Origin of the sequence: Streptomyces sp. SCSIO ZS0520 (assembly GCF_025643355.1) — a bacterium.
GTDB classification, from domain to species: domain Bacteria; phylum Actinomycetota; class Actinomycetes; order Streptomycetales; family Streptomycetaceae; genus Streptomyces; species Streptomyces physcomitrii.
The window spans coordinates 3,210,011-3,267,681 of record NZ_CP092644.1 but is presented as its reverse complement, the minus strand read 5'-3'; the positions used below and the strand labels follow the sequence as shown (position 1 = coordinate 3,267,681).

General features: G+C 73.7%; 46 protein-coding genes (1 of these 46 cut by a window edge). 28 read left to right on the top strand and 18 right to left on the bottom strand.

Annotated elements, in window-relative coordinates:
* Positions 1–259, top strand: the 3' end of a protein-coding gene (locus MID12_RS12385) for an ATP-dependent Clp protease ATP-binding subunit (protein ID WP_040249936.1). 2,273 nt of this gene lie to the left of the window's left edge; the window shows 259 of its 2,532 coding nt (coding positions 2,274–2,532); its start codon lies beyond the left edge, outside the window; its stop codon occupies positions 257–259.
* Between the two features lie 145 nt (positions 260–404).
* On the opposite strand, the gene MID12_RS12380 is transcribed toward MID12_RS12385, so the two are convergent.
* A complete protein-coding gene (locus tag MID12_RS12380; protein ID WP_263166961.1) occupies positions 405–1,982 on the bottom strand; it encodes an MFS transporter in 1,578 nt (525 codons plus the stop codon).
* Between the two features lie 898 nt (positions 1,983–2,880).
* On the opposite strand from MID12_RS12380, the gene MID12_RS12375 reads away from it, so the two are divergent.
* On the top strand, positions 2,881–3,585 hold the full coding sequence (locus MID12_RS12375; RefSeq protein ID WP_107071310.1) for a M23 family metallopeptidase: 705 nt from the start codon (positions 2,881–2,883) through the stop codon (positions 3,583–3,585).
* A gap of 97 nt (positions 3,586–3,682) precedes the next feature.
* Here the strand turns inward: MID12_RS12375 and MID12_RS12370 are convergent, their stop codons facing one another.
* On the bottom strand, positions 3,683–4,255 hold the full coding sequence (locus tag MID12_RS12370; RefSeq protein ID WP_263166957.1) for a TetR/AcrR family transcriptional regulator: 573 nt from the start codon (positions 4,253–4,255) through the stop codon (positions 3,683–3,685).
* A 159-nt stretch (positions 4,256–4,414) separates the two neighbouring features.
* Between MID12_RS12370 and MID12_RS12365 the strand changes: the two genes are divergently transcribed.
* Both MID12_RS12365 and MID12_RS12360 read left to right on the top strand, forming a co-directional pair.
* Entirely contained in the window at positions 4,415–6,037 is a 1,623-nt protein-coding gene (locus MID12_RS12365; protein WP_263166955.1) for an MDR family MFS transporter, read from the top strand.
* A 241-nt stretch (positions 6,038–6,278) separates the two neighbouring features.
* Entirely contained in the window at positions 6,279–7,778 is a 1,500-nt protein-coding gene (locus MID12_RS12360; RefSeq protein ID WP_411576946.1) for a DUF4246 domain-containing protein, read from the top strand.
* A gap of 280 nt (positions 7,779–8,058) precedes the next feature.
* Here the strand turns inward: MID12_RS12360 and cseC are convergent, their stop codons facing one another.
* The 5 genes from cseC to MID12_RS12330 all read right to left on the bottom strand — a co-directional run bounded on the left by cseC (position 8,059) and on the right by MID12_RS12330 (position 12,574).
* Complete coding sequence (gene cseC, locus MID12_RS12350; RefSeq protein ID WP_263166951.1) at positions 8,059–9,411, bottom strand: two-component system sensor histidine kinase CseC; 1,353 nt, start codon at positions 9,409–9,411, stop codon at positions 8,059–8,061.
* Between the two features lie 59 nt (positions 9,412–9,470).
* Positions 9,471–10,184: a two-component system response regulator CseB gene (gene cseB / locus MID12_RS12345; protein WP_040249926.1), complete on the bottom strand. Its 714-nt coding sequence runs from the start codon at positions 10,182–10,184 to the stop codon at positions 9,471–9,473.
* A 52-nt stretch (positions 10,185–10,236) separates the two neighbouring features.
* A complete protein-coding gene (locus MID12_RS12340; RefSeq protein WP_040249924.1) occupies positions 10,237–10,806 on the bottom strand; it encodes a lipoprotein CseA in 570 nt (189 codons plus the stop codon).
* A 35-nt stretch (positions 10,807–10,841) separates the two neighbouring features.
* Complete coding sequence (locus MID12_RS12335) at positions 10,842–11,459, bottom strand: SigE family RNA polymerase sigma factor (RefSeq protein WP_040249920.1); 618 nt, start codon at positions 11,457–11,459, stop codon at positions 10,842–10,844.
* A 167-nt stretch (positions 11,460–11,626) separates the two neighbouring features.
* A complete protein-coding gene (locus MID12_RS12330) occupies positions 11,627–12,574 on the bottom strand; it encodes an A/G-specific adenine glycosylase (protein WP_317633375.1) in 948 nt (315 codons plus the stop codon).
* Between the two features lie 484 nt (positions 12,575–13,058).
* Between MID12_RS12330 and MID12_RS12325 the strand changes: the two genes are divergently transcribed.
* From MID12_RS12325 to MID12_RS12270, 12 genes are all read left to right on the top strand, one after another.
* Positions 13,059–13,862: a hypothetical protein gene (locus tag MID12_RS12325; protein WP_263166943.1), complete on the top strand. Its 804-nt coding sequence runs from the start codon at positions 13,059–13,061 to the stop codon at positions 13,860–13,862.
* A gap of 292 nt (positions 13,863–14,154) precedes the next feature.
* On the top strand, positions 14,155–14,781 hold the full coding sequence (locus tag MID12_RS12320) for a histidine phosphatase family protein (protein ID WP_263166939.1): 627 nt from the start codon (positions 14,155–14,157) through the stop codon (positions 14,779–14,781).
* Between the two features lie 136 nt (positions 14,782–14,917).
* Entirely contained in the window at positions 14,918–15,799 is an 882-nt protein-coding gene (gene aac(3), locus MID12_RS12315; protein WP_263166937.1) for an aminoglycoside 3-N-acetyltransferase, read from the top strand.
* A 630-nt stretch (positions 15,800–16,429) separates the two neighbouring features.
* Complete coding sequence (locus MID12_RS12310) at positions 16,430–17,611, top strand: ROK family transcriptional regulator (RefSeq protein WP_040249903.1); 1,182 nt, start codon at positions 16,430–16,432, stop codon at positions 17,609–17,611.
* Positions 17,612–18,010: 399 nt separating this feature from the next.
* The gene (locus MID12_RS12305) at positions 18,011–19,783 is read left to right on the top strand and encodes a sugar ABC transporter ATP-binding protein (RefSeq protein WP_263173104.1); all 1,773 of its coding nucleotides are present in this window, start codon (positions 18,011–18,013) and stop codon (positions 19,781–19,783) included.
* Positions 19,784–19,812: 29 nt separating this feature from the next.
* Positions 19,813–20,781, top strand: a complete 969-nt coding sequence (locus MID12_RS12300) for an ABC transporter permease (protein WP_237283062.1) — start codon at positions 19,813–19,815, stop codon at positions 20,779–20,781.
* Positions 20,778–21,869: a substrate-binding domain-containing protein gene (locus tag MID12_RS12295; protein ID WP_040249902.1), complete on the top strand. Its 1,092-nt coding sequence runs from the start codon at positions 20,778–20,780 to the stop codon at positions 21,867–21,869. Before MID12_RS12300 ends, MID12_RS12295 begins: the two co-directional genes overlap by 4 nt.
* A gap of 75 nt (positions 21,870–21,944) precedes the next feature.
* Positions 21,945–23,153 (top strand): Gfo/Idh/MocA family protein, encoded by a 1,209-nt coding sequence (locus tag MID12_RS12290; RefSeq protein WP_263166933.1) that lies wholly within the window; start codon positions 21,945–21,947, stop codon positions 23,151–23,153.
* A gap of 46 nt (positions 23,154–23,199) precedes the next feature.
* A complete protein-coding gene (locus MID12_RS12285) occupies positions 23,200–24,201 on the top strand; it encodes a sugar phosphate isomerase/epimerase family protein (RefSeq protein WP_168542898.1) in 1,002 nt (333 codons plus the stop codon).
* A gap of 386 nt (positions 24,202–24,587) precedes the next feature.
* Positions 24,588–26,993, top strand: coding sequence for a PQQ-dependent sugar dehydrogenase (locus tag MID12_RS12280; protein WP_411576945.1), 2,406 nt, complete (start codon positions 24,588–24,590; stop codon positions 26,991–26,993).
* Complete coding sequence (locus MID12_RS12275) at positions 26,990–28,414, top strand: ThuA domain-containing protein (RefSeq protein WP_263166930.1); 1,425 nt, start codon at positions 26,990–26,992, stop codon at positions 28,412–28,414. The genes MID12_RS12280 and MID12_RS12275 overlap by 4 nt, the downstream gene beginning before the upstream one ends.
* 355 nt (positions 28,415–28,769) lie before the next feature.
* On the top strand, positions 28,770–29,786 hold the full coding sequence (locus MID12_RS12270) for an aldo/keto reductase (RefSeq protein ID WP_263166928.1): 1,017 nt from the start codon (positions 28,770–28,772) through the stop codon (positions 29,784–29,786).
* Between the two features lie 21 nt (positions 29,787–29,807).
* On the opposite strand, the gene MID12_RS12265 is transcribed toward MID12_RS12270, so the two are convergent.
* Together MID12_RS12265 and MID12_RS12260 are read right to left on the bottom strand one after the other, a co-directional pair.
* Positions 29,808–30,035, bottom strand: a complete 228-nt coding sequence (locus tag MID12_RS12265) for a hypothetical protein (RefSeq protein ID WP_263166924.1) — start codon at positions 30,033–30,035, stop codon at positions 29,808–29,810.
* A 104-nt stretch (positions 30,036–30,139) separates the two neighbouring features.
* A complete protein-coding gene (locus tag MID12_RS12260; protein ID WP_263166921.1) occupies positions 30,140–30,553 on the bottom strand; it encodes a RidA family protein in 414 nt (137 codons plus the stop codon).
* A 188-nt stretch (positions 30,554–30,741) separates the two neighbouring features.
* On the opposite strand from MID12_RS12260, the gene MID12_RS12255 reads away from it, so the two are divergent.
* Positions 30,742–32,550, top strand: coding sequence for a glycoside hydrolase family 15 protein (locus MID12_RS12255; protein ID WP_040249889.1), 1,809 nt, complete (start codon positions 30,742–30,744; stop codon positions 32,548–32,550).
* Between the two features lie 117 nt (positions 32,551–32,667).
* Here MID12_RS12255 and MID12_RS12250 read toward each other — a convergent pair whose 3' ends face one another.
* From MID12_RS12250 to radA, 4 genes are all read right to left on the bottom strand, one after another.
* A complete protein-coding gene (locus MID12_RS12250; RefSeq protein ID WP_263166918.1) occupies positions 32,668–33,342 on the bottom strand; it encodes a hypothetical protein in 675 nt (224 codons plus the stop codon).
* Between the two features lie 149 nt (positions 33,343–33,491).
* Positions 33,492–33,944: a hypothetical protein gene (locus MID12_RS12245; protein WP_263166915.1), complete on the bottom strand. Its 453-nt coding sequence runs from the start codon at positions 33,942–33,944 to the stop codon at positions 33,492–33,494.
* Between the two features lie 250 nt (positions 33,945–34,194).
* Positions 34,195–35,319, bottom strand: a complete 1,125-nt coding sequence (disA, locus tag MID12_RS12240) for a DNA integrity scanning diadenylate cyclase DisA (RefSeq protein WP_040249887.1) — start codon at positions 35,317–35,319, stop codon at positions 34,195–34,197.
* A 67-nt stretch (positions 35,320–35,386) separates the two neighbouring features.
* On the bottom strand, positions 35,387–36,796 hold the full coding sequence (gene radA, locus MID12_RS12235) for a DNA repair protein RadA (RefSeq protein WP_040249885.1): 1,410 nt from the start codon (positions 36,794–36,796) through the stop codon (positions 35,387–35,389).
* Between the two features lie 222 nt (positions 36,797–37,018).
* Between radA and MID12_RS12230 the strand changes: the two genes are divergently transcribed.
* Positions 37,019–38,854 carry a BACON domain-containing protein gene (locus MID12_RS12230; protein WP_263166911.1) on the top strand — a complete coding sequence of 612 codons (1,836 nt, stop codon included), beginning with the start codon at positions 37,019–37,021 and terminating at the stop codon, positions 38,852–38,854.
* A 275-nt stretch (positions 38,855–39,129) separates the two neighbouring features.
* Here the strand turns inward: MID12_RS12230 and MID12_RS12225 are convergent, their stop codons facing one another.
* Positions 39,130–40,032: a hypothetical protein gene (locus MID12_RS12225; protein WP_263173098.1), complete on the bottom strand. Its 903-nt coding sequence runs from the start codon at positions 40,030–40,032 to the stop codon at positions 39,130–39,132.
* A 200-nt stretch (positions 40,033–40,232) separates the two neighbouring features.
* Here MID12_RS12225 and MID12_RS12220 point away from each other — a divergent pair, with 200 nt between their 5' ends.
* From MID12_RS12220 to MID12_RS12210, 3 genes are read left to right on the top strand one after another with little or no spacing between them, the layout of a single operon-like run.
* The gene (locus MID12_RS12220) at positions 40,233–41,222 is read left to right on the top strand and encodes a Ppx/GppA phosphatase family protein (RefSeq protein ID WP_052482283.1); all 990 of its coding nucleotides are present in this window, start codon (positions 40,233–40,235) and stop codon (positions 41,220–41,222) included.
* 30 nt (positions 41,223–41,252) lie between these two features.
* Positions 41,253–42,077: a sugar phosphate isomerase/epimerase family protein gene (locus MID12_RS12215; protein ID WP_263166906.1), complete on the top strand. Its 825-nt coding sequence runs from the start codon at positions 41,253–41,255 to the stop codon at positions 42,075–42,077.
* A complete protein-coding gene (locus MID12_RS12210; protein WP_263166902.1) occupies positions 42,074–42,691 on the top strand; it encodes a TetR/AcrR family transcriptional regulator in 618 nt (205 codons plus the stop codon). Before MID12_RS12215 ends, MID12_RS12210 begins: the two co-directional genes overlap by 4 nt.
* A 158-nt stretch (positions 42,692–42,849) precedes the next feature.
* Here the strand turns inward: MID12_RS12210 and MID12_RS12205 are convergent, their stop codons facing one another.
* Complete coding sequence (locus MID12_RS12205; RefSeq protein ID WP_263166900.1) at positions 42,850–45,093, bottom strand: ATP-binding SpoIIE family protein phosphatase; 2,244 nt, start codon at positions 45,091–45,093, stop codon at positions 42,850–42,852.
* 375 nt (positions 45,094–45,468) lie between these two features.
* Between MID12_RS12205 and ilvD the strand changes: the two genes are divergently transcribed.
* Positions 45,469–47,319 (top strand): dihydroxy-acid dehydratase, encoded by a 1,851-nt coding sequence (gene ilvD, locus MID12_RS12200; RefSeq protein WP_040249875.1) that lies wholly within the window; start codon positions 45,469–45,471, stop codon positions 47,317–47,319.
* Between the two features lie 116 nt (positions 47,320–47,435).
* A complete protein-coding gene (locus MID12_RS12195) occupies positions 47,436–48,302 on the top strand; it encodes a GNAT family N-acetyltransferase (protein ID WP_263166896.1) in 867 nt (288 codons plus the stop codon).
* Between the two features lie 139 nt (positions 48,303–48,441).
* Here the strand turns inward: MID12_RS12195 and MID12_RS12190 are convergent, their stop codons facing one another.
* Together MID12_RS12190 and MID12_RS12185 are read right to left on the bottom strand one after the other, a co-directional pair.
* Positions 48,442–49,182 carry a class I SAM-dependent DNA methyltransferase gene (locus tag MID12_RS12190; RefSeq protein ID WP_263166893.1) on the bottom strand — a complete coding sequence of 247 codons (741 nt, stop codon included), beginning with the start codon at positions 49,180–49,182 and terminating at the stop codon, positions 48,442–48,444.
* A gap of 171 nt (positions 49,183–49,353) precedes the next feature.
* Positions 49,354–51,600 (bottom strand): protein kinase domain-containing protein, encoded by a 2,247-nt coding sequence (locus MID12_RS12185; RefSeq protein ID WP_263166890.1) that lies wholly within the window; start codon positions 51,598–51,600, stop codon positions 49,354–49,356.
* 190 nt (positions 51,601–51,790) lie between these two features.
* Between MID12_RS12185 and MID12_RS12180 the strand changes: the two genes are divergently transcribed.
* The 5 genes from MID12_RS12180 to proC all read left to right on the top strand — a co-directional run bounded on the left by MID12_RS12180 (position 51,791) and on the right by proC (position 56,117).
* Positions 51,791–52,099, top strand: a complete 309-nt coding sequence (locus tag MID12_RS12180) for an SH3 domain-containing protein (protein ID WP_040249863.1) — start codon at positions 51,791–51,793, stop codon at positions 52,097–52,099.
* 216 nt (positions 52,100–52,315) lie between these two features.
* Positions 52,316–53,074, top strand: a complete 759-nt coding sequence (locus tag MID12_RS12175) for a class I SAM-dependent methyltransferase (RefSeq protein ID WP_263166888.1) — start codon at positions 52,316–52,318, stop codon at positions 53,072–53,074.
* A 378-nt stretch (positions 53,075–53,452) separates the two neighbouring features.
* Positions 53,453–54,238 (top strand): ABC transporter ATP-binding protein, encoded by a 786-nt coding sequence (locus tag MID12_RS12170; RefSeq protein ID WP_263166886.1) that lies wholly within the window; start codon positions 53,453–53,455, stop codon positions 54,236–54,238.
* Between the two features lie 184 nt (positions 54,239–54,422).
* On the top strand, positions 54,423–55,160 hold the full coding sequence (locus MID12_RS12165; protein ID WP_263166884.1) for an ABC transporter permease: 738 nt from the start codon (positions 54,423–54,425) through the stop codon (positions 55,158–55,160).
* A gap of 147 nt (positions 55,161–55,307) precedes the next feature.
* Positions 55,308–56,117, top strand: coding sequence for a pyrroline-5-carboxylate reductase (gene proC / locus MID12_RS12160; protein ID WP_040249856.1), 810 nt, complete (start codon positions 55,308–55,310; stop codon positions 56,115–56,117).
* Between the two features lie 48 nt (positions 56,118–56,165).
* Here the strand turns inward: proC and trpS are convergent, their stop codons facing one another.
* The gene (gene trpS, locus MID12_RS12155) at positions 56,166–57,164 is read right to left on the bottom strand and encodes a tryptophan--tRNA ligase (protein ID WP_263166879.1); all 999 of its coding nucleotides are present in this window, start codon (positions 57,162–57,164) and stop codon (positions 56,166–56,168) included.
* Positions 57,165–57,671 lie beyond the last annotated feature (507 nt).

The following is a 57,671-nucleotide window of genomic DNA, read 5'->3' as shown; positions in this document are numbered from 1 at the left end:
GAAGGGCTACGACCCCGTGCTGGGCGCCCGGCCGCTGCGCCGGACCATCCAGCGCGAGATCGAGGACATCCTCTCCGAGAAGATCCTCTTCGGCGAGCTGCGCCCCGGCCACATCGTGGTCGTCGACACCGAGGGCGAGGGTGACACCAAGACGTTCACCTTCCGCGGCGAGGAGAAGTCCGCGCTGCCCGACGTGCCGCCGATCGAGCAGGCCGCAGGCGGCTCCGGCGCAGGCCCCAACCTGAGCAAGGACGCCTGACAGCTCCGCCCACCGCGGGCCGCCCCGGCGGCCGGCGAACGGCACGAGCCGAGCCAGAGGGGCTGCCCCCGGGACCGAGAGGTTCCGGGGGCAGCCCCTTTTGTGCGGCCTCGTGTGTGCCGGGCGGGGCGGCCCCGGCACGTACTCAGCTCGCGGTACGTGCCTTGCGCGCCTCCTCCGGCGCCTTCTGCGCTTCCTGCACCTTCCGTGCCTCCCGCGCTTCCTGCACCTCCCGCGCCTGCTGCGGTTCTCGCGCCTTCTGCGGTTCCTGCCGGGCCGGTGCCGGAGCGGTGGCCCCTGCCGTCCGTACGGCACCGCGCGGGGCCAAGGCGGCGAGGCCCGCGAGGAGCAGCGGGAGGGCGGCGAGGGCGAAGCAGGCGGCCACCGGGAGGCTGCCGAGGAGCAGTCCCGCCGCCGCGGTGCCGGAGGCCGCGCCCGCGTTGAAGGCGGTGTTGACCCAGGCCCCGGCGCGGGTGCGGCGCTCGGGCGGAGCCGTCGCGTCGGCGAGGAGATAGGCGGTGGTCAGGGCGGGGGCGACGGAGACCCCGGCCAGCGCCGCCACCAGCGCCAGGGCGAAGGGACCCGGCGCAAGGCCCGCCGGGGCGAGCACCAGACCCAGGCCGAGGGCGGCGAGCGCCAGCCGGGTGCGCAGCGGCGAGCGCCAGCGGACCGCCCCGTAGACCAGCCCGCCCACCGCGCTGCCCGCCGAGAGGGCCGCCAGCACCCAGGCCACCGCCCCCGGCGCCCCCGCGTCCTCGGCGAAGGCCACCACCAGCAGGTCCAGCGCCCCGAGCCCGACGCCGAGCGCACCGGTGAGCAGCACGACCGGCGCAAGCGGCGCGGACCGCCACCGCTGCGGCCCGCCCAGCAACCGGGCCGCAGCGGACCGCCCGCCCGGCGCCGCCACCCTGGGCGCCGCCGCCACCGGTGTCGCCTTCTCGGAGCCAGCGCCTGCGGAGCCGCCCTCCACAGCACCGCCCTCCACAGCACCGCCCTCCACAGCACTGCCGTCCGCAGGGCTGCCGTCCACAGCACCGCCGTCCACAGCACCGCCGCCCGCGGGGCTGCCGCCCACAGCACTGCCGTCCGACGTGCGGACGGCCCGGGACGACGTCAGGGCGAGCGTGCCCGCCAGGACGAGGACCGCGCTGAGGGCGACGCCCGCCGCCGGGGAGGCGAAGGCGACCAGGAGGCCGACGAGCAGCGGGCCGAGGACGTACAGCAGCTCCTCGGCCACCGAGTCGAGGCTGTACGCGCGCTGGAGCAGCTCCGGGTCGGGGGCGAGCCTGCTCCACAGGGCCCGCATCACCGGCCCGAGCGGCGGCGTGCTGGCCCCCGCGGCGGCGGCGAGCGCGACCAGGGCGGCATCCGGCACGCCGCCGCTGACCGCCGCGGCGGTGAGGAGTCCGAGCAGGAGGGCGTAGCAGAGGGCGAGGGCGGTCAGCGGGCGGGCGGGGCCGCGCCGGTCGATCACCGCGGCGCGGGCCGGTGAGAGCGCCACGCCGGCCAGGCCGAACAGGGCCATGGCGGTCCCGGCCACCGCGTACGAGCCGGAGGCATCGCGGACCGCGAGGAGCAGGGAGAGCGGGACGGTGCCGTAGGAGAGGCGGCCGAGCAGGGCTGCGGCCATCGCGCGCGCCGCGTGCGGGACGCGCAGCACCTGCCGGTAGGTGGGCCGCGGGGCGCGGCCGGGCAGGGCGGGGCCGGAAGAGGGCGAAGACATGGAGGTTCCTCGGCTCGGCGGCACCCGAAAGGGGCGCCGCGGGGTGTGCGGGGACGCCGGATCGCCGCGCCGGTCACCGGCGCGGGCAGAAGGCGTCCTAGGCACACAGGAGGAACATGCCGGTGACCCTAACAGCGCGGGCGCCCGCGGACAGCCCCATTTCCAGGCGTACTTGGCGCTCCGGCCGCCGCACGGGCACGAGTCACCCGGCGCCCGCGCCTCCCCGCTGACATCGGGCACCGCGGCCCCGCATGCGTTCACGCAGCGACGGCACCTTCCGCCCCGCGTCCACGCCCCGCCTGCGCACCCCGGCCCCGCACACGCTCGGGGCGCCACCCCGCGCCCCGCCGCCACCACCGCATCCGGCCCACCCCTTCGCACCCGCCACCCCCCTCCGCACCCGCCACCCCGAATTGCGCCCCGAACCAGTCCCGACCGCCCCTCGAAAACCCTCGAAACCCCCTCTCCCCGAGTAGCCCCGCTCACACCGGAATGCCTTTCTCCGGCCTGTCGATCAAGGCCCTCCGTGACATGCGGCACAGCCCTTTTGGAGTCCACTAAGCGTATTAGTAAGAAGCTCCTTTCGGGGCCCCGGGACCTTCGGCCCTGAGGGTTCCGGGACCTTGGTGCTGGAGGTCCCGAAAGGGTCCCGAAGCCTTGGTGTGCCCGGGCTGCACCGCTCTGAACTGGGCTTTAGCGGTGCCTCGGCGACCCTGGGGCGCTTTGCCGCACGTACGACGAGGTGCTCTGTCAAGGGGCGGAAAGCACCCGCCTCCGCTACGGCAGCGGATAGTAGATCACAGGATTGAAGGCGGTCCGGGGTGTGGGTTACCAAGGTTGTGCCCTGCCCGGCACGAGGCATTTGTGTCGGGTCCGCTCATGCAGGAGGTAAGACCGAATGACGAAGCGCGCCATGTTCCCCGGTATTGGTACTCCCCAGCTCCGTACCCGTGCGGCCGTACTCGCCGCCGGTATGGGTGCCGCCGCCGCCCTCGGCGCCGGTGTGGCCACCGCTGCGGACAGCAATGCCAAGGACGTGACCGCTGCCCCGGGCGCCACCGCCGCTTCCGTGAAGGAGCAGGCCGACGCCCAGGCCAAGGCCGCGAAGTCCGAGAAGTCCGAGAAGAAGGACGCCGCTGCCAAGAAGGACGCGCCCAAGAAGAAGGCCGCGAAGAAGAAGCCGGCCTCCTGGGTCGCCCCGGTCAAGAAGTACGAGCTGTCCGCGGGCTTCGGCCTCGGCGGCAACATGTGGTCCAGCAAGCACTCCGGCCAGGACTTCGCGGTCTCGGTCGGCACCGATGTGAACTCCGTGCACGGCGGCACCGTGGTCAAGGCCGGCCCCAACGGCGGCGGCGACGGTCCGGCGTACGGCAACGCGATCGTGGTCAGCCACGGCAACGGCACGTACACCCAGTACGCGCACCTGTCGCGGATCGACGTCAAGGTCGGGGAGAGCGTGAAGACCGGCGAGCACATCGCCAAGTCCGGCAACACCGGCAACTCCAGCGGTCCCCACCTGCACTTCGAGGTCCGCACCAGTCCGAACTACGGCTCGGCCGTCAACCCCGTCCAGTTCATGCGCGGCGAGGGCCTGACGTTCTGAGCGGACGTACCCGCGACGGATCCTCGTGCGGCCCGCTGAGGCGGCCGCCGGGCGAGGCGTGGCACACCTTCACAGCAGCAGACAGGGCAGGGTGCGCTCAGGCGCGCTGATGTGCCTGAGTCACCAGATCGACGGCGACTTCGAGGGCGGCGAGACGCTTCTCCTCGAAGTCGCCGTCGAGGTCTTTGAGCAGGAACATCGAGGCGTGCAGCGTGAAGAGCGCGCTGACGCAGCGCACCTGGTCGGGCAGCGGGGCGCTGTCGTCCTTGAGGACGCCGAGCAGGGCGTGCACCCGGTCCTTGAACAGCTCGCCGATCTTCAGGTCCCGCAGGGTCGCCTGGTTCTCCTGCATGAAGCGGAAGAGCGGGGCGGCCTGGTTGAGGGCCTCGCTGTAGCGGCGCAGCAGTTCCTTCTTGAACTCCAGCGTCCGCTCCTGGGCCTCGCCCCAGGCGACCAGCTCGTCGAGCGGTCCCGTGAGGTCCTGGAAGACGCTGATCAGGATGTCTTCCTTGGTCTTGAAGTGGTAGTACAGCGCGGCCTTGGTGACCTCCAGGCGCTCGGCGATCTCGCGCAGCGAGGTCTTCTCGTAGCCCTGTTCCGCGAAGAGTTCGAGGGCGACGTCCTGGATGCGCTGCCGCGTGTCGGTGCGGCGCTGCGTGTGGGTGCCCATCCTCGGTGCTCCTCGTTCTTCGATGTCCAAACCTGCTTACTTGACGACCGGCAAGTGCCGTGGCTACCTTCGCAGTGTAGTCACTAGCCGGGCGGCAAGTAAGCGTAAGGCAAAGGCGCAGTCGCCTCGCTCTCTATCGTCCCAGGGGGAGTGGAGAAGATGAGCCCGAACCAGCAGGCCGCCGTCGCGGCGGCCGAGCCGGAGACGAAACCCCGCAGCGTACGGGTCGTCCTCCTCGCACTGATGATCGCGATGCTGCTCGCGATGCTCGACAACATGATCATCGGCACCGCGATGCCGACCATCGTCGGCGAACTGGGCGGCCTGGAGCACCTGTCCTGGGTGGTCACCGCCTACACCCTGGCCACCGCCGCCTCCACCCCGATCTGGGGCAAGCTCGGCGACATGTACGGCCGCAAGGGCATGTTCCTGACCTCGATCGTGGTCTTCCTGATCGGCTCCGCGCTCAGCGGCATGGCCCAGGACATGGGCCAGCTCATCGGCTTCCGCGCCGTGCAGGGGCTGGGCGCGGGCGGACTGATGGTCGGCGTGATGGCGATCATCGGCGACCTCATCCCGCCGCGGGAGCGCGGCAAGTACCAGGGCCTGATGGCCGGCGTGATGGCGCTCGCAATGATCGGCGGCCCGCTGGTCGGCGGCACCATCACCGACCACCTCGGCTGGCGCTGGTCCTTCTACATCAACCTGCCGCTCGGCGCCGTCGCCCTCTTCGCCGTCTCGGCCGTGCTGCACCTGCCGAAGAAGCGCGCCGAGGGGCGCATCGACTACCTCGGCGCCGCGCTGCTGACCGTCGGCATCACCGCGATCGTCCTCGTCACCACCTGGGGCGGTACGGAGTACGCCTGGTCCTCCGCCGTGATCATGGAGCTGATCGCGCTCGGCGTGGCCGCCCTGGTCGGCTTCGTCTTCGTCCAGCGGCGGGCCGCCCAGCCGATCATGCCGCTGCACATCTTCCGCAGCCGCAACTTCACCCTGATGGGGATCATCGGCTTCGTCACCGGCTTCGCCATGTTCGGCGCGGTGCTCTTCCTGCCGCTGTACCAGCAGTCCGTCCAGGGGGCCTCGGCCACCAACTCGGGCCTGCTCCTGCTGCCGATGCTCTGCGCGATGCTGGTGATCTCGCTGGCCGCGGGCCGGGTCACCACCCGCACCGGCAAGTACAAGATCTTCCCCATCCTCGGCGGCGTCCTGATGATCGTCGGCATGTACCTGCTCTCCACGATGGACACCGGCACCAGCCGCCTCACCTCCGGCGTCTACATGGCGGTGATCGGTGCGGGCATGGGCTTCCTGATGCAGATCACCATGCTGGTCGCGCAGAACAGCGTGGAGATGAAGGACATGGGCGTGGCCTCCTCCACGGCCACCCTGACCCGTACCCTCGGCTCCTCCTTCGGCGTCGCGATCATGGGCGCGCTCTTCAACCACCAGGTCCAGGACGTCATGACCGAACGGGCGGGCGCCCTCGGCGGCAAGGTCACCGAGCAGTCCGCCCAGCTGGACGCCGCGAGCCTGGCCAAGCTGCCCGAGGCGGCCCGCGAGGCCTACCAGCACGCGGTCGCCTCCGGCACCCACGCGGCCTTCCTGCTCGGCACCGTGGTCTCGGTCGTGGTCCTGGTGGCGGCCCTCTTCGTCAAGGAGACCCCGCTGCGCGGCGGCGAGGACCCGAAGAAGGCACCGGCCCAGGACGGCGAGGGCGACGGGACCGCGCGGCGGACCGCCCCCGCCCCCGAGGACCGGAAACTCTCCGAGAACGTGTGAGGCGCCGGTCCGGAACGTCACGAGGGGGTCCTCAGGGCCCCCTCGTCTCCGGTTCGGGCTCCGGTTGGGCGTTCGTGGCGGGCGTCGAGGCGGGCCGGTCGGGCGCTGCCTGACGGCCTGGTACCGCAACGGCCCCGTCGCTCCCCGATGCGGGGACGCGGCGGGGCCGAGCGCTGTCAGTGCCCTGAAGTAGCCTCCCGGGCATCGCACTTCACCTGGGGGATCGAGAGCATTGGCCATCGTGACTGCTTTTCCGCTGCCGTTTCATGTGTCGCGCACCGTGGAGGTCGCCAAGCCCCGGACCCTTCGGGAGCTGGAGATGATGCGGTGCAGCGCCAGTATCCGGGAGAAGCCCGAGTGGTTCCTCAAGCGGGACGATGCCGCCATCGTCGCCCGGTGGACCCGGGAAGCGACGGCCCAGGGCCTGACCGAGGCGCAGGTGCGGTACGTACTCGACGAACTCGCGCACTACGCCGCCTTGCGGGACGGGCGCACCGGTGTCGAGGTCTCCGGTGTCGACGGGGTGTGGCAGTCGGACGCGCTGATCGACGAGGGGCTGAGGTCCCGGCTGCGGGCGGCGGTCCGGGTGCTGGAGGAGGTCCCGGAGGCGGAGCGGGACTGGCACCCGGGATCGGACGGCCAAGTCCTCGATCTGGTGCATCCCTCGCTGTTCTGCCTGGTGCGTGACGTGAGCGGCGCACCCGAGGAGGCGTGGCGGAACCCGACGGACCGCTATGCGCGGTACGAGTTCTCGGAGAAGTTCCAGTGGCTGCCCACGGATGTGGCGGTCGGGGACGACGGGGAGGCGGTCCTCCGTTCGTACGTCAACAACGTCCACCCCGAGAAGCATCGCGAACTGGCCGCCGTCCTCCCGGAGTTGTTCGGGCGCATACGCCCGCTGTTCGAGAACGTCCTCACCGATCTGAAGCATCCGCGGCCGCTGCGGATCGAGGCCGACCCGCACGGCTGGTACGACGACGAGCCGGAGCACCCCGACCGGTCTTCCTACCCGGACGACGAGGCCTACAACGAAGCCCTCGACGCCTGGGAGAGGGCCGACGAGGACTGGTGGGAGAACCGCCGCCCGGTCATCCCGGACGCCCCGGCCTTCACCCCGCCGCCCAGGCCCGAGGAGCACGCCCGGATCGACCTGCGCGGCCGCCGGCTCCAGGTCATCGTCAAGCTCGCGACCATCCACCTCACCCCGGAGAAGCCCCAGTACGCGGGCGGTTCCTGGCATGTCGAGGGGATGCTGAACGAGCGGATCGTCTCGACCGGCATCTACTACTGGGACAGCGAGAACATCACCGAGAGCCGACTGGGTTTCCGCGCGGCACTCGACGACCCGCGGTACGAGCAGAACGACGACAACGGCCTGCGGGAGGTCTACGGCCTGGAGGACGAGGACGCGCTGAACCAGGTCCTCGGCTCGGCCTCCACCCCGGCGGGCCGCTGCCTCGCCTTCCCCAACATCCTCCAGCACCGCGTCGGTTCGTTCCGCCTCGCCGACCCGACCCGGGCCGGGCACCGCAAGATCCTCGCGTTCTTCCTGGTCGACCCCTCACAGAAGATCGTCTCGACCTCCGATGTGCCGCCGCAGCAGCCCTGGTCCGAGACCTCGACCATGACCCTGGAGGAAGCCGAGGGCTACCGCGAGGAACTGATGCGGGAACGCAAGTTCTTCGTCGACGCGCACAACGAGGAGCTCTACGAACGGGAGTTCTCCCTCTGCGAGCACTGAGGCCCTGCCCTCGCTCCTGCCGCCTCTGCTGCCCCGGATCCAGCGGCCTCGGCACCTTCTCGGCGCGGTTCGAGGAGCCCACCGGGCCCACCCCGAGCGCCTGCCGTGCCCGCCCTCTCGGCCGGGGCGCGGCCCTCGTCCCCGGCTGCTGCGCCTTGCCGTGGGCCGGTGGCCTGCGGCGCCCTCCGGGGACGGAACCCGCTCCCGGGCCGTCCCGGGAGAGGGGGAGGGATCGCGAGTCCCAGGATCGGGAATCCCAGGACTACCGGTCCCGGGGGCCTCAGCCCGTCGTCTTCGCCGGCAGCATCGGGAAGCTGCCGGTGCTGGTGGGGGCGTGCTCGGGCAGATGGAGGACGGCCTCGGCGCCCTCGGCGGGGGCATCGTCGGCCGCGTCCGAGGGCCGGATGTTGCGGAAGGTGAGCCGGGCGCCGAGGACCCGGGCCTGACCGGCGGCGATGGTGAGGCCGAGGCCGTGTCCGCGGCCCGCCCGGTCGCGGCTGCCGGTGCGGAAGCGGCTCGGGCCCTCGGCGAGGAGCTCCTCCGGGAAACCGGGGCCGTGGTCGCGCACCCGCAGGTTCCGCCCGTCGACGGTGACCTCGATGGGGGTGCCGCCGTGCCGGGCGGCGTTGGCGAGCAGATTGCCGAGGATGCGCTCCAGGCGGCGCGGGTCGGTGGTGACCTCGGACTCGCGGGCGACCTGCACGCTCACCCCGGGGCCGAAGGTGCCCGCGCGCCGGGTCACGAACTCGCCGAGCAGGATGTCCTGGAGCTCGGCGCGCTCGGCGGCGCTGTCCAGCCGGGCCACCTCGAGGACGTCCTCGACCAGGGTGCGCAGCGCCTGCGCGCGGTCCTTGACCAGCTCGCTCGGGCGGCCCGGCGGCAGCAGCTCGGCCGCGGTGAGCAGTCCGGTCACCGGGGTGCGCAGCTCGTGCGCGATGTCGGCGGTCACCCGGCGCTCGGCCTCCAGGCGCTGCCGCAGCGCGTCCGCCATGCCGTCCACGGCGCGGGCCAGGTCGTCGGTCTCGTCGCGGACGACGCCGCCGATGGCCTCCCGTACCCGTACGTCGGACTGGCCCTGGGCAACCTCGCGGGCCGCGGTGGCCGCCTTGCGCAGCCGCTTCGAGAGCTGGCCGCCGATCAGCACGCCGAGGGCGCAGCCGCCGAGGACCACCGAGAGGGAGCCGATCCACAGCACCCGGTCGAGGTCGGCGAGGACGGTGGCGTTGCGGTCGTTGAAGCGGCTGTGCAGGGAGAGGACGTGCCCGTCGGCGAGCGGGACCGCGGCCCAGATGTCGGGGGCGCCGGAGCGGGTCGAGGCGACGTAGGTGATCCGCCGCCCGGCCTGGGCGCGCTCGCGCACCATCTTCGGCATCTCGGGGTCGTCGACGTTGGAGCCGAACTGCTCGCGCCCGCTCGCCTCGTAGATCCGCTGCGCGAACTGGACCCGCTCGTCCTGCACATCGCGGGCGTTGTCCAGCATGGAGACCTGGGCGGCGTTGTGCACCACCAGGCTGAGGGCGAGGGCGACCAGCGCGCCGACCAGGGCGATGGCCGCGCTCATCTTCCAGCGCAGCCCGCCGCGCAGCGAGCTGCGGACCCGGGCGGGCAGCAGCCGCCCGCGGAAGTCGCTCATCCCTGCCACCACCCCGTGCCTCGCCCCGCCCCGCTCACGCCCCGGCTTCCCACCCTCGCTCAGCCCCGCAGCTTGTAGCCGAAGCCGCGGACCGTCTCGATGCGGTCCTGGCCGATCTTGGTGCGCAGCCGCTGGACGTGCACGTCCACGACCCGGGTGTCGCCGCCCCAGCCGTACTCCCAGACCCGCTCCAGGAGCTTGTCACGGGACAGCACGGTGCCCGGCACCCGGGAGAACTCCAGGAGCAGCCGCATCTCGGTCGGGGTCAGCGAGAGCAGTTCGCCCGCGCGGCGGACCTCCATGCCCTCGGTGTCGATCTCCAGCTCCCCGAAGTGCAGGGTGCTCTCCTCGGTCAGCGGCGCCTCGGCCCGCTCCGGCTCCTTGGCCGCCGCCCCGCTCGCGTGCCCGAAGCGCCGCAGCACCGCGCGGATGCGGGCCACCAGGACGGCACCCTCGAAGGGCTTGGTGACGTAGTCGTCGGCGCCCGCCTCCAGGCCGAGCACCACGTCGATGGAGTCGGCGCGGGCGGAGAGCATGATCACCGGCACCGTGGACTCGTCGCGGATGCGGCGGCACAGGCTGACCCCGTCCAGTCCCGGCACCATCACGTCGAGCAGCGCGATGTCGGGCCGTACGGAACGGAAGGACTCCAGGCCGCTGAGCCCGTCGGCCACCGCGGTGACGGTGAAGCCGTCGCGCTCCAGGGCGAGCTGGGTCGCCTCCCGGATGACGTCGTCGTCCTCGACGAACAGGACGTGGGTCTGCTGGTTCATCGCTCGCTGCCGCTCCCGCTTCCTCGGCTCTGGCTCTCTGCTCTTCGGCTCTTCAGCTCTGCGAGGGCGGGCTCTGCCCGTCGCCGACGGCGTTGCTGTAGTCGTTGTGGGTGCGGTTCTGCTCGGTGAAGCGGCCGCCCACCCACCGGTAGGTGATGACATCCTCGCCGGAGGGGGAGGCGATGGGGTCGTCCTGTCCGTAGAACTGCCGGGTGACCACCAGGTCCCCGCGGTCGATCTCGGAGTACACCGGCGGTTCCTCGGAGCCGAAGACATGCACCCAGGAGCCGCCCGTGTACCGGTAGACGAAGGTGCCGATGCCGACCGCGTCCGCGCAGGTCATCACGTTGACCAGGACATCGCTTGTGGTGCCGCCGGTGAGGTCGCCGTAGCTGACGTCGACCGGGTAGCGCCTGCCGCCGCAGGGGGTGAGGTTCTCCCGGATGTCCGGGCCGACCTTCGGATCCTGGCGCAGCAGGCTCACCGCGTCGACCTTGCTGCCCGGGCTGGGCGCCGGGCTCGGCCGGGACACCGGCTCCGAGGTGCGCCCCGGGCCCTCGTCGCGCACCCCCGTGCCGTTGGTCCCGCAGGCAGTCGCCAGGACGCCGAGAGCGGCGAGCACGACTCCCGCCGCACTCGCCGCCGCCGAACTCCGTACTAGGCCGCGCACCGACTTGGCTCTCCGTTCATCTGGTCCCCGCCGTCCCGCTCGTCCCGTCCGCCCTGCTCGGCGGCGGTCTCCCGGGAGCGGTCGCCGTGACCGTCCCGAGGGCCCGGCACCGCGTTCTCCCGGCGCTCCAGCTCCTCGCGCAGCCGCGCCAGGGCCCGGTGCAGCGTGCTCTTGACGGTGCCGGTGGACATGCCGAGCGCGGCGGCGGTCTCCTCGGTGGACATCTGCTCCCAGTGTCGCAGCACCACGACACTGCGCTGCTTCGGTGCCAGGACCGCCATGATGTCCCGCAGCAGCTCCCGGTCGGCCTGCTGCTCGGTGGTGTCCTCGACGCTGGACTCCGGCAGCTGCTCGGTCGGTATCTCCTCCAGTTTGCGGGCGCGCCACCACTCGGTCCGGGTGTTGATCATGACCCGGCGCAGATAGGCGTCGGCCAGCCGCTTGTCGGCGATGCCGTCCCAGCGGCCGTAGGTCCGCACCAGCGCGGTCTGCAGGAGGTCCTGCGCCTCCACGGGATCGGGGACAAGCCGCCGGGCACTGCGCAGCAGGGCGTCCTGCCGCGTGCGGACGTACTCCTCGAAGTCGAGCACCTCTGCCTGTGCCACTGCTACCGCCTCCGGTCCCCGTGTGCCAGTTCCCTCGTACCTCTGCGGTACGGGAAGGACGCTACGGAGGCGTTGTCACGGCGCGGTGCGGACCAGCGCGCGAGGGGCGCACGAGCAGCCGTCGGTTGTGTAACAGCGGCTCGTGCGCCCCTCGATAGGCGCTGCGGTCAGGGCTTTTGTCCGGAAGGGGGGCCTGCGGGCAGTCGGTAGAGGCCGCCGGGCAGCGGCTCGACCAGGCCGTCCGAGACCAGGCCGTCCAGGGCGCGCGCCCGCTGGATCCGGTCGTCCCAGACGCGTTCGAGGGCGGCCCGCGGCACCGGCCCCGGGGACTCCCGCAGCACGGCGAGCAGCTTGCCCCGCACCTGCCGGTCGGTGCCCGCGTACGACTGGGCCCGGCGCGCCGGCCCCACGTGCTCGGGCTTGCCCGCGAGGCGCCAGGCGCACTGCTCGGAGATCGGGCAGGCGCCGCAGTTCTCGTTGCGCGCCGTGCACAGCACCGCGCCGAGTTCCATGGAGGCGGCGGCCCAGCGGGCGGCGGTCCGCTCCTCCTCGGGCAGCAGGGCGCGGGCGAGCTTGCGTTCGGCGGCGGTGGTCGCGTTCGGCGGGTACTGGGTGCCGGTCACCGCCCGGGCGAAGACCCGGCGCACATTGGTGTCCAGGACGGCATGCCGCTGCCCGTAGGCGAAGGAGGCGACCGCCGCGGCGGTGTACTCCCCGATCCCGGGCAGGGCGAGCAGCTGGGCGTGCTGGGCGGGTACGTCCCCGCCGTGGCGTTCCGTTATGGCGAGCGCGGCACCGTGCAGCCGCAGGGCGCGGCGCGGGTAGCCGAGCCGGCCCCAGGCGCGCACGGCCTCGCCGGGCGCCTCCTCGGCCAGGTCGGCGGGGCGCGGCCAGCGGGCCATCCACTGCTCGTAGACGGGCAGCACCCTGGCGACGGGGGTCTGCTGCAGCATGAACTCGCTGACCATCACGCCCCAGGCGCCCGCCTCGGGGCGCCGCCACGGCAGGTCGCGGGCGTGGTCCTCGAACCAGGTGATCACCGGCTCGTGGAGGGCGCTGTGCGCGCTGGGTGTATCGGCGGCTGTGCTCTGCATGGGCTTCGTTGGCGCAGTCATGGCACGTCCGATCCTGCCACGCCCCCGCCCGCACACCGCAGACGCGTGGCCGCACGGGCGCGGCACGACACCCGGGAAGAGCAGTGGGGGGTGGAGCGGGGGAAGCGGTGCGGGAGGGGTGGGAACGCGGGGGTGGGGCCCCTCCGGGAGGGGCGGGGTCGGTCTCGTACGGGGGGGGGGGGGGACGGTTTCGTACGAGGTGGGGGGACGGTCCTGTACGAGGTGGGCGGGTGGCCGGGTGCGTGCTGTCGCGCGGGCGGGGATGGGCCGCGGGCGGCAGTCGTGGGCTCTCAAGTGGCTTGGCGCGCAGGTGAGTTCAGGGGGCTTGGGGCGCGGGAGAGGTGAGTACGGAGAGTGAGGGGAGGCCTGCTGATCGTGAGACGTATGCCTCAACTCCCGTTCTGCTGACCGATGATCCGGAAAATCGGGGCCCCAGGCGGCGGGTGGGGCAGGACAACTCCCCGTTCTCTCGTAGAGTTTGGGCGTGGGATCAATGCGCAATCCTGTCGGGCCGCTCCCCTCCTCCATCTACTGGCGGCGGAGGGCCGTTCTGCTGGCCCTGGTCGCGGTGCTGGCCCTCGTGGTGATCTGGGCGGTCACCGCGGGCGGCGGAGGCGGCGAGGACAAGGGCGCGGACAGCCCCGGCAAGGGCAGCGGCCCGGCGAGTTCGATCACGCCGGGGCCCTCCGGCTCCGGACCCGCGATCAGTGAACACCCGGGCGGGCGCGACGAGTCGGACACCGGCGGCAGCGGCGGCGAGGACGGCGGGGGCTCCGGCGGCGGTGACGAGAACGGCGCGGGCGGCTCCGGCGGCGACGACGGCAAGGGCGGCGCGGGTGGCGCGGGCGGCGGCGCGGGCGACAAGCTTCCGGCGGGCAGCAGCCTCCCCGCCTGCACCGAGGGCTCGGTGACCCTGAAGCTGCGCAGCGTCCGCAACCGCTACGCGCCCGGTCAGACCCCCGAGCTGGTGCTCACCGCCAAGAACACGGCCGGCAAGGAGTGCAAGGCCGACCTCGGCGACAAGAAGACCGTGCTGACCATCACCAAGGCGGACGGCGACGTCGAGATCTGGTCCTCCGAGGACTGCCCCAGGAGCGAGGCCAGCTATCCGGTACGGGTCCCCGCCGAGGGGAGCGCGACCCGTACCGTGCGCTGGGACCGCAAGCCGAGCGCCCCCGAGTGCGCCACCCCCGAAGAGGACTCCGCGGCCCCCGGCACCTATCTGGCGGAGGCGAAGGGCCCCGGCGGCAAGAAGGCCCAGGCCTCCTTCGTCCTCGCCGCCGACTGAGGCGCGAGCCGCCTTCGTACCGGCCGCGGGCTGGTGGTGGGCGGGTGGACTGCTGGGCGGCGGACCGCTGGTGGCGGACTGCTGAGCGGCGAACTGCTGGGCAGCTGACTGCTGAGTGAGGCGCGGGGCTCCCTCGTGCCGTCCCGCCGCCGACCGAGCCGGCGCCGGGGGAGGGCGCGGGGACTGCGGTGCGCGTCCGCCCCCGCTGCAACCGCGCTCCCGCACCGCGCGTCACCCCCTGGTGAGCAGGGCGCCTCAGGGGAGGGGCCCGGATCGGCGGAGGGGACCGTTCATGGCCGTCCACGGCAGTCGTTATCTGTACCTCGCGCGGCACGGGGAGGCGCAGTCCGACGACGGAGGCCTGACCGGGAACGGCCGCCGCCAGGCGGAACTGCTCGGCGAGCGGCTGCGCCACGTGCCGCTCACGGCCGTCCACCACGGGCCGCTGCCCCGCGCCGCGCAGACCGCCGCGCTCGCCGCCGCCCGGCTGGACGGCGTACCGCTGCGGGAGTCCGAGGCCGCCGGGGACTACGTGCCGTACGTGCCGGAGGCCGCCGAACTGCCCGAGGACAGCGCCGAGCGGCTCCTCGACTTCCTCTCGGCGACCACCGAGGAGGAGCGCGTCGAGGGGGCCGCGCTCGCCCGCCGGGCCCTGGACCGGTTCACCGGACCCGCCCCGGGCGAGGCGAGCGTGCACGAACTCGTCGTCACCCACAACTTCCTGCTCGGCTGGCTGGTCCGCGAGGCGCTCTCGGCCCCGGCCTGGCGCTGGCTCGGCCTCAACCACGCCAACGCGGCGCTCACGGTGATCCGCTACACCCCCGGCCGCCCCACCGCCCTGCTCGTCCAGAACGACATGAGCCATCTGCCGGCCGAACTGCGCTGGACGGGACTGCCGGTTGAGCCGCATCACCTCTGAGGGGGCGGTACGCGGGCTCGGGTGCGCGGGTGCGCGGGCGGGCCGGGTGTGCGGTCAGCGGGTGCGCGGGCTGGGTGCGGGCCGGGGCGTCGCGTGGGTTTGCCCGGCACCGGGTGGCGTGGAACCCTCCGCTGGCATGGACGAAGAGACCCTGCTCGCGCGTTCGGGCGGCCCCGTCACCCGCGGTCGGCTGCGCGATGACCTGGCCCGGTTGGGGATCGCCGCGGGCGACCTCGTGATGTTCCATACGCGGCTCTCCGCCCTCGGCTGGGTCGCCGGGGGCGCCCGTACCGTCGTCGAGGCGCTGCGGGACGCGGTGGGTGAGACCGGCACCCTGATGGTCACCTGCGGCTGGAACGACGCGCCGCCCTACGGATTCACCGACTGGCCGCCGGAGTGGCAGGCGGCTCTGCGAGCCGAACACCCCGCGTACGACCCGGAGTTGAGCGAGGCCGACCACGAGAACGGCCGACTGCCCGAGGTGCTGCGGCGCTGGCCGGGCGCGGTGCGCAGCCGCCATCCCGATGTGAGCTTCGCGGCGCTCGGCCCGCTGGCCGGGCCGCTGACGGAGGACCACCCCTGGGATGATCCGCACGGTCCCGGCAGCCCGCTGGCCCGGCTGGTGGCACACCGTGGCCGGGTGCTGCTCCTCGGCGCCCCGCTGGACACGCTCACCCTGCTGCACCACGCGGAGGCGCTGGCCGAGGCGCCCGGGAAACGGTTCGTGGAGTACGAGCAGCCCGTCCGCGACGAGCACGGGCAACGCGTCTGGCGCCGCTTCCGCGACATCGACTCCGAGCACGGTGCCTTCGACTACTCCGCCCTGGTGGCCGAGGGGGAGGAGGCGTTCGAGGTGCTGGCCCGGGACGCGCTGGCGGCGGGGCTCGGGAGGCGGGGGGTGGTGGGCGCTGCCGAGAGCTATCTCTTCGAGGCGGCTGAGGTGGTGCGGTTCGGGGTGGAGTGGATCGAGCGGGGGGTGGGGCCTTGGGGGGGGCACGTTCCCGGTGAGGTGAGGTGAGGTGAGGTGAGGTGAGGTGAGCGGTGGCGGTGGCTGTGGCGGTGGCTGAGGGGTGACGGGGTGGTGGGCGGCGGGGTGACAGGTAACAACTGACAGATGACAGATGACAGATGACGGATAGTGATATCTGTCATCCGCCATCTGTCACCCCAACTGTGTCATCCGCAGGATGCCTTTGCCCGCCTGCCCGCCTGCCCGCCTGCCCGCCTGCCCGCCTGCCCGCCTGCCCGCCTGCCCGCCTGCCCGCCTGCCCGCCTGCCCGCCTGCCTGCCCGCCCTGTCCCCCTGTCCGCCTGCCTGTCCGCCTCCCCTCCGTGACCCTGCCTCCGCGACCCTGCCTCCGTGACCCTGCCTCCCGTCTCGCCCTCCCCTCCCCTCTCCTCCCCCTTCCCCTTCCCCTCCCCGGGATCTTTGTCCTCCCAGGAGAAAAAGTCGGAGCGATTTCTGCACGACTTCTTCCCAGGCGGGTGTGCCGTTGCTACGTTCCCCGTGAAATCCCGGCGCGCGCCCGCTACTCGGCGGGTCGGGCACCGGCCGCGTACCGGCGGCCGGGTGTCCGGCGTCCCGGCGTCACCGTGACCGGGTTTCCCCGTGCCCTGGGCCTTGGGGAGGGAGGGGCAGCGTGAGGCGCATGACGGCTCGGCCTGCGAACGCGCATCAGGCGCGGCTCCTGCGACTGCTGCGGGATGGCGGTCCGACATCCCGGGCCCGCCTGGGCGACGAGGTGGAACTCTCCCGTTCCAAGCTCGCCGTCGAGGTGGACCGGCTCCTGGAGACCGGTCTGGTGGTGGCCGACGGGCTCGCCGCCTCCCGGGGCGGGCGCCGTTCGCACAACGTCCGGCTCTCACCCGGCCTGCGCTTCCTCGGCATCGACATCGGCGCGACCTCGGTCAACGTCGCCGTCACCGGTCCCGAGCTGGAGATCCTCGGCCACCTCAACCAGCCGATGGACGTACGCGAGGGCCCGGTCGCGGTCTTCGAGCAGGTCCTCGCCATGGTGGCCAAGCTCAAGCACGACGGTCTCGCCGAGGGCTTCGACGGCGCGGGTATCGGCGTGCCGGGGCCGGTCCGCTTCCCCGAGGGGGTCCCGGTGGCGCCGCCGATCATGCCGGGCTGGGACGGCTTCCCGGTACGGGAGGCGCTCAGCCAGGAGCTCGGCTGCCCGGTCCTGGTCGACAACGACGTGAACCTGATGGCGCTCGGCGAGCAGCAGGCCGGAGTCGCGCGCAGCGTACGGGACTTCTTCTGCGTGAAGATCGGTACCGGTATCGGCTGCGGCATCGTCGTCGGCGGCGAGGTCCACCGCGGCACGACGGGCAGCGCGGGCGACATCGGGCACATCCAGGCGGAGCCCGAGGGACGCCCGTGCGCCTGCGGCAACCGCGGCTGCCTGGAGGCCTACTTCGGTGGCGCGGCACTCGCCCGGGACGCCGAAGCGGCCGCCCGGGACGGGAGTTCGCCGGAACTGGCCGCGCGGCTCGCCGTCGCGGGCAGGCTGAGCGGCCCGGACGTGGCCGCCGCCGCGGCGGCCGGGGACGCCGCCGCGCTCGGCCTGATCCGCGACGGCGGCACCCGTACGGGGCAGGTCATCGCCGGACTCGTCAGCTTCTTCAACCCCGGGCTCGTGGTGATCGGGGGCGGGGTGACCGGCCTCGGCCACACCCTGCTCGCCAGCATCCGCACCCAGGTCTACCGCCAGTCGCTGCCGCTCGCGACCGGCAATCTCCCGCTGGTCCTGGGCGAGTTGGGCCAGCTCGCCGGGGTCACCGGCGCCACCCGCCTGATCAGCGACCACCTCTTCTCCCCGGCCTGAGCCACCCCGGCCGACCCGCACCGAGCACGGCCGCACCACCCGCACCGAGCGCAGCCGCACCACCCGCACCGAGCACGGCCGCACGTCCAGCAGAGCCGCAGTCCAAGCACGGCCGCACCACTCGCCCGGCAGCACCACCCGCACGCCCGCACCACGCCACCCGCGTCACGCCCCACCGCACACCGACGGACCTCCCGGCCGCCCCGGGACGGCCCCGTACGCCCCGACGCGGCTGGCATCCCCGTACGACCCGCACCCGCACCCGCACCACCCGCACCCGCACGCCGCACGGCACCTCGCCCCCGCACCCGTACTCGCTCTTGCTTTCCGCACCCCGCACCCCGCACCCGCCCCGGCTCCCGACGGAGGACGGCCATGGCAGCAGTACCCCTGCTCACGATGTCCGGCATCACCAAGTCCTTCCCCGGCGTGCGCGCGCTCGACGGGGTGGACCTCGATGTCGAGGCCGGGGAGGTGCACTGCCTGCTCGGGCAGAACGGTGCGGGCAAGTCGACGCTGATCAAGGTGCTCGCCGGGGCGCACCAGCCGGACGAGGGGCGGATCAGCTGGGAGGGCAGGGAGGTACGGCTCGGCAGTCCGGTGGCCGCGATGCGGCTCGGCATCGCCACCATCTACCAGGAACTCGACCTGGTGGAGCACCTGTCCGTCACCGAGAACGTCTTCCTCGGGCACGAGGTGGCCACCCGCGGCTTCCTGCGGGTGCGTACCGCCCGCGAACGCGCCGCCGCCCTGCTGCGCCGCCTCGGCCACCCGGAGATCGACCCGCGCACCCTGGTCGGCGCGCTGTCCGCGGCCGGGCAGCAGATCGTCTCGATGGCCCGGGCGCTCTCCCACGAGGTGCGGCTGATCGTGATGGACGAGCCCTCGGCGGCGCTCGACCCGGACGAGGTCGGCAACCTCTTCCGCATCGTCACCGATCTGACCGCCCAGGGCGTGGCCGTCGTCTACATCTCGCACCGCCTGGAGGAGATCCGGCGGATCGGCGACCGCGTCTCGGTCCTCAAGGACGGCCGGGTCGCCGCCCGCGGCCTCCCGGCCCGCACCACCGCCACCCGCGAGGTGGTCTCCCTGATGACCGGCCGCGAGATCGCCTACGTCTTCCCGCCCCGCCCCGCCAGGCCGTACGGCACCCCGGCCCGTACCGGGGACGAGGCGGCGACGGACCGGCACTCCGGGACCACCGGACCGGGGGAGTCCGGCTCCGGTGACGCCCACTCCTGGGACCCGTGGTCCAAGGACCCCCGCTCCAAGGACCCGTACTCCAAGACCGCCGCATCCCAGGACTCCGCACCCCAGGACCGCGTATCCGAGGACCACCGATCCCAGGACCGCCCCTCCGCCGCCCACGCACCCCAGGACCACGAACCCCACCCTCCCGCCCCCCGCTCAGGCCCCACCGTCCCACCCCCCCTCACCCCAGCCCTCCTCAGCCTTCAATCCCTCACCCGCAAGGGCGAGTTCGCCCCCCTCGACCTCGATGTGCACCCGGGGGAGATCGTCGGCCTCGCGGGTCTGGTCGGGTCCGGGCGGTCGGAGATCCTGGAGACCGTGGCGGGCGCGCGGCGGCCGAGCGGGGGACGGGTCCTGGTCGACGGGAAGCCGCTGCGCCCCGGTTCGGTGCCCGCGGCGGTGCGGGCCGGGATCGGTCTCGCGCCCGAGGAGCGCAAGGCGCAGGCGCTGCTGATGCTGGAGCCGGTCAGCAGCAATGTCTCGCTCTCCTCGCTCGGCCGCTTCTCCACCGGCGGCTGGCTCGACGGGCGCCGGGAACGCGCCGCCGCCCTCGCCGGCACCCGGGACCTCTCGCTCTCCCCGGCCGACCCGGACCGCCCGGTGCGCACCCTGTCCGGCGGCAACCAGCAGAAGGTCGTCCTCGCCCGCTGGCTGCTGCGCGAGTGCCGGGTGCTGCTGCTCGACGAACCCACCCGGGGCGTGGACGTCGGCGCCCGCTCCGAGCTGTACGCCCTGATCCGCCGCCTCGCGGACGAGGGGCTCGCCGTCCTCCTGGTCTCCAGCGAGGTGCCCGAGGTGCTGGGCCTCGCCGACCGCGTCCTGGTGCTCCGGGAGGGCGTGGTGGTGCACCGCGCACCGGCCACCGAACTCGACGAGCACCGCGTACTCGACCTCGTCATGGAAGGAGCACCCTCGTGCTGACTGCCGCGACCGACCCGGGCGCGGGCTCCCTGCCGCCCACCAAGTCCCCTGCCCGCAGGGCGGTTTCACGGATCGACCTGCGGCACCTCTCGCTGCTCGCGGTGCTCGGCGCGCTGGTGGTCGTCGGCGCCCTCACCAAGCCGAGCGAGTTCCTGAGCACCGACAATCTGCAGCTGATCCTGACGCAGGCCTCGGTGATCGGCGTGGTCACCGTCGGCGTCACCTTCGTCATCATCGGCGGCGGCATCGACCTCTCGGTGGGCGCGATCGTCGCCCTCGCCTCGGTGTGGGCCACCACGGTCGCCACCCAGGAGTACGGGCTGCCCGGCATCCTCTTCTGCGCTCTTCTGGTCGGCCTCGGCTGCGGGCTCGTCAACGGGCTCCTGGTGGCGTACGGGCCGATGGTGCCGTTCATCGCCACCCTCGCGATGCTGGCCTCGGCGCGCGGGCTCGCGCTCCAGATCAGCGACGGGCGCACCCAGGTGGTGACCGTCGAGTCCGTCCTCGACCTGGGCCTGCCCGACGCCTATGTGCTCGGCATCCCGCCACTGGTGCTGATCTTCGCGGCGGTCTCGGTGCTGGGCTGGCTGGTCCTCGGGCGCACCACCTTCGGGCGCCGCACGGTCGCCATCGGCGGCAATCCGGAGGCCTCCCGGCTCGCGGGCATCGCGGTCAAGCGGCAGCGGCTGCTGCTCTACCTGCTCTCCGGACTGTGCTGCGGGATCGCCGCCTTCATGCTCGTCGTGCTCACCGGCTCCGGCCAGAACACCAACGGCAACCTCTACGAACTCGACGCCATCGCCGCCGCGATCATCGGCGGCACCCTGCTCAGCGGCGGGCGCGGCACCATCACCGGCTCCGTCCTCGGCGTCCTGGTCTTCACCACCATCACCAACCTCTTCGCGCTCAACAACCTGCAGAGCGACGTCCAGCAGATCGCCAAGGGAGCGATCATCGTCGCTGCCGTCCTGGTCCAGAAGGGTCGTACCAGCTCATGAGAGAACTCCGGCGCACCGGCGGCAGCCCCGAACAGCCGCCCGCCACAGGGCAGTTCGCCAGCCGCCGCAATCTGCTCCTCGGCACCGCGGCGGCCGGTGCCGCCCTGCTCGCCACCGGCTGCACCAGCAACGAGACCAAGGACGAGTCCGACTCCGGCAAGCAGCCCGCGGGCGCGCCCGGCGACAAGCCCGGCAAGAAGGTCACCATCGGCTTCGCCGGTCCGCAGGCCGACCACGGCTGGCTCAACGCCATCAACGAGGAGGGCAGGCGCCGCGCGAAGGCCTACGAGGACGTCACCCTGGTCAGCACCGAGGGCTCCAACGACACCGCGCAGCAGATCGGCCAGATCGAGACCCTGATCAACAAGAAGGTCGACGTCCTGGTGATCCTGCCCGCCGACGGCAAGGCGCTGACCGGCGTCGGCCTCAAGGCGATGCGGGCCGGGATCCCGGTGGTCAACCTGGACCGGATCTTCAACTCCCCCCAGGCGTACCGCTGCTGGATCGGCGGCGACAACTACGGGATGGGTCTGAACGCGGGCCGCTACATCGGTGAGCGGCTCAAGGGCAAGAAGAACGCGAAGGTCGTCGAACTCGCCGGGATGGACAGCCTGGAGCTGACCCAGGAGCGCACCCGGGGCTTCGACGACGCCCTGAAGAACTACCCGAACATCCGCAAGGTGGCCCGCCAGGCCGCCGAGTTCACCGTCGAGTCCGGGCAGAAGAAGATGGCCGAACTCCTCCAGGCGCAGCCGAAGTTCGACGCCCTGTGGAACCACGACGACGACCAGGGCGTGGGCGCCGAGCGCGCCATCAAGCAGGCCGGGCGGGACGAGTTCGTGATGGTCGGCGGCGCGGGTTCGCGGCACTCGATGGATGTCATCAAGGCCGACAACACCGTCCTCAAGGCGACCGTGCTCTACCCGCCGACCATGGCGGCCTCCGCGATCGACCTGGCCCGCGCCCTCGGCCAGGGCAAGGGCGTCGGCGGCCTCGCCGAGCAGGAGATCCCCGCCTCGCTCACCCTCTACTCGGCCGTGGTGACCAAGGAGAACGTCGACCAGTACCTCCCGACCGGCTTCAACTGACCTGCCGGGCGCGGCCGTTGACGATCACCGGCCCGCGCCCCGCCACCGCACCCCGCTTCGACTGGGAGGAGCTCCATGCCCAACGACACCTCCGCGCCCGCCACCCCCGCCACCCCGGTACTGGGGATCGGGATGATCGGCTACGCCTTCATGGGCGCCGCCCACTCGCAGGGCTGGCGCACCGTGGGGCGGGTCTTCGACCTGCCGCTGGCCCCCGCGATGGCCGCCGTCTGCGGGCGGGACCCGGCCGCCGTGCGGGCGGCGGCCGACCGGCTCGGCTGGGCCGCCGCCGAGACCGACTGGCGGGCCCTGATCGCCCGGGACGACGTGGACCTCGTCGACATCTGCACCCCCGGGTCCAGCCACGCCGAGATCGCGATCGCGGCCCTGGAGGCGGGCAAGCACGTGCTGTGCGAGAAGCCGCTCGCCAACACCGTGGCCGAGGCCGAGGCGATGGCCGAGGCCGCCCGCCGGGCCCGCGCCCGCGGCCGGTTCGCCATGGTCGGCTTCAACTACCGCCGCACACCCGCCCTGGCGCTCGCCCGCCGGATGACTGCCGAGGGCCGCCTCGGCGTGCTGCGGCACGTGCGGATCAGCTACCTCCAGGACTGGCTGGTCAGCCCCGACTTCCCGCTGGCCTGGCGGCTGCGCAGGGAGCAGGCGGGCTCCGGCGCCCTCGGCGACCTCGGCGCGCACGCCGTCGACCTCGCCCAGCACCTCGCGGGCGAAGCGCTCACCGCGGTCAGCGCGCAGACCGAGACCTTCGTACGGGAGCGCCCGGTGCCCGGCGGCTCCCCGGGCGAGATCGGCCCGGTCACCGTGGACGACGCCGCGCTGATCTCCGGGCGCCTCGCCTCCGGGGCGCTGGCCTCCTTCGAGGTGAGCCGGGTCGCCGCGGGCCGCAAGAACGCGCTGCGGGTGGAGATCAACGGCACCCTCGGCTCGCTCTCCTTCGACCTGGAGCGCCTGAACGAACTGCACTTCCACGACCACACCGCCGACCCGGCCGAGGCGGGCTTCCGCCGCATCCACGTCACCGAGGACAGCCACCCGTACCTCTCCGCCTGGTGGCCGGCCGGCCACGGACTCGGCTACGAGCACACCTTCACCCACCAGGCCCACGACCTGCTCCAGGCGATCGCCGCGGGCACCGACCCGGACCCTGGCTTCGAGGAGGGGCTCCAGGTGCAGCGCGTCCTCGCCGCGGTCGAGCAGAGCGCGGCCGCGAACTCCGTCCTCGTCCCCGTCCCGGCCCCGCAGCCCGCCGCCGTCCCCACCGGGTGACATCCCTTATCCCGCAAGCGAACTGAGTACGCGTCAGGAGAAGACCATGCCGCGATCCTTCACCCTCTTCACCGGGCAGTGGGCCGACCTGCCGCTGGAGGAGGTGTGCCGACTGGCCCGTGACTTCGGCTACGACGGGCTCGAACTCGCCTGCTGGGGCGACCACTTCGACGTGCAGAAGGCCCTGCACGAGCCGGGCTATCTGGCCGGGCGGCATGAACTCCTCGACAAGCACGGCCTGAAGTGCTGGGCGATCTCCAACCACCTGGTCGGGCAGGCGGTCTGCGACGACCCGATCGACGAGCGGCACCAGGCCATCCTGCCGCCGCGGATCTGGGGCGACGGCGAGCCGGAGGGGGTGCGGCAGCGGGCGGCGGCCGAGATGGCGGACACCGCGCGGGCCGCCGCCGCCTTCGGGGTGGAGACCGTCGTCGGCTTCACCGGCTCCTCGATCTGGCACCTGGTGGCGATGTTCCCGCCGGTCCCCGAGCACATGGTGGAGCGCGGCTACACCGACTTCGCGGAGCGCTGGCACCCGATCCTCGACGTCTTCGACACCGAGGGCGTGCGCTTCGCCCATGAGGTGCACCCCAGCGAGATCGCCTACGACTACTGGACCACCCACCGCGCCCTGGAGGCCATCGGCCACCGGCCCGCCTTCGGCCTCAACTTCGACCCGAGCCACTTCGTCTGGCAGGACCTCGACCCGGTCGGCTTCCTCTACGACTTCCGGGACCGGATCTACCACGTCGACTGCAAGGAGGCCCGCCGCCGCCTCGACGGCCGCAACGGCCGCCTCGGCTCGCACCTGCCCTGGGGCGACCCGCGCCGCGGCTGGGACTTCGTCTCCGCCGGGCACGGCGATGTGGCCTGGGAGGACGTCTTCCGGATGCTGCGCTCGATCGGCTACGCGGGACCGGTCTCGGTGGAGTGGGAGGACGCCGGGATGGACCGCCTCCAGGGCGCCCCGGAGGCCCTGCGGCGCCTGAAGGCCTACGACTTCGAGCCCCCGACGGCTTCCTTCGACGCGGCCTTCGGCGGCAACTGACGACCCGTCAAAAGATGACTGCTCGTCAACTCGCATACGTCACAGTCCAGGAGCGAGGCGGAAGGAGGTGAGCGCGACACCCTGATGACGCGGGGGCCCGGACCACGGACACCTGCGGCGGCGAGCCGTCCCCTCGTACCACCACGGCTTTCCGCGGCAGTCCGCGGCCCGCACCCCGCCCTGGCGCGACGGCGCGCGCCTGTGCCTTTCCGGCGGCCACCGGCAACGGTCGGCCTCCGTTCGAGTCCAGGAGGACACGCGTGCACAGGAAGCAGACCCCAGACCCCGACCGTTCCCCCAACTCCCGCAGACCTACGCCCGGTTGCCCCGCGAGGCGGCGCCGCTCACCGCGTACCGCCCTCGCCCTTCTCACCAGCGCGCTCCTGGTGACCGGCGCGCTCGGCTCCGGTGCCGGGAGCAGCGGCGCGGCCGAGGCGCCCGCCCCGGCCGCCGCCGAGTTCCAGCAGGTCACCCTCGCCAAGGGCGAACCCGAGACGGGCGAGCCGATGTCGCTCGCGGTGCTGCCGGACAGCTCGGTGCTGCACACCTCCCGGGACGGCACCCTGCGGCTCACCGACCCCGGCGGCACCACCGAAGTGGCGGGCCGCGTCCCCGTCTACAGCCACGACGAGGAGGGGCTGCAGGGCGTCGGCATCGACCCGGGCTTCGCGCAGAATCGCTTCGTCTACCTCTACTACGCGCCCCCGCTGGACACCCCCGCGGGCGACGCCCCGGAGACCGGCTCCGCCGCCGACTTCGCGCCCTTCGACGGGGTCAACCGGCTCTCCCGCTTCCGGCTCGACCCCTCCGGCAGCCTCGACCTCGCCAGCGAGACCAAGGTGCTGGACGTACCGGCCTCGCGCGGACTGTGCTGCCATGTCGGCGGCGACATCGCCTTCGACGCCGCGGGCAATCTCTACCTGTCGACCGGTGACGACACCGACCCCTTCCAGTCCGACGGCTACACCCCGATCGACGAACGCGCCGACCGCAACCCGGCGTTCGACGCCCAGCGCTCCTCCGGCAGCACCGATGACCTGCGCGGCAAGATCCTGCGGATCAAGGTCGGCGCGGAAGGCTCCTACAGCATCCCGGACGGCAACCTCTTCGCCCCCGGCACCGCGAGGACCCGCCCCGAGATCTACGCCATGGGCTTCCGCAACCCCTTCCGGATGAGCGTCGACAAGCCCACCGGCACGGTCTACGTCGGCGACTACGGACCGGACGCGAGCGGCGCGGACCCGGCGCGCGGCCCGGGCGGGCAGGTCGAGTTCGCCCGTATCACCGCACCCGGCAACTTCGGCTGGCCCTACTGCACCGGCCAGAACGACGCCTACACCGAGTACGACTTCGGCACCGGCGCCTCCGGAGACCGCTACGACTGCGCCGCCCCCGTCAACAACTCCCCGCACCACACGGGACTGAGCCAGCTGCCGCCCGCGCAGCCCGCCTGGATCCCCTACGACGGCAGCTCCGTACCGGAGTTCGGGGACGGCTCGGAGTCCCCGATGGCCGGGCCGGTCTACCGCTACGACCCGGACCTGGACTCGCCGGTGAAGTTCCCCGAGGAGTACGACGGGGACTTCTTCGCGGGCGAGTTCGGCCGCCGCTGGATCAAGAGCATCGGCCAGGAACCGGACGGCACCGTCACCGGCATCGGCGCCTTCCCCTGGCAGGGCACCCAGGTGATGGACATGGAGTTCGGGCCCGAGGGCGCGCTGTACGTCCTCGACTACGGCACCGGCTACTTCAACGGCGACGCGAACTCCGCGCTCTACCGCATCGAGAACGCCACCGGCGGCAGCGCCCCGGTCGCCGAGGCCTCCTCGGACACCACCAGCGGGCAGGCACCGCTGAAGGTCGCCTTCTCCGCCGAGGGCAGCAGCGACGCGGACGGCGATCCGCTCACCTACGACTGGGACTTCGGGGACGGCACCACCGCCTCCGGTGAGCGGGCCGAGCACACCTACACCGCCAACGGCACCTACACGGCGACCGTGACCGCCGGCGATCCCACCGGCCGCACCGGCACCGCGAGCGTGCTGGTCACGGTCGGCAACACGGCACCGAGCGTGCGCCTCGAACTCCCGCAGGACGGCGGCCTGTTCAGCTTCGGCGACAGCGTCCCCTTCCGGGTGGTGGCCACCGACCCGGAGGACGGCCCGGTGGACTGCGCCAAGGTCGAGGTGACCTACATCCTCGGCCACGACAGCCACGGCCACCCGATCACCTCGGCCCACGGCTGCTCCGGCACGCTGACCACCCCGGTGGACGGCGGCCACGGCGGCGACGAGAACATCTTCGCCGTCTTCGACGCGGAGTACACCGACCAGGGCGGCGGCGGGCAGCCCCCGCTGACCGCCCACGACGAGAGCGTCCTGCAACCCCGCCACCGGCAGGCCGAGCACTTCACCTCCGCCGAGGGCGTGGACGTCATCGCGCACGGCACCGCGCACGGCGGCCGCACCGTCGGCAACATCGAGGACGGCGACTGGATCGCCTCCGCGCCCTACGCCCTCGGCGGCGCCGAGCGGTTCACCGCCCGGATCTCCTCGGCGGGCAGCGGCGGCACCCTGGAGGTGCGGGCCGGGGCACCCGACGGTCAGCTCCTCGGCAGCGCACAGGTGCCGGTCACCGGCGACTGGGAGAGCTTCCAGGACGTCACCGCGCCGCTGACCTCGCCACCCGGCGAGACCACCACCCTCTACCTCGTCTTCCGGGGCGGGGCGGGCGCGCTCTACGACCTCGACGACTTCACCTTCCCCGCGAGCGGACGAAAGGCCCGGTCATGACCCGCAGCACACGGCAGTCCCGCAAGCGCGGCATCCGCCCGGCGGCGGCCGCCGCCCTCCTGCTCGCCGCCGCGGCCGTACCCGCCGCCGCGGCGACCGCCCCGGACGGTCCCCGGACCTCCGCGGACGCCCCCGGCGTACGGCAGCACTCCGCGGACCCGGCGGTCCCGGACGGGCGGCTGGCGGGCAGGAGCGTCCTCGTCTTCTCCGCCACCGCCGGATTCCGGCACGACTCCATCCCGGACGGCATCGCCGCGCTGCGCGCACTCGCCGACGAGCACGGCTTCACCCTCGAAGCCACCGAGGACGCACGGGAGTTCACCCCCGAGAAGCTCGCCCGCTTCGACGCGGTGGTCTTCCTCTCCACCACCGGGGACGTCCTCGACGAGCAGCAGCAGTCGGCCTTCGAGGAGTACATCCGCCGCGGCGGCGGCTGGGTCGGGGTGCACGCCGCCGCCGACACCGAGTACGACTGGCCCTTCTACGGCGGCCTCGCGGGCGCCTACTTCTCCTCGCACCCGGAGATCCAGCACGCCACCGTCCACCCCGAGGACCGCGCCCACCCGGCCACCGCCCACCTCGGCGGGGAGTGGGGGCGCACCGACGAGTGGTACAACTACCGCTCCAACCCCCGCGAGCGGGCGCACATCCTGGCCACCCTCGACGAGTCGAGCTACCAGGGCGGCACCATGGGCGGCGACCATCCGATCGCCTGGTGCCAGGAGTACGAGGGCGGGCGGGCCTTCTACACCGGCGGCGGCCACACCCGCGAGTCCTACGCCGAACCGGAGTTCCGGCAGCACCTCCTCGGCGGCATCCGCTGGGCCACCGGCGCCGCCCAGGCCGACTGCCGCCCCGAGCAGGGCTACACCCCGCTGACCTCCGGCACCGACACCACGGGCTGGCGGCAGGCGGGGCCCGGCTCCTTCACGGCCGCCGAGGACGGCACCCTCACCACCTCCGGCGGCATGGGCCTGTTCTGGTACGAGGCACGCCAACTCGCCTCGTACTCCCTGAAGTTCGACTGGCGGATGACCGGGGACGCCAACTCCGGTGTCTTCGTGGGCTTTCCGGCCTCCGACGACCCCTGGTCCGCGGTGGACCGGGGCTACGAGATCCAGATCGACGCCACCGACGTCCCGGAGAAGACCACCGGCGCCGTCTACGGCTTCCAGTCCGCCGACCTCGCCGCCCGGGACGCGGCGCTCAACCCGCCGGGCGAGTGGAACACCTTCGAGATCCGCGTCGAGGGCGAACGCCTCCAGGTCCTGCTCAACGGGGCGCTCGTCAACGACTTCACCAACACCGATCCGGCACGCAGCCTCACCGACGGGCATCTCGGCCTGCAGAACCACGGCGAGGGCGACGAGGTGTCCTTCCGCGGCATCCGCCTGAAGGAACTGCCCGAGCGGCGCGGGTGAACCCGGCCGCGGTCCGGCCCCGGCCCCGGCCCGGGGCGGGACCGGACCGCGACCGCGTGCGCACCGGCCCCGCCCCCGAGGCCGCCGCCGGAGTCTGAGGGGGCCCCGGCGGCCCGGCGGCGGGCAGGGAGGACGCCGACTCCCGCCCGCCGCCTCCTCGTTGCCCGCCTCCCGCCCGGATTCCGTCCCCCGCCCGCGGGCGCGCCTTGCCCTGGAGTGCGCTCCAGCTCGTAGCGTGCGGAGGGTACGGGCCCGCGGCCGCCCGGTGCGCCCGCGCGGGAGAGGGGCGGCCCGGGCGCCCGCGGCAGCGGGCGAGAGCGATACGACGACGGTTGCGACGACGGTGAGGAACAGCGTGCGCTACACACTCTTCGGCAGGACCGGGCTCCGGGTCAGCGAACTCGGCCTCGGCGCCATGACCTTCGGCACCGAGGAGGCGGGCGGCATCGGCAAGGAGGCGAGCGGCCGCCTGCTCGACCTGTACACCGAGGCGGGCGGCAACTTCCTGGACACCGCCGACATCTACACCGGCTCCAGCTCGGAGAGCGTCCTCGGCGAACTGCTCACCGGGCGCCGCGAGGAGTACGTCCTCGCCAGCAAGTACACCTGCGCCACCCGCCCCGGCGACCCCAACTCCGGCGGCAACCACCGCAAGAACCTGGTGCAGTCGGTGGAGGCGAGCCTGCGCAGGCTGCGCACCGACCGGCTCGACGTGCTGTGGGTGCACGCCCGCGACGAGTTCACCCCCGTCGAGGAGACCATGCGCGCCCTCGACGACCTGGTGCGCGCCGGGAAGGTGCTCTACCTCGGGGTCTCCGACTGGCCGGCCTGGGAGATCGCGCAGGCCAACACCCTTGCCGAACTGCGCGGTTGGACCGCCTTCGCGGGCTCCCAGCTGCGCTACCACCTCCTCGACCGCTCCCCGGAGCGCGAACTCCTGCCGCAGGCACGGGCGTTCGGGCAGGCCGTCTTCGCCTGGAGCCCCCTCGCGGGCGGCCGGCTCACCGGCAAGTACCTGCGCGGCGAACAGGGGCGCCTCGGTACGGACACCACCGACCCGCGCGAGAACGCGCTCGTCACCGCCGTGGTCGAGACCGCCGAGCAGGGCGGCTGGACCCCCGGCCAGGTCGCCCTCGCCTGGCTGCGCAGCCGCCCCGGCAACCTCGTGCCGCTCCTCGGCGCCACCCGCGAGGCCCAGCTCACCGACACCCTCGGCTGCCTCGACGTCACCCTCGACGAGGCCGCCCTGACCCGCCTCGACGAACTCAGCGCGGTCCCGCTCGGCTTCCCGCACGAGTTCCTCGACGAGCCCGTCGTACGGCGCAATGTGTACGGGGACACCGACGACCGGATCCGGCCGCTGGGACGCTAGGGGCGCCGGGCGGCCCCGGGCTCAGCGCCGGCCGCTGTTGCGCGGGTGGCTCCGGGCGGCCCGCTCGTTGCCGAACTTGTAGGCGCCGGTCCAGCGCGCCATCACCAACTGGGCGTCCCCCGCCGCGACTTCGGCCAGGAACTTCGCCGCCCGGGCGCCGCGGAGACGGGTCGCGGTGCGGCCCCGGTGGGTGATCTCGACGCTGCCGTCGGCACGGGTCTCGTACCGGAATCCATGGGGTGCGGGCATGGGCGGGCCTACGGGGTTCTCAGGAGTGCGGGCATGGGTGGGTCTCCGGGGTTCTCAGAGGTGCGGGCACGGGCGGGTCTTCGGGATTCTCGGCGCGGTCCGGCTCACTCGGGGTCCAGTACGGCGGCGACCGCTTCGATCTCCACCAGCTGGTCCCGGTAGCCGAGCACGGTCACCCCCATCAGGGTGCTCGGCACGTCGTGCGCGCCGAAGGCGTCCCGGACCACCTCCCAGGCGGCCACCAGCTCCTCGGAGTCCGCGGTGGCGACCAGGACCCGGGTGCTGATCACGTCCTCGATCCCGGCCCCGGCCGCGGCGAGCGCGGTGCGCAGATTGGCCACCGCCTGGGCGGCCTGCCCGCGGTGGTCGCCGGGGCAGACGGTCTCGCCCTCCTCGTCGAGGGGGCAGGCACCGGCGAGGAAGATCAGCCGGGCCCCGGCGGGCGCGGTGGCGGCGTAGGCGTACTCCGCGACATCGGAGAGGGCGTCGGAGCGGATCAGGGTGACGGCACGGGGCACGGGCGTTCCCTTCGGTGGTGCGGGCCTGCGGACAACCGCTCACCCTGGCAGAACGGCCCCGGGCGTGCCCCTGCTTTTCCGCCCGGGCCCGCGCTCCTGCCCGCACCTGCCCCCGCCCGCCCGTGCCGTCGGCGAGACGATCCACCGGAGACTGCCTATTCCGGCCCCGGTGCGGGCAGGCGGGAGCTGTGACCCACGGAATCGAGGACTACGCACTCATCGGCGACCACCAGTCGGCGGCGCTCGTCAGCACCGGCGGCTCGGTGGACTGGCTCTGCCTGCCGCGCTTCGACTCCCCGGCCTGCTTCGCGGCGCTGCTCGGCCAGGAGGACAACGGCCACTGGCGGCTGGCCCCCGAGGGCGCGGGCAGCTGCACCCGCCGCGCCTACGCCCCCGGCTCACTCGTCCTGGAGAGCGTCTGGGAGACCCCCGAAGGCGCCGTCAAGGTCACCGACTTCATGCCGCAGCGGGACAGGGTGCCGGACCTGATCCGTATCGTCACCGGACTCTCCGGCGAGGTCGCCATGACCGGCGAACTGCGGCTGCGCTTCGACTACGGGCGGGTGCGGCCCTGGATGCGGGAGGTGGACGGGCGCTTGGTGGCCGTCGCGGGACCAGACTCGGCCTGGCTGCGCCACGACCCCCAAGTGGACACCGTGGTACACGACTTCGGCATCCGCTCCGACTTCACGGTGCGCGCGGGCGAGGAGCGCGCCTTCGTCCTCACCTGGGCGCCCTCGCACGAGAGCGCCCCCTCCTCGGTCGACCCGCGGGAGTCGCTCGCCACCAGCCTCGCCGACTGGCAGGCCTGGTCGGACCGCTGCCGCTACCGGGGCCCGCACCGGGAGGCCGTGGTCCGCTCCCTGCTCACCCTCAAGGCCCTCACCTACGAGCCGACCGGCGGCATCGTCGCCGCCCCCACCACCTCGCTGCCGGAGGAACTCGGCGGCGTCCGCAACTGGGACTACCGCTTCTCCTGGCTGCGCGACTCCGCGCTCACCCTCGGCGCGCTGCTCTCCGCGGGCTACCAGGAGGAGGCCCAGGCCTGGCGGGACTGGCTGCTGAGAGCGGTCGCGGGCGACCCCGCCGACCTCCAGATCATGTACGGGCTCAGCGGTGAACGCCGCCTGCCCGAGACCGAGTTGACCTGGCTGAGCGGCTACGAGAAGTCCCGCCCGGTACGCGCGGGCAACGCCGCCGTCGACCAGCTCCAGCTGGATGTCTACGGCGAGGTGATGGACACCCTGCACACCGCCGACGCCGCGGGCCTGCAATTCGAGCCGGAGGCCTGGAAGTTGCAGCGCGCGCTGATGGAGCACCTGGAGTCCGCCTGGTCCGAACCGGACGACGGACTGTGGGAAGTCCGGGGCCCCAGACGGCACTTCACCCACTCCAAGGTGATGGCCTGGGTCGCCGCCGACCGCGCGGTGCGCACCATGGAGGCCCACCCGGGACTGCCGGGCGAGATCGGGCGCTGGCAGGAACTGCGCGAGACCATCCACCGCGAGGTCTGCGCCCGCGCCTGGGACGAGGACCGCGGCACCTTCACCCAGTCGTACGGCAGCCGCGAACTCGACGCGGCCACTCTCCTCATACCCCGGGTCGGCTTCCTGCCCGCGAGCGACCCCCGGGTGCGGGGCACCGTGGACACCGTCCGCCGCGAACTCGACGAGGACGGCCTGATCCGCCGCTACAGCACCGACGGCGGCACCGTCGACGGCCTCCCCGGCACCGAGGGCACCTTCCTCGCCTGCTCCTTCTGGCTCGCCGACGCCCTCCACCTCACCGGCCGCCGCACCGAGGCCCGCGCCCTCTTCACCCGCCTGCTCGACCTGCGCAACGACGTGGGCCTGCTCGCCGAGGAGTACGACCCGAAGGCGGCCCGCCAACTCGGCAACTTCCCCCAGGCGTTCAGCCACCTGGGCCTGATCGGCACGGCGTACACACTCTTCGGCCGTCCGGGTCCGGAGGAGGCCGCCGGGGGTGGGCGGGGGTGAGGGCGGGGCGCCGGGGCGGCCGGTCAGCCGGGGCGTTCGCGGTGAGCCGTCCCTGCTCAGTCGTCTCTGTCGACTCGTCTGGTAAATCGGTCTGACCGACTCGTCTAACCGAGCCGTTCACTCGTCGTCGCTCCAGAAGACGACCAGGTCCGCGTGGTCCCGGCGCCCGGAGCGCAGGGCCCGCTGCCACTCCTGGTGCGCGGCCTCCAGCGCGTCCACCAGCGGCCGGGCCGCGTAGTACGTCGTGCCCAGGCTGTACGCGACCTGCCGACCGGCCTCCGCGACCGCCCCGGCCCGGTCCACCGGCAGGCGGCCCAGCCCCGGGTGCCCGTCCGGCGGCTCGGGCAGCGGCAGCTCCTCGGGTGCCCCGGCGAACAGGAACCGGTAGGGCAGCAGCGGCTCCGGCACCCCCAGCGCGCGCATCTCCTCGTCCATCCGCGCGTAGAGGGCCTTCGGCGGCGCCGCGTACGAGCCGAGGAGGACGGGCTCCGAGCCGATCCCCGCGAGGAGGGCGATCAGGGCGCGGCGGTAGGCGGCACCGCCGCCGGGCACGTCCTGGGCCACCCGACCCGCGAGCAGTTCCTCCAGGGCATCGGGCACGGTGAGGCCCGACTCTCCCTGTGCGCCGCCGGATTCACCGGCCGCCGCGTCGAGCCGGGCCTGTACGGCACGGGCCCGCTCCCGCGCGAGGTCGCGCGCCCTCTGCTGCTCCGGCCCCTGCGCACCACCGAGCAGAGCCGCCAACTCGCTCCGCCGGACGGTCTTCATCGATACGAGGACGTCACCGCTCATGGGCTCATGATGGCAACCGGGCCCGAGACACCGGCACTTGCACCAGCACCCACCCGAGACACCGGCACCCACCCGAGAAACCGGCACCGGCGCCCCAGGGCAGCAAGGCCCTCAGCGGCCGCGGTCTCCGCTGCCCACTGCCCGCCGTCTCAGAGGTCCGCGCAGATCCCGCGGGCCTTCGCCAGATCCTTCTTCGCCTCGGCGTCGAAGGTGAACTCACGGGCGTGGCGCTGCTGCGCCCGGTTGAGCGCCTCGGCGAGCGGCCGGTACTCCGGGTCGCCCGCGGCCGCCGCGGCGGACAGGGTGACCGCCCCGCTCCAGCGGTTCAGGGCCACCAGCCCCTCGTCGCCCTTCGCCCCGTACTGAGACTCGTCGAAACCGTCGAGGGCCGCGCAGGCACCGCGCGCATCGCCCGCCGCTCCGGACCCGGAGCCGGAGCCACCGTCGTCCCCGCCGAGCGCCCAGGCCGCGCCCACGCCCCCGGCGCCGACCAGCAGCCCGACGACCAGGGCCCCGAGGAGCAGCCCGGTACGGCGCGGGGCCGCGGTCGGCCCCTGGGGAGCGGCGGGTGGCGGCGGGGCGGACGGCTGCGGCGGCTGCATGGCCCCGACCCTACTGGGCCCGTTTCCGCGCCGGACCGGGGAGCCCCGCCGAGCCCTCCGCGCTTCTCGCACTCCGGCGCAACAGAGCGAGGGCACCGCGTCACGCTCCGCACCCGTCTCGTACCATCGCCGCTGCACGACTTCATGACTGACAACTGCACAACTTCGGCACTGGCAAAGGGCGTTGGGCAGCTTGCCCTGGTCGGTTCTCGGGGGAGCGGAGAGCCCGGCCCGATCCAAACGAAAGGCCCTAGACGTACCGCTCCAGAATCGACGACTCCGCGAGCCGGGACAGGCCCTCGCGGACGCTGCGGGCGCGGGCCTCGCCGACGCCGTCGACGGTCTGGAGGTCGTCCACGCTCGCCGCGAGGAGTTTCTGCAGGCCGCCGAAGTGCTCGACCAGGCGGTCGATGATCGCGCCGGGCAGCCGGGGGACCTTGGCGAGCAGGCGGAAGCCGCGGGGGGAGACGGCGGAGTCGAGGGCCTCGGGGGAGCCGGTGTAGCCCAAGGCGCGGGCCACGGTGGGCAGTTCGAGGAGTTCGGCGTGGGTGAGGGCGTCCAGTTCGGACAGGGCCTCGTCCACGGTGCGGGAGCGGCGGGCGGTGGGCTCGGGGACGTAGTCGCGGACGACGAGTTCGCGGTCCGGTTCGACGCCCGCGATCAGCTCCTCCAGCTGGAGGGCGAGCAGGCGGCCGTCGGTGCCCAGCTCGACCACGTACTCGGCGATCTCGGTGGCGATCCGGCGGACCATCTCCAGGCGCTGGGCGACCGCGGTGACGTCCCGGACGGTCACCAGGTCCTCGATCTCCAGGGCGGAGAGGGTGCCGGCGACCTCGTCGAGGCGGAGCTTGTAGCGCTCCAGGGTGGCCAGGGCCTGGTTGGCGCGGGAGAGGATCGCGGCCGAGTCCTCCAGGACGCGGCGCTGGCCGTCCACGTAGAGCGCGATCAGGCGCATCGACTGGGAGACCGAGACCACCGGGAAGCCGACCTGTTTGGAGACGCGGTCGGCGGTGCGGTGCCGGGTGCCGGTCTCCTCGGTCGGGATCGTCGGGTCGGGCACCAGCTGCACCCCGGCGCGCAGGATCTTGGTGACGTCCTTGTCGATGACGATGCCGCCGTCGAGCTTGCACAGCTCGCGCAGCCGGGTCGCCGTGAACTCGACGTCGAGCACGAAGCCGCCCGTACACATCGACTCGACGGTCTTGTCGGAGCCGAGGACGATGAGGCCTCCGGTGTTGCCGCGGAGGATCCGCTCCAGGCCGTCCCGCAGGGCGGTACCGGGTGCGACCGCGCTCAGCGAGGCACGCATCAGCCCCTCGGCACCGGAACTCCCGCCGGACTTTCCGGGAGCTGCCGCCCGGTCGTTGGCTGCCACTGCACTCCTCGGGTCGCAGGTTCGTGGGCCGCCGCCGGCAACCCGACGGGCGAGACCGGGGCAAAGTCTACCGGCGCTCCGCCCCCTCCTGCGGGGCCTCTCGCCGACGTGAACGGGGAAGCACCCGCAGGGCGTCCCCCATGTCCGCGACTTCCGTCACCTTCATGCCCGCCGGGATCTTCCCGGGATCGGCCGGTACGAGGGCGTGCGTGAAGCCGAGCCGGTGCGCCTCGGCCAGTCTGCGCTGCACCCCGGTGACCCGCCGCACCTCGCCCGCCAGGCCCACCTCCCCGATGGCGACCAGGTTCTTCGGCAGCGGGGTGTCGCTGGCCGCGCTCGCCAGGGCCAGGGCGATGGCCAGGTCGGCGGCCGGTTCGGAGAGCTTCACGCCGCCGACGGTCGCGGAGTAGATGTCCCGCTTGCCGAGCGCGCTGATCCGGCCGCGCTGCTCCAGGACGGCCAGCATCATCGAGACCCGGGAGGTCTCCAGGCCCGAGGTGGTCCGGCGCGGGGAGGGGATCTGCGAGTCCACGGTGAGCGCCTGCACCTCGGCGACCAGCGGGCGGCGCCCCTCCAGGGTGACCGTCAGGCAGGTGCCCGGCACGGCCTCGGCCCGCCGCGTGAGGAAGAGGCCCGAGGGGTCGGCGAGGCCGGTGATGCCCTCGTCGTGCAGCTCGAAGCAGCCCACCTCGTCGGTGGTGCCGTACCGGTTCTTGACGCCGCGGACCAGGCGCAGCCGGGCGTGCCGGTCGCCCTCGAAGTGCAGCACCACGTCCACCAGGTGCTCCAGGAGGCGGGGCCCGGCGATGGCGCCGTCCTTGGTGACATGGCCGACGAGCAGGGTGGACATGCCGCGCTCCTTGGAGGCGCGGATCAGCGCGCCCGCGACCTCGCGGACCTGCGCCATGCCGCCCGGGGCGCCGTCGATCTCCGGGGAGGCCACGGTCTGCACCGAGTCGAGGACGAGCAGCGAGGGCTTGACCGCGTCGAGATGGCCGAGGACGGCGGAGAGGTCGGTCTCGGCGGCGAGGTAGAGGTCGTCGTCCAGCGCCTTGATCCGGTCGGCGCGCAGCCGCACCTGGCTCGCGGACTCCTCGCCGGTGACATAGAGCGTGCGGTGCTCGCCGCTGGCCGCCTTCGCGGCGACATCGAGCAGCAGCGTGGACTTGCCGACCCCGGGCTCGCCCGCGAGGAGCACCACCGCCCCTGGTACGAGACCGCCGCCGAGCACCCGGTCCAGCTCGGGCACCCCGGTGCTGCGCGCGGTGGCCTGCCGCCCGTCGACCTGCCCGATCGGCAGCGCGGAGGAGGTGACCCGGCCGGGCGCGGTGGTGCGCACGGCGGGGGCGCCGTACTCCTCGACGGTGCCCCAGGCCTGGCACTCGGGGCAGCGTCCGAGCCACTTCGCGGTCTGCCAGCCGCACTCGGTACAGCGGTAGGACGGGCGGTCCTTGGCGGTCTTCGTACGGGTGGCCATGGGGGGAACCGTAGCGGGCGGCACCGACAACCGGGCGGGCGCCCGGGACGACCGGTCGCCTCGGGGCCGAACTCCGGCCCGCCGCACGCCTCTTCGGCTCCGCCCCGGGTCAGGCCGGTGCCCTCCTCGTGTCCCCCTTCGAGGGAACTCTTCACCCGCAAGGGTTAAATGCGCCCGAGGCGGCGGTATGGCCCCTGCCGCGCGCCTACGGTCGCTGAGGTGATGAGCAGTAGGCAGCCCTCCCCCTCGCAGTCGACCGCCATGCCCGCGACCGGCGCGCACCGGGCGCACCGCGATGCCCGGCATCGCGCCGGGGCGCACGAGGCGGGTGAGCGCCCGCCCGCGCACGACGGCCGCCGCCCCACGCCGGGGGACGGGGACCACCACGCGGACGGGGACCGGCGGCCCGTGGCCGCCGACCGCCACGAGGCCCATCTCGACGGGCTCTTCACGTACTGCCTGTCCGTGCTCTGCGACCACGAGCTCGCCCTCGCGGCGCTCGCCGACGTCCTCGCCCTCGCGCGCCGCCGCCAGGCCCGTGGTCCCGCGCTCGACTCCGAACAGCGGGCCTGGCTCTACTCGCTGGCCCGCTGGTCCTGTCTGCGCGAGCTCGCCCAGGCACGGCGCAGGCGCCAGGGCGCGCACGCCTCGGGCCGCCGCGCGGAGCAGCCCGCCGCGCGCCCCGGACCCCGGCCGGGCTCCTCGCCGGTGCCCGAGGTCTCCGAGGAGGCCGAGCGGCAGCACCGGCGCGAACTCGCCCTGCTCGCCTGGCCGGAGGCGGCCGGGACCTCACCGGAGCAGCGGGAGGCGCTCGAACTCTCGGTACGGCACCGGCTCTCCCCGCACGAGGTCGCCGCCGTGCTCGGCCTGGACCGGATCGCCACCCGCGAACTCCTCGCCTCCGCCGCCTGCGAGGTGGAGCGCACCCGGGCCGCGCTCGCGGTCGTGGAGAAGGGCACCTGCCCGAGCGTGGCCCGCCTCACCGGCGACCACCAGCTGCTCCTCGGTACCGCGCTCCGGCGCGAACTGGTCCGGCACGTCGACGACTGCCCGCGCTGCCGCCGTACCGCCGAGCGCGCCGCCCCCGGCACCTGGCCCGGCACCAGCGCCGCCCCCGCGCTGCCCGTCGTCGCGGCGCCCCGGGCGGCCCTGCACGCGCTGCCCGCCACCGCCCGCGGCCGCCACGGGGTGCCCCGCTTCGACCGGCGCGGCTTCCCGATGGACCCCAAGGACCGGGCCGCGCGCCGCGACCGGATCCGCTCCCGGGCGCTGACCACGACCGTGGTCGCGACCGTGGTGGCCGCGCCGGTGCTCGCCCTGTGGGCCGCCTACCGGGGCGCCCCGCTGACTGGCGAGGGCCAGGGCGGCCACTCCGCCTCGGCGGACGAGCGCAGCGGCCCGGGGGATCCGGCGCGGGCGTACGAGAACGCGGGGAACGCCCGGGCCACCGAGGGCTGGCGCTTCGCCGAGGACGAGCACGCGCCCGAGGTCTCCGTCGAGGTGGTCAGCGCGGGGGCCCGGCCCTCGCACAGCCAGAGCGGCCCCGGGCGCCTCACCGTCGAGGCCCGCCCGGGCAGCGGCCTGACCCTGCTCACCCTGCGTGCCTCCGGCGGCGCCCCGGTGCACTGGTCGGCCGCCCCGAGCGCCCGCTGGCTGCTGCTCAGCCGCAGCTCGGGCACGCTGCGGCCGGGGGAGTCGGTGACGGTGCGGGTGTACGTGGACCGCACCCGCGAGCCCGGCGGCCCCTGGCGGGCCACGGTCGCCCTGGAACCCTCCGGGGCGCTGGTCTCCATCGAGGGGTACGGCCGGTGGCGCCCGCCGCCGACCCGCCCCACCCGGCCCGGCACGCCCCCGCCGCACGGCACCCGGCCGCCGTCCACGCCGCCGACCCGGCCGACCGGGCGCCCGTCCACGCTGCCCGCGACCGCCCCGCCGACCTCGAAGCCGCCCCAGAGCCCGACACCCAGCGCCTCGAACACCGGGCCCGCCCAGCCGGACGACTCCTCCCCGCCCGCGGACTCGGGGAGCCCGGGGAGTCCGGGGCGTCCGACGGGTTGAGACGGAGGCGGGGAGCCGGACGCTTTGCCGAGGCGGACTCGGGGAGCCCGAGGGGCCGGGGGAGTCCGCGGAATCCGAGGGACCGCGGGAGCCCGGCATATCCGAGCGGCCGCGGGAAGTCCGAAGGGTCGCGGGGACCCGGGAACCCGGGACCCGGGAAGCCCGAGCGGCCGCAGGAAATCCGTGGGCCCGCAGGGGACCCCGACGGGCCGAGGCGGGCGTGCTGCCCGCCTCGTGCGCCGGGGCCGCGGTCCCTTCCGCTCAGGCGCCCCGGTTCAGGCGTGGGCGGGTCGTGCGTCCGCCGGGTGCGGGGCCACCAGGGGGAGTTGGGAGGCGAGGCGCTGCTCGCAGAGTTCGGCCAGGCGGTCGTAGCCCTCCTTGCCCATCAGCTCGATCAGCTCGGGGCGGTAGGAGACGTACACCGGGTCGCCCGCGCCGTGCGCGGAGGTCGCCGAGGTGCACCACCAGTGCAGGTCGTGGCCGCCGGGGCCCCAGCCCCTGCGGTCGTACTCGCCGATGGAGATCTGCAGCACCTTGGTGTCGTCGGGGCGCTCGATCCAGTCGTAGGTGCGGCGGACCGGCAGCTGCCAGCAGACGTCCGGCTTGGTCTCCAGGGGTTCGCGGCCCTCGCGCAGCGCCAGGATGTGCAGCGAGCAGCCCGCGCCGCCCGGGAAGCCGGGGCGGTTCTGGAAGATGCAGGAGCCCTGGTGGCGGCGGGTCTGCAGCTCGCCGTCGTTCTCGTCCTCCTGGACCCAGGCGTCGGGCGAGGCGGTGCCGACCGCGTGGTGCTGCCAGATGTCGGGGGTGAGCCGGGCCACATGGCCCGCGACCCGCTCCTGGTCCTCCTCGTCCGAGAAGTGCGCGCCGAGGGTGCAGCAGCCGTCGTCCGCGCGGCCCGCCTGGATGCCCTGGCAGCCGCTGCCGAAGATGCAGTTCCAGCGAGAGGTGAGCCATGTCAGATCGCAGCGGAAGACCTGTTCCTCGTCCGCGGGATCCGGGAACTCGACCCAGGCGCGGGCGAAGTCGAGGGGCTGCTCGTCCGGAGCCGCCTTCTTCCGGGACTTCGGCGCCTTCGCCGCCCGCTTCTCCTCCTGCTCCCGCCGCTGCCGCTTCTCCTGCTTCTCCTCTTTCGCGCGCTTCTTCTGCTTCTTCTCCTGCTTTTCCTGCTCCTTGGGCACAGCCCTTCCCGCCTTCTCCCGCTCCGCGGCCGCTCCCGGCGCCGCCTCCCGTGGCGTCGCCGCCGCGGCCGGTTCCCTGGTTCCGCCGCCGGGGGACTTGCCCGGCTTTGCCTTTTTCGTCATTGGCACCGTTCCAGGGTATGCGTGCGCGGCCCCGCCCCAGGACAGCCAACCGCCGCGGGGGCAGTAGCGTTCCGTACATGAGGCTCGGAGTTCTCGACGTCGGTTCGAACACGGTTCACCTGCTCGTGGTGGACGCCCACCCGGGTGCCCGCCCGCTGCCCGCGCACTCCCACAAGGCCGAGCTGCGCCTGGCCGAGCTGCTCGACGAGGCGGGTGCGATCGGGCCCGAGGGCGTGGACCGCCTGACCGCGACCGTGCGCGGGGCGCTGGAGGCGGCCGAGGACAAGGGCGTCGAGGACCTGCTGACCTTCGCCACCTCCGCGGTGCGCGAGGCGGTGAACGCCGAGGAGGTGCTCGCCCGCGTCAAGGAGGAGACCGGGGTCGCGCTGACCGTGCTCACCGGCGCCGAGGAGGCGCGGCTCACCTTCCTCGCCGCCCGCCGCTGGTTCGGCTGGTCCTCCGGCCGGCTGCTCGTCCTGGACATCGGCGGCGGCTCCCTGGAGATTGCCTACGGCATGGACGAGGAGCCCGACGCCGCCGTCTCGCTGCCGCTCGGCGCGGGCCGCCTCACCTCCGGCTGGCTGCCGGGCGACCCGCCCGAGGCGGAGGCGGTGCGCGCGCTGCGCCGGCACGCGCGGGCCGAAATAGCCCGGGTGGTGGGCGAGTTCAGCAGGCTGGGGCGGCCCGACCATGTGGTCGCCACCTCCAAGACCTTCAAGCAGCTGGCCCGCCTGGCCGGGGCCGCCCGCTCCGCCGAGGGCCTGTACGTGCAGCGGGAACTGGGCCGCGAGGCGCTGGAGTCCTGGGTGCCGCAGCTCGCCGCGATGACCGCGGAGGAACGGGCGAAGCTGCCGGGGGTCTCCGAGGGGCGCTCCGGGCAGCTGCTCGCGGGCGCGCTGGTCGCCGAGGGCGCGATGGACCTCTTCGACGTGGACACCCTGGAGATCTGCCCCTGGGCGCTGCGCGAGGGCGTCATCCTGCGGCACCTGGACCAGATGCCGCCGGGCCCGGCCGCGCTCGGTCCCGGTGCGGCCGCCGCGGGCCGTTATGGAGAGCGTCACAGCTGAAGCCGTACCGGGGCCCGTACTCTGTCCTGCGTGGCAGAACCAGCGGTGCGCATCCCGGATGCGAAGGTCGCGCTGTCGACGGCCTCGGTCTATCCGGAGTCGACGGCGGTGGCCTTCGAGATCGCCGCGCGCCTCGGCTACGACGGCGTCGAGGTCATGGTCTGGACCGACCCGGTCAGCCAGGACATCGAGGCGCTGCGCAGACTGAGCGACTACCACGAGGTGCCGATCCTCGCGGTGCACGCGCCCTGCCTGCTCATCACCCAGCGGGTCTGGTCCACGGACCCCTGGGTCAAGCTCCAGCGGGCCCGCGCCGCCGCCGAGAAGCTCGGGGCGAGCACCGTGGTGGTGCATCCGCCCTTCCGCTGGCAGCGGCAGTACGCCCGGGACTTCGTCTCCGGGATCTGGCGGATGGCGCACGAGACGGACGTCTGCTTCGCCGTCGAGAACATGTACCCCTGGCGCTACCGGGACCGCGAGATGCTCGCCTACGCCCCCGACTGGGACGTCACCCGGCACGACTACCGGCACTTCACCATCGACCTCTCGCACACCGCGACCGCCCGCTGCGACGCGGTGGAGATGGCCGCGCGGATGGGCGACCGCCTCGGCCACGTCCACCTCGCCGACGGCTCCGGGTCCGGCAAGGACGAGCACCTGGTCCCGGGCCGCGGCACCCAGCCCTGCGCCGAGCTCCTGGAGTCCCTCGCGGCCCGCGGCTTCGACGGGCACGTGGTGGTCGAGGTCAACACCCGCCGCGCCATGTCGGGCGCGGAACGCGAGGCCGACCTCGCCGAGGCCCTCGCCTTCACCCGCCTCCACCTGGCGGCCGCGGCCAGGGTCCCCGGCTCATGACCGCTGCCGCCGCCCCCCGCCGCCGCGGCAGGCCGCCGCGCGCGGGCGCCGCCGAGGGGCCCGGCACCCGGGAGCGCATCCTCGCCGCGGCCCGCGAGGAGTTCTCCGAGCGCGGCTACGAGAAGGCCTCGGTACGCGGCATCGCCAAGGCCGCCGGGGTCGACCCGGCGCTCGTGCACCACTACTTCGGCACCAAGGAGCAGGTCTTCGAGGCCTCGGTCGCCGCCGCCTTCGCGCCCGCGCTCGAAGCCCCGGCCGCGGTCGCCGACGGCCCCGTCGAGGGCATCGGCGAGCGGCTGGCCCGCTTCCTCTTCGGGGTCTGGGAGAACCCGGCGACCCGCACCCCGCTGCTCGCCATCGTCCGCTCCGCGGTCAGCAACGAGGCCGCCGCGGCCGTCTTCCGCCGCCTCATCGCCGCCCAGCTGCTGCGCCGCATCGCCGTCCAGCTCGACCACCCCGACGCCGAACTGCGCGCCGAACTCGCCGCCGCCCAGCTCGTCGGCATCGCCATGCTGCGGTACGTGATCAAGGTGGAGCCGCTGGCCTCGGCGGACCAGGAGCAGATCATCCGCCGGGTGGCGCCGGTGGTGCAGCACCACCTGGTGGGGGAGTAGGCGGGGGGCCGCCTCGGCCCGTCCGCCGCGCGCGTGCCGGTGAGGGATGGGAACGGGACACCGCATCAGTCCGACCCTCGGCCCGTCCGCGCGCGTACCGGTGCCTCGGCCCGCGCCTCACCCCGCACCCGCGCACCCCGCCCGCGTACCGGGACCCCTCAGCCCGCCGCCTCCCCGGCACCAGCCGCCGGCCCGGTGGGCTCCGCGATCTCGCCGAGTTCCGCGAGGTCGGGCAGGAGCGGCGCGTCCGGCAGCAGCGGCAGCTCGGCCCAGATGATCTTGCCCTCGCGGGTGTAGCGGGTGCCCCAGCGGTCGGCGAGCTGGGCGACCAGGAGCAGCCCGCGGCCGCCCTCGTCGAAGACCCGGGCCCGGCGCATGTGCGGGGAGGTGCTGCTCGCGTCGGAGACCTCGCAGATCAGCGCGCGGTCCCGGATCAGCCGCAGCCGGATCGGGATCCCGCCGTACCGGATGGCGTTGGTGACCAGTTCGCTGACGACCAGCTCCGCGGTGAAGGAGGCCTCCTCGAGACCCCAGTCCGCGAGGGTCGCCAGGGTGTGGCGGCGGGCCTCGGAGACCACCGCGGGATCGGCCGCCAGCTCCCGTACGGAGATCTGGTCGGAGGCGAGGACGCGGGTCCTGGCGAGCAGCAGCGCGACATCGTCGGTGGGGCGGGCCGGGACGAGGCGGCCGATCAGCGCCTCGCAGACGCTCTCCAGGGGCACCGGCGCACCGCCAAAGTCCGCGCCTGCCGCCCCGGTCTCCGCCAGGACCTCGGTGAGCACGGCGAGGCCGGAGTCCACGTCCCGGCCCTGGCTCTCGATCAGCCCGTCCGTGTAGAGGGCGAGCAGGCTGCCCTCGGGCAGGTGCAGCTCGGACTTCTCGAAGGGCAGGGCGCCGAGGCCGAGCGGCGGCCCGATCGGCAGCTGCGGGAAGTCGACGCGGCCGTCCGGGCCGACCACGGCGGGCAGCAGCTGGCCCGCGCTGGCCAGGGTGCAGTTGCCCGAGACCGGGTCGTAGACCGCGTACAGGCAGGTGGCGCTGGACTCCTGGCCCTCCTCCGGGTCCTGGTCGGCGAGGCGGATCACCACGTCGTCGAGGTGGGTGAGGAGTTCGTCGGGGGCGAGGTCGACATCGGCGAGGGTGCGCACCGCGGTCCGCAGCCGCCCCATGCTGGCCGAGGCGTACAGGCCGTGGCCCACCACGTCGCCGACCACCAGGGCGACCCGGGCCCCGGCCAGCGGGATGACGTCGTACCAGTCGCCGCCGACCCCGGCGTGCGAACCGGCCGGGAGGTAGCGGGAGGCGACCTCGACCGCGGACTGCTCCGGCGGGCGCTGCGGGAGCAGGGCGCGCTGGAGGGTCAGGGCGGTGGCGCGCTCGTGGGTGTAGCGGCGCGCGTTGTCGATGGAGACGGCGGCCCGGGCGGCGAGGTCGCGCACCAGGAGCAGGTCGTCGTCGGTGAACGGCACCGCCTCCCCCCGCCGGAACAGCAGCGCCAGTCCGAGCGCCGCCCCGCGCGCCCGCAGCGGCACCACGAGCACCGAGGCGAGGCCCTGCTCCCGGACGGCTCCGGCGGTCCCCGGGTCCGCCCTCAGCCAGTCGGGTGGGCCGTCCAGGCGGTGCCGCGAGGGCTGCCCCGTGGTCAGCGCGAGGTCCGGCACCGAACCCGCCGGAAAGGTGTACGGATCGCCCGGCGGCCCCAGTTCGCCGGGGCCCTCGGCGGGGGCGGTCTGCTCGGCCACCCGGCGCAGCCGCCCCGGTCCCGGCCGCGGCGGGGACCCCTTCGGGCCGAGCACCGGGTCGAGGAGGCTGACGGTGGCGTAGTCGGCGAAGTGGCGCACCCCGACGTCGGCGAGCTCCTGGGCGGTGCGGCCGATGTCGAGGGTGGTCCCGATGCCGGTGCTGGCCTCGTTGACCAGCCTGAGCTGCCGCTGCACCCGGCGCTCGCGCTGGGCCTGGTACACGCGGAAAGCCTGCTCGGAGGCGAGGTCCATCCACTCCAGGCCGAAGACCGCGAGCCGCAGGGTGGCCGCGCTGACCAGCTGCGGATCGCCGCTGCGCCGCGCGATGTCCTCGAAGAGCGGCGGGGTGAGCCCGGCGAGCCCGAGGCGGTAGGCGCGCAGCATCGCGCTGACGGGGATGTCGCGGTCGGCGAGCAGCCGGGCCAGCTTCACCGCCGTCTGCGGCTGCCCGCCCGCCAGGCCGGGGCCGACTCCGCCGAGGACGTCGAGGAAGAGGTCCACGCTCTCGGTGACCAGGGCGCGGGCGGGACCGTTCACCTCCGCCTCGCCGAGCGCGGGGATCTCGGCGGCGTAGAGGCCCATCAGCAGATCGGTCAGCGCGGCGCGGCGGGGGCGCAGGTCCCCGGCCACGGCGGCGAGCAGCCGATCCGCATCGTCCATACCGGAAATATAGGCACGAAGAAGGCGCTACCGCCGGGTCGCGTCCGGGCTTTCGCCGCCGGGTTCGCCGCCGGGTCCGCGGCCCGCCCCGGGACCGGCCGGGCGGCCCCGCGAGCTGCCCGGCGACCGAGACCGGCGTCCCAGGATCCGGACATGGTGTCCGGATCCTGGAGGACGGGCGTACTCTCTTACAGACAGGCATGCCTGTCCGCCAGGCATGCGGGGCACAGCTGAGCGGACGGCCGGACGGCGGCCCGCGGTGCTGGAGCCCGGATCCCGTACGGGCGCGCGGCGAGCGCGCGGACCGCCCGGGATCCCCGTCGAATCCGCCGGTGCCGTGAGCGCGGCCCCGGAGCCGAGAAGGAGCGAGCGACGATGCCCGAGCTGAGGTCCCGCACTGTCACCCACGGCCGCAACATGGCGGGCGCCCGCGCCCTCATGCGGGCCTCGGGCGTAGCGAGCGAGGACATCGGCAAGCCGATCATCGCGGTCGCCAACTCCTTCACCGAGTTCGTGCCCGGGCACACCCACCTCGCCCCGGTCGGCCGGATCGTCTCCGAGGCGATCAAGGCGGCGGGCGCGGTGCCCCGGGAGTTCAACACCATCGCCGTCGACGACGGCATCGCGATGGGCCACGGCGGCATGCTCTACTCGCTGCCCTCCCGCGACCTGATCGCCGACTCCGTCGAGTACATGGCCGAGGCGCACTGTGCCGACGCGCTGATCTGCATCTCCAACTGCGACAAGATCACCCCGGGCATGCTGATGGCCGCGCTGCGCCTGAACATCCCGACGGTCTTCGTCTCCGGCGGCCCGATGGAGGCCGGCAAGGCCACCCTGGTCGACGGCACCGTCCGCAAGCTCGACCTGATCAACGCCATCAGCGACGCGGTCGATGAGAACGTCTCCGACGAGGACATCCTGCGCATCGAGGAGAACGCCTGCCCGACCTGCGGCTCCTGCTCCGGCATGTTCACCGCCAACTCGATGAACTGCCTGACCGAGGCCATCGGCCTCTCGCTGCCCGGCAACGGCTCCGTCCTCGCCACCCACACCGCCCGCAAGGCCCTCTACGAGAAGGCCGGGCACACCGTCGTCGAGCTGGCCGAGCGGTACTACGGGGGCGACGACGACTCCGTGCTGCCGCGTAACATCGCCACCCACGCGGCCTTCGAGAACGCCATGGCACTCGACATCGCCATGGGCGGCTCCACCAACACGATCCTGCACCTGCTGGCCGCCGCCCAGGAGGCCGAGGTGGGCTACGACCTCGGCGACATCGACGCGGTCTCCCGCCGGGTGCCCTGCCTCGCCAAGGTCGCGCCCAATGTCGCGCCCAGCACCACGTACTACATGGAGGACGTGCACCGCGCGGGCGGTATCCCGGCGATCCTCGGCGAGCTGTACCGGGGCGGGCTGCTCAACGAGGACGTGCACACCGTCCACGCGCCCGGCATCAAGCAGTGGCTCGACGACTGGGACATCCGCGGCGGCGCCGCCTCGGCCGAGGCCGTCGAGCTGTGGCACGCGGCGCCCGGCTGCCGCCGCTCGGCCGAGGCCTTCAGCCAGTCCGAGCGCTGGGACAGCCTCGACACCGACGCGGCCAACGGCTGCATCCGCGATGTCGCGCACGCCTACTCCCAGGACGGCGGACTCGCGGTGCTCAAGGGCAACCTCGCCGAGGACGGCTGCGTGGTGAAGACCGCCGGGGTCGACGAGTCCATCTGGACCTTCGAGGGCCCCGCGGTGGTCTGCGAGTCGCAGGAGGAGGCCGTCGACAAGATCCTGCGCAAACAGATCACGGAGGGCGACGTCGTCGTCATCCGCTACGAGGGCCCCAAGGGCGGCCCCGGCATGCAGGAGATGCTCTACCCGACCTCCTTCCTCAAGGGCCGCGGCCTCGGCAAGTCCTGCGCCCTGATCACCGACGGCCGCTTCTCCGGCGGCACTTCGGGCCTGTCCATCGGCCACGCCTCCCCCGAGGCGGCCTCCGGCGGCACCATCGCCCTGGTCCGCGACGGCGACCGGATCCGGATCGACATCCCGAACCGTACGATCGAACTCCTCGTCTCCGAGGCCGAGTTGGCCGCCCGCGAGCAGGCCCTCGGCGGGGTGTACGCGCCGAAGGACCGCGACCGCAAGGTCTCCACCGCCCTGCGCGCCTACGCCGCCATGGCCACCAGCGCCGACAAGGGCGCCGTCCGCGACATCTCCAAGTTGGGCTGAGCACACGGCAGTTCGGCAGCACCGGCGCCCCGGCCCCCTCGGCCGGGGCGTCCGCGTACGCCCGCCGCCGCGAAAACCGGATGCGCGCCGCGGGCGGGGTGCGGTGTGATCGGACCATGGCGATCGTGCTGAGCAGTCCGGAAGTCGACGAGCTGGACAGGCCCCTGGGCGCACTGCGGGAGTGGCAGCACGAGGGGGCGCCGATGCAGCTGCATCCGGGGGACCTGGGCTGGTTCCGGCGGTTCGGCGCGGCGGCGACGGCCGCGGCGGTGCGGACCTGGAGCCGTCACGGGCGGATCCTCGCCGTCGGACTCCTCGACGGCCCCGACCTGCTGCGGCTGACCACCGCTCCGGACGCCCGGCAGGACGAGGAGCTGGCCCGGCGGATGGCCGCCGACCTCACCGGTCCGGAGCGCGGCGTCCTGCCCGAGGGCAAGGTCTCCGTCGAGGCGCCGCGGGACGCACTGCTCCAGGAGGTCCTGCGCGCGGACGGCTGGGACACCGGCGAGCCCTGGACGCCGCTGCGCCGCGACCTCACGGAGCCGGTGCCCGATCCGGGCGTACGTATCGAGGTGGTCGGGCCGGAGCTGGCGCCGGAGCGGGCCGCCGTGCAGCGGGCCGCCTTCGACGGATCGACGTACGGCGAGGAGCGCTGGCAGGCCATGGCCGCCGGGCCGATGTACGCCGACGCCCGCTGCCTTCTCGCCCGCGACGCGCAGGGCCGGGCCGTGGCGATCGTGACGGTGTGGTCGGCCGGTCCCGGCAGGCCCGGCCTCCTGGAGCCGATGGGCGTGCACCGGGACCACCGCCGCCGCGGCCACGGCCGGGCGATCACCCTCGCCGCCGCGGCCGCCCTCCGGGAGCTGGGCTCGTCGAGCGCCCTCGTCTGCACCCCGAGCGCCAACCCCGGCGCCGTCGACACCTACGCCTCGGCCGGGTTCCAGCGGATGCCCGAAGTCCGGGACCGCTGCCGGGAGTTGTAGACCGGTGGGACCGGCCGGGACCGGCCGGGGGTCGGCTTGCGCCCTGCCTCCGACCGGCTTGCGTCGTCCCCTCCGACCGGCTTGTGCCGTACCTTCAGACCGGCTTGCGCAGTCCCCTCGGACCGGTTTGCGCCGTGCCTTAGACCGGCTTGCGCCATACGGAGATGTGCTTCGCGGAGTCCTGGGTGAACGGCGCCCCGTCCCAGTCCGCCACCCGGCGCTCCAGCTCGAGGCCGGCGATCCGGGCCATCAGGTCGAGTTCGGCCGGCCAGGCGTACCGGTGCCGCGAACTCCCGCGGCGGTAGCGGCCGTCCGCGCCGTCCCGGGTGAAGTGGTGCGAGACGAGGACCTGTTCGACCAGGTCGAAGGTGTCGAAGCCGAGATGCCGCTCGGAGACGTCGAAGGGCACCGCGACCTGCCCGGGCGGCAGGAACCGCAGCGGCGGCACGCCCAGCTCGATGACGAAGCGGCCGCCGGGCGCCAGATGGCGTGCCGCGTTGCGGAAGCACTCGACCTGCTCCTCCTGGGTGAGCAGATTCGTGATCGTGTTGTAGACGAGATAGACCAGGGCGAACTCGCCGGGCACCACGGTGGTGGCCATATCCCCGAGGACCACCGGGAGCGTGTCCTCGTCGACCTTGCGCCGGAGCACCTCCGCCATGGGCGCGGAGAGTTCGATGCCCACGACCGGCACACCGCGCTCCCGGAGCGGGACGCCCACCCGCCCGGTTCCGATGGCGAACTCCAACGCCCGCCCCGGACCGGCCAGTTCGGCGAGGAAGTCCAGGACCGGCCCGAGAGCGGCGGCCGAGGACGACTCGGCCTCCTCGGCGTCGTAGCGTTCGGCGGTCGCTCGGCTCCACAGTTCACTGCTCGTCACGGTCGGTCACTCTGCCGGGTGCCGAGGGGCGCTGTCGACGCAATTACCGTCCAGGGCCCATCGGTTGACGGGGTGTGGTGTTCGGCCGACCGCCGCGGACCGGCCGCTCGACATGCCGCCGTCCAGGGAGCAGCAGAACGGCGTCTCAAGGCAGTTGACGGTGACCCGCGCTCACCACACCGAAGGATTGGCCGAGTTGACCGCGAACACCGACCCGTCCGGCGCGCTCGCGTACACCCGCCCCCCGGCCATGACCGGCGGCGGCACCGCGGCGGCCACCTGCTGCGGGGCGGCGGCACGGGGCCGGGCCCGGGTCTGCCCGAGCAGGTGCCCGTCCCCGGCGGCCACCGCGATCAGCGCACCGCCGGGCGTGGAGAAGCAGACTTGCCGCCCGTCGGTCACCGGCACCGAACCGCGGCTCGCCCCCGACTCCGTACGCCAGCGCTGTTCACCGGCGGCCAGGTCCACGGCGACCACCGCGCCGCCCGCGGCCGTCAGATAGGCGCGGTCGCCGTGCACCGCGCCCAGCGCGTCGTCCAGCGGCAGCTTCAGCGGGATGCGGCGCTGCGTCCCGCGCCCCGGTGCGTAGCGGATCAACGCCTCGGTCTGCGCTGCGGAGTTGAGCGACTGGAGGACGACGGCGCCGCCCGCCACCCCGGCCGGGCGCACCGCCCCGGCGAAACGGTGCTCCCAGCGGGTCCGGCCCGAGTCCGGGTCGAGCGAGGTCACCAGGGTGCTGCCGCCGTCGCCGCCGAGCCGGGTGGCGAGCACGCTCTCCCCGAAGGCCCAGAGCACCGGCTGCCCCGCCCCGCCGGGCCGCCGCCACCGCTGCTCGCCGCTCGCCGCGTCCAGCCCGGTGAGGCTCCCGTCCCGCCCGCCGAGCAGCACGGTCTCCCCGGCGAACCGCACCGCGCCGCCGTACGAGCCGAGCTCCCGCTGCCAGCGCTTCTCCCCGTCGGCCGGGTCGAGGGCGAGCAGGGTGCCGCCGTCGTCGCTGACCGTCAGCAGCCGCCCGGCGGCCAGGTGGGGCGCGAACTCGGGGGCACCCTTCGGCGCCGCCTCCCGGCTCCACTCCAGCTTCCCGCTGCCCGGGTCGAGCGCGGCGGCGGGCAGTCCCGGCTGGGTGCAGTACAGCGCCCGCGCGGTGTACGCGCACCGCGGGGTGCCGCCGCTGGCCTCCGCCGAGCCGCCCGGCAGATCCTCGCGCCAGGGCGCGAAGGCACCCTTCGGCGCCCCGGACGGCGTTCGGTCCGGCGCGGCCCCGCCGTCCCCGCCCGGCCACAGGAGCGCCGTACCCGCCGCACAGAGCGCCAGCACGGCGGCGAGGGCGCCGAGCACCAGCGGGCGGCGGAGGAAGCGGGAGGCGCGGGGGGTCGGCGACTGCGCGGGGTCGGTGGGGTCCGCGGACTCCACGGACTCCCCGGACTTCCGCGAGTCAGCCGGACCCGCCGCGCCCTCTGCACCCGCCGATTCGGCGGAACTCCCGCCCTCCATGCGTCCGTTGGGGGCAGGCGCCCACCCCGCATCCCCGCCCGCCTCCCCCTGGCGGACCTTCCGCTGCGCCGGTATGAAGGCCTGGGTCTCGTACGAGGCCGCGACCGAGCGGAGGTCGGCCATCACCTCGTCGGCGGTGGGCCGGTCCTCCGGGTTCTTGGACAGGCAGGCCTCGACCAGCGGGACGAGGGCCTCCGGCAGCGCGGACAAGTCGGCCTCGTTGTGCACCACTTGGTAGGCCACGAGGTAGGGGCTGTCGGACTCGAAGGGCGCCTTGCCGGTCGCCGCGTGCACCAGGAGCGAGCCGAGCGCGAACATGTCGGCGGCCGGGCCCACTTCACGCGGGCGGCGGAACTGCTCCGGCGCCATGAACGGCGGACTGCCGATCAACTTGCCCGTCTCGGTGCGCAGTTCGCTGTCCTTGGGCCGGGAGATCCCGAAGTCGATGACCTTCGGCCCGTCGTCGGCGAGCAGCACATTGCTCGGCTTGAGGTCGCGGTGCACCACCCCGGCCCGGTGGATGTCCCGCAGCGCCTCGGCGAGCCCGGCCATCAGCCGCCGCAACTGGGCCGGGGACAGCGGTCCGTGGCGCTTCACCTGCTCGGAGAGGGGGGGACCGGGAATGTAGAGGGTGGCCATCCAGGGGCGTACGGACTCCGCGTCGGCGTCCACCACCGGCGCGGTGAAGGCACCGCTGACCCGCCGGGCGGCGGCGATCTCCTGCCGGAAACGCCCCCGGAACTCCGGGTCCTTGGCGAATTCCGCGTGCACCACCTTCACCGCGAGCGGCAGCCCCGAATCGCTGCGCGCCAGATGCACGACGCCCATCCCGCCCGATCCCAGGCAGCTCTCCAGGCGGTACTGACCGGCGTACTCGGGATACGCCGCGTCGGTTCCGGCACCGATGCCTCCCCGTGGCGCCATGGACCCACCCCCGAAGCTGTTCGTCCGGCGCGCGACGCACGGAGCCTAGTCGATGCTTCGTCCCCTGCTGCAGGGGCTTGCTAGCCTCCGCGTGTGTCGCCCGCACTGGCCGGAATCTGCGCATGCGGCACATTGGTTGGGGGATCTGCACATTCGAGGGGGTCCACGGGGGCCCGGAGGGGGAGCCGTCATGGCTGTCGACCAATTCGAGAACGCCGAGGAACGCGCCGAGGGCACGGAGGCCCAGCTCGCCCGGCGCTACCCGATCGCGCCGGGCTACACGCTGAACGTCCGCGGCGGCCCCGGCACCCAGTACTCCCTGGTGCGGGTCCTGCCGCCGGGCAGCAGCGTGCTGATCCACTGCCAGACCCGCGGCCAGAACGTCAGCGGCCCGTACGGCACCACCCGCATCTGGGACAACATCAGCCCCGGCGAGTACGTCTCCGACGCCTACGTGAAGACCGGCAGCGACGGCTACGTGGCCCCGCCCTGCGGCTGAACCACCCGGCTCTTCGCGCATGGCTCTTCGCGCATGGCTCTTCGCGCATGGCTCTTCGCGCATGGCTCTTCGCGCATGGCTCTTCGCGCATGGCTCTTCGCGCACGGCGCGGCGTGCCCTCGGGAAGGCACGCCGCGCCCTCGCGGAAGACGTGGCGCACAGGGCGGCGGGCAGACCCGCCGCCCTGCTCCCACCCCGCCGCGCCACCATGGACGCATGACCGACACCCGGCGCGCCCACTCCTTCAACGCGGCGGCCGCGCAGTACGCCGCCAGCCGCCCGTCCTACCCGCCCGCCCTGTTCGACACGGTCGAGGAACTCTCCGGCCGCCCGCTGCGCGGCGCCGCCGTGGTGGACGTCGGCGCCGGTACGGGGATCGCCTCCGCGCGGCTGCACGCGCGCGGCGCCCGGCTCCTCGCGGTGGAACCGGGTGAGGGCATGGCCGCCGAGTTCCGCAGGCAGCTGCCCGGGGTGCCGGTGGTACGCGGCGACGGCAACGCCCTGCCGCTCGCCTCCGGCAGCGCCGACCTCCTCACCTTCGCCCAGTCCTGGCACTGGACCGACCCGGCCCGCGCCCTCCCCGAGGCCCTGCGGGTACTGCGCCCCGGCGGCACGCTCGCCCTGTGGTGGAACGTCATGGACCACCGCGTCGACTGGGTCGCCGCCCAAGGCGCCCGCCTCGCCGCCCACTTCGGCGCGCACGCCGGGGCCCACGGCACCCCCGACCGGGTCCGTGCGGAGGCGGGCGCGGCCGAGTTCACCCACCACCGGGTGCCCTGGAGCCGCCGGATCAGCGTCGACACCCACCTCGCCAACATCGGCAGCCACTCCCTCCTCCTGGTCACCGGCGAGGAGTCCCGCGCCTCCTTCCTCACCGCCGAACGCGCCGCCCTCCTCCGGGACTTCCCCGACGGCACCCTCGACGAGCCGTACGTCGTCGACCTCCTGGTGACCCACCGCCCGATCGGCAACTGAGGCCACCGGGCGACTGCTTGAGCTGCCGGGCCCCCAACTCGACGTACGCATTGACGACTTGGGGGCCTTGGCCGTCTCCACCGCGAGCCGTACGGGGATCCGGCCGAGGGGGAGAGAGGCGAGCGAGTTGCGGCGAGAGGAGACCTGGCCTTCCCCTCGGCCGGATCCCCGGATCCCCGGATCCCCGGATCCCCGGATCCCCGGATCCCCGGATCCCCGGATCCCCGGATCCCCGGGCCCCCTCGCCTCCGCCTGACTTCCCGGCCTCTCGTTCTCCGCCCCCTCGTTCTCCGCCTCCTGACTCCTCGGCTCTGGCTCCGCGGTCCCTGACTCCCTGGCTCCTTGACGCCGTACCCCCGCAGGCGCATTATTCATCACATGATGAATTCCAAGGCTCCCGCCCCTCCCGTGGCCGGCGAGGCCACCGGATCACCCGCCGTCCGCGCCCGGGGCCTCACCGTCACCCGCGGTCCGCGCACCGTGCTGCGCGGGCTCGACTTCTCGGTCCCGGCGGGCCGCGTCACCGGGCTGCTCGGCCCCTCAGGCTGCGGGAAGTCGACCCTGATGCGCGCCCTCGTCGGAACGCAGGCCAAGGTGAGCGGCACCCTCGACGTCCTCGGCCGCCCGGCGGGCAGCGCCGCCCTGCGCTCACGCATCGGCTACGTGACCCAGGCGCCCTCCGTCTACAACGACTTGACGGTGCGTCAGAACCTGGAGTACTTCGCCGCGGTACTCGAACCGGGCAGGTCCGCCGCCGGGCGCCGCGCCCAGGTCACCCGGGCCATCGAGGACGTCGACCTCGGCTCGCACGCCGACTCCCTCGCCGCAAACCTCTCCGGGGGCCAGCGCGGCCGGGTCTCGCTCGCGGTCGCCCTGCTCGGCTCGCCCGAACTCCTCGTCCTGGACGAACCCACCGTCGGCCTCGACCCCGTACTCCGGCGCGAGCTGTGGCACCTGTTCCGCGGGCTGGCCACCGAGCGCGGCGCCACCGTCCTCATCTCCTCGCACGTCATGGACGAGGCCGAGCGCTGCGACCGGCTCCTGCTCCTGCGCGAGGGACGCCTCCTCGCCGAGGACACCCCCGAGGCCCTGCGCGAGCAGACCGGTTCCGCCACGGTCGAGGAGGCCTTCCTCCACCTCGTCGACCAGGCCGCCGCGCACTGACCCCGGCCCGCCCGCGCCTCCGCCCCCGTACCGCGAGCCCGACGCCCGGACCGGCCCCGTACCGCGACCTGCCCCTCGCCCCCGACCGGCAGCCGCCGCTCGGACCCCACCCGACCCGACCGCGCCCCCGCCCCGAACTCCCGCCCGAGACCCTTGCCCGAACCCCCGACCCCGGAGCCACCCCATGACCCTCTCTCGGACCCTCGCCACCGCCGCCCGCGTCCTGCGCCAGCTGCGCCACGACCCCCGGTCGATCGCGCTCATGGTGCTCGTGCCCTGCGTGATGCTCCTGCTGCTGCGCTACGTCTTCGACGCCAGCCCTCGCACCTTCGACAGCATCAGCGCCTCGCTGCTCGGCATCTTCCCGCTGATCACGATGTTCCTGGTCACCTCGATCGCCACGCTGCGCGAACGCACCTCCGGCACCCTCGAACGCCTCCTCGCCCTGCCGCTCGGCAAGGGCGACCTGATCGCCGGGTACGCGCTGGCCTTCGGCGCCCTCGCCGTCGTCCAGTCCGCGCTCGCCACCGGCCTCGCCCTGTGGGCCCTCGGCCTCGACGTCACCGGCTCGCCCTGGCTGCTGCTCCTGGTCGCCCTGCTCGACGCCCTCCTCGGCACCGCGCTCGGCCTCTTCGTCTCGGCCTTCGCCGCCTCCGAGTTCCAGGCGGTGCAGTTCATGCCCGCGGTGATCTTCCCGCAGCTGCTCCTGTGCGGACTCTTCACCGCCCGCTCCCGCATGCAGCCCGTCCTGGAGGCCCTCTCCGACGTGCTGCCCATGTCGTACGCGGTCGACGGCATGAACGAGGTCCTGCGGCACCCCGAGGTCACCGGCGCCTTCGTCCGCGACACCTCCGTCGTCGCCGGATGCGCCCTGCTCGTCCTGGTCCTCGGCGCCGCGACCCTGCGCCGCCGCACCGCCTGACCGGCCGCCCGGGGCCCGTCCGGTCCGCGGACGCCGCGCGCCCGGCCACCCGCGCGGTGCGAGGATGAGCCCGCGGCAGCGAGGCGAACGCGCGGCCGGCACAGCAGGGACAAGCGCAGCACAGCCAGCGGAAGGGGTCGGCCGCCCATGAGCCAGAAAGTCGCCGTACTGGGAACCGGAAAGATCGGCGAGGCCCTGCTCAGCGGCATGATCCGCTCCGGCTGGTCGACCGCCGACCTCCTGGTCACCGCCCGCCGCCACGAACGCGGCGAGGAACTCGCCTCCCGCTACGGCGTCACCGTGACCGGCAACGCCGAGGCCGCCCGCGCCGCCGACACCCTGATCCTCACCGTCAAGCCCCAGGACATGGGCACCCTTCTCGGTGAACTCTCCCCGCACCTGCCCGCCGACCGCCTCGTGGTCAGCGGCGCCGCCGGAATCCCCACCACCTTCCTGGAGGAGCGGCTCCCGGCCCGCACCCCGGTCGTACGGGTCATGACGAACACCCCCGCCCTGGTCGACGAGGCCATGTCGGTGATCTCCGCGGGCAGCCACGCCACCGGCGGCCACCTCGCGCACGCCGAGGAGATCTTCGGCGCCGTCGGCAAGACCCTGCGCGTCCCCGAGTCCCAGCAGGACGCCGCCACCGCGCTCTCCGGCTCCGGCCCCGCGTACTTCTACTTCCTGGTGGAGGCCATGACCGACGCGGGCATCCTGCTCGGCCTGCCCCGCGACAAGGCCCACGACCTCATCGTGCAGGCCGCGATCGGCGCCGCCGTGATGCTCCGCGACAGCGGCGAACACCCGGTCACCCTCCGCGAGAACGTCACCTCGCCCGCCGGCACCACCATTAACGCCATCCGCGAACTGGAGAACCACGGCGTACGCGCCGCCCTGATCGCCGCCCTGGAGGCCGCCCGCGACCGCAGCCGCGCACTGGCCTCCGGCAGCGGCTGAACCCAAGGGGCGGGAGGCACCGGCCCGCGTCCGGCGCCTCCCGCCCGCTCAGGCCGCGGGCAGCAGCCCGATCGCCCGGTAGGCCGAGTCCACGGTCGGCTGCGCCATCTCCCGGGCCCGCTCGGCCCCGGCCCGAAGCACCGCGTCCACCTGCCCGGGGTCGGCCGCCAGCTCCCGGTGCCGTTGCTGCAAGGGGGCGAGCAGCTCCACCACGGCCTCCGCGGTGTCCTTCTTCACGGCGCCGTACGAGGAGTAGTCCGCGGCGAGATCCTCCGGCCGCCCACCGGTGCAGGCCGCCAGGATCTCCAGGAGGTTCGCGATGCCGGGACTGACCGCCCGGTCGTAGACGACCTCCCGCCCGCTGTCGGTCACCGCCCGCATGAACTTCCTCCGGATGACCTCGGGCTCGTCGAGCAGATGGACCACCCCGGCGGACTCGGCCCCCGACTTCCCCATCTTGCTCAGCGGATCCTGAAGGTCCCGCACCCGCGTCCCCAGCACCGGAAGGGTGGCCTTCGGCACCACGAAGGTGGCCCCGTACCGCTGGTTGAAGCGCAGCGCGAGGTCCCGCGTCAGCTCGACGTGCTGCGCCTGGTCCTCACCGACCGGCACCTCGTCCGTCCGGTACGCCAGGATGTCCGCCGCCATCAGCACCGGATACGTGAGCAGCGAGAGCCGCACACCGCCCCCGCGCTCCTGCTCCTGCCGCGCCTTCTCCTTGTACTGGATCATCCGCCGCATCTCCCCGTCCGCGGCCACACACTCCAGGAGGTACGAGAGTCTGGTGTGCGCGTCCACATGGCTCTGGACGAAGACCGTGCACGACCGTGGATCGAGCCCCGCCGCGAGCAGCAGACTCGCGCCCTGCCTGGTCAGCCGCCGCACCCGGGCCGGATCGTGGTCGACGGTGAGCGCGTGCAGGTCGACGAGGCAGAACAGGGCCTCCGAGCGGTGCTGATCGGTCTCGACCCAGCGCCGCACCGCCCCGAGGTAGTTCCCGAGCGTCAGGTGTCCCGTGGGCTTGACCCCGCTGAAGGTCCGCGTCATGTGTCCTCACTCCTTCCGGTGAGGCCGCCGTCCTCGCCGGCCGGCGGGCTCCCGGAGCGGGAAACACGAACGGCCGCCGAAGCGGCGGCCGTTGAGCGCGTGCGTAGGTCCGGCCGCCGTCAGGCGGCCCACCACTGCCGGGTGTGCGCACGCGTAGTCATGGGGCAGAGGGTACGCCCTCGGCTCCCCGCCCGTGCGAAGTTGACACTCCCCGGAGGGATCCGTAATGTACTGCGAGCTGTCCAGCGGTGAGCCGCCGACCTCAGGTCGGTCCCGGGACAGCCATTCCGCAGAGAACATCGACCGAGCCACGATCCGTCGTCGGCTCGTTTTCATGCTCCCCTGTGCAATGAGGAACTGCGTTCGAAAGAGCGCCCCCGATTAGGTCGGGGAGAATGCTTCCGCTAAGGTCTCATCCACGTCGGAATGGCCCAACGGCCGTCACGGCAACCCCTGCTGACGGGGAATCAGCGCCGAAAGGATCTGATACAGTCGGCACCGCCGGAA

Excerpts from the sequence above, each read along its gene's own strand:
- MID12_RS12380 (WP_263166961.1), bottom strand. The coding sequence starts at position 1,982 with ATGTCTTCGCCCTCTTCCGGCCCCGCCCTGCCCGGCCGCGCCCCGCGG.
- MID12_RS12375 (WP_107071310.1), top strand. The coding sequence starts at position 2,881 with ATGACGAAGCGCGCCATGTTCCCCGGTATTGGTACTCCCCAGCTCCGT.
- MID12_RS12370 (WP_263166957.1), bottom strand. The coding sequence starts at position 4,255 with ATGGGCACCCACACGCAGCGCCGCACCGACACGCGGCAGCGCATCCAG.
- MID12_RS12365 (WP_263166955.1), top strand. The coding sequence starts at position 4,415 with ATGAGCCCGAACCAGCAGGCCGCCGTCGCGGCGGCCGAGCCGGAGACG.
- cseC (WP_263166951.1), bottom strand. The coding sequence starts at position 9,411 with ATGAGCGACTTCCGCGGGCGGCTGCTGCCCGCCCGGGTCCGCAGCTCG.
- cseB (WP_040249926.1), bottom strand. The coding sequence starts at position 10,184 with ATGAACCAGCAGACCCACGTCCTGTTCGTCGAGGACGACGACGTCATC.
- MID12_RS12330 (WP_317633375.1), bottom strand. The coding sequence starts at position 12,574 with ATGACTGCGCCAACGAAGCCCATGCAGAGCACAGCCGCCGATACACCC.
- MID12_RS12320 (WP_263166939.1), top strand. The coding sequence starts at position 14,155 with ATGGCCGTCCACGGCAGTCGTTATCTGTACCTCGCGCGGCACGGGGAG.
- MID12_RS12310 (WP_040249903.1), top strand. The coding sequence starts at position 16,430 with ATGACGGCTCGGCCTGCGAACGCGCATCAGGCGCGGCTCCTGCGACTG.
- MID12_RS12305 (WP_263173104.1), top strand. The coding sequence starts at position 18,011 with ATGTCCGGCATCACCAAGTCCTTCCCCGGCGTGCGCGCGCTCGACGGG.
- MID12_RS12295 (WP_040249902.1), top strand. The coding sequence starts at position 20,778 with ATGAGAGAACTCCGGCGCACCGGCGGCAGCCCCGAACAGCCGCCCGCC.
- MID12_RS12290 (WP_263166933.1), top strand. The coding sequence starts at position 21,945 with ATGCCCAACGACACCTCCGCGCCCGCCACCCCCGCCACCCCGGTACTG.
- MID12_RS12285 (WP_168542898.1), top strand. The coding sequence starts at position 23,200 with ATGCCGCGATCCTTCACCCTCTTCACCGGGCAGTGGGCCGACCTGCCG.
- MID12_RS12275 (WP_263166930.1), top strand. The coding sequence starts at position 26,990 with ATGACCCGCAGCACACGGCAGTCCCGCAAGCGCGGCATCCGCCCGGCG.
- MID12_RS12265 (WP_263166924.1), bottom strand. The coding sequence starts at position 30,035 with ATGCCCGCACCCCATGGATTCCGGTACGAGACCCGTGCCGACGGCAGC.
- MID12_RS12250 (WP_263166918.1), bottom strand. The coding sequence starts at position 33,342 with ATGAGCGGTGACGTCCTCGTATCGATGAAGACCGTCCGGCGGAGCGAG.
- MID12_RS12245 (WP_263166915.1), bottom strand. The coding sequence starts at position 33,944 with ATGCAGCCGCCGCAGCCGTCCGCCCCGCCGCCACCCGCCGCTCCCCAG.
- radA (WP_040249885.1), bottom strand. The coding sequence starts at position 36,796 with ATGGCCACCCGTACGAAGACCGCCAAGGACCGCCCGTCCTACCGCTGT.
- MID12_RS12230 (WP_263166911.1), top strand. The coding sequence starts at position 37,019 with ATGAGCAGTAGGCAGCCCTCCCCCTCGCAGTCGACCGCCATGCCCGCG.
- MID12_RS12220 (WP_052482283.1), top strand. The coding sequence starts at position 40,233 with ATGAGGCTCGGAGTTCTCGACGTCGGTTCGAACACGGTTCACCTGCTC.
- MID12_RS12210 (WP_263166902.1), top strand. The coding sequence starts at position 42,074 with ATGACCGCTGCCGCCGCCCCCCGCCGCCGCGGCAGGCCGCCGCGCGCG.
- MID12_RS12205 (WP_263166900.1), bottom strand. The coding sequence starts at position 45,093 with ATGGACGATGCGGATCGGCTGCTCGCCGCCGTGGCCGGGGACCTGCGC.
- ilvD (WP_040249875.1), top strand. The coding sequence starts at position 45,469 with ATGCCCGAGCTGAGGTCCCGCACTGTCACCCACGGCCGCAACATGGCG.
- MID12_RS12195 (WP_263166896.1), top strand. The coding sequence starts at position 47,436 with ATGGCGATCGTGCTGAGCAGTCCGGAAGTCGACGAGCTGGACAGGCCC.
- MID12_RS12185 (WP_263166890.1), bottom strand. The coding sequence starts at position 51,600 with ATGGCGCCACGGGGAGGCATCGGTGCCGGAACCGACGCGGCGTATCCC.
- MID12_RS12180 (WP_040249863.1), top strand. The coding sequence starts at position 51,791 with ATGGCTGTCGACCAATTCGAGAACGCCGAGGAACGCGCCGAGGGCACG.
- MID12_RS12175 (WP_263166888.1), top strand. The coding sequence starts at position 52,316 with ATGACCGACACCCGGCGCGCCCACTCCTTCAACGCGGCGGCCGCGCAG.
- MID12_RS12170 (WP_263166886.1), top strand. The coding sequence starts at position 53,453 with ATGATGAATTCCAAGGCTCCCGCCCCTCCCGTGGCCGGCGAGGCCACC.
- MID12_RS12165 (WP_263166884.1), top strand. The coding sequence starts at position 54,423 with ATGACCCTCTCTCGGACCCTCGCCACCGCCGCCCGCGTCCTGCGCCAG.
- proC (WP_040249856.1), top strand. The coding sequence starts at position 55,308 with ATGAGCCAGAAAGTCGCCGTACTGGGAACCGGAAAGATCGGCGAGGCC.
- trpS (WP_263166879.1), bottom strand. The coding sequence starts at position 57,164 with ATGACGCGGACCTTCAGCGGGGTCAAGCCCACGGGACACCTGACGCTC.